Source organism: Kribbella sp. NPDC050820 (assembly GCF_040653975.1).
Lineage (GTDB): Bacteria > Actinomycetota > Actinomycetes > Propionibacteriales > Kribbellaceae > Kribbella.
Genome location: NZ_JBFAHB010000006.1, coordinates 113,891 through 171,011, shown reverse-complemented (window position 1 = coordinate 171,011; position 57,121 = coordinate 113,891). Strand labels below are relative to the sequence as shown.

The window sequence follows — 57,121 nt, the reverse complement described above, 5'->3', positions numbered from 1 at the left end:
AGAGGATCCCGGCGACGCCGACTCCGGCGAGCTGGGTCCAGTCCACGTGCTCGCCGCCGAGCTCGGTGACGATGAGCCCGGCGAGCAGTACGGGCGCCACCAGGCCGACGACCCGGACAGCTGCCGACGGCAACCTGCGCTCGCCCATCAGCAGCGGGCCGCCGGCCTTCATCAGCCAGTTGACGACCGTCACAGCCAAGGCGGCCAGCCAGATCTTCATGACGTCTCCTCCTCGGTCACGGCAGGCTCAGGGTCAGGCTCCGATCCGCGCTCCGGAATCAGGCCGATCAACGCGGCCGCGGTGGCTCCGAGCAGCGCGTAGCCCGGTTCAGTCACCAGCAGCAGACCGGCCGCGACGGCCGCTCCGAGCAGGGATGCGGCGAGCGCGCGGCGGGAGCGCCGTACTTCTTCCAGCGCGAGCACCAGGAAGAACGCCGGAAACACGACGTCCAACCCGAGCTCGTGCATCAGATCGGCCGACGGCGCAGCCAACGCACCCACTGCGGTCCCGAGCACCCACAGGACCCACTGCGGCAGACTGGCGCCGATCAAACGGGACACGTCGTACCCGCCGTCTTTGCGGTGGGCAAAGACGAACGAGGCGTCCACCAGCGCCTGTGCCTGCAACGCCCGGGACAGCCGGCTGCCGTGCAGGCTGTCATTCAGCGCGACGCTCATCACCAGGTAGCGCGCGTTGATCAGCGCCGCCGAAGCGATCGCGGCCACCACGGTTCCGCCGGACAGGGCCGTCAGCAAGGTGAATTGCGCCGATCCGGAGAACGCCAGCGCCGAGAACACGACCGGCAGACCGATGCCCCACCCCTGGGCCTCCGCCTCGGCGCCGAAGCTCAACGCCAGCACGAAAGCGGCGCCCGCCGGCCCGAGCCCGAGCCTGATACCTTCCGCGAGGCCAGACCGCTGGAGCTGGATCATGCCGACGCTCCGGCTTGGCGACGCTGATAGTGCCGGCGAGCCCGCGCACGGTTGCCGCAGTCCGCCGAGCTGCACCATCGGCGCGACCCGTTCCGGCTGCGGTCCAGGAAGAGCCAGCCGCAGCCCCCGTCATCACACTGCCGCAGCCGGCTCAGATCCTCGTCCTCGAACAGCCGCCAGACGGCCAGCCGCAGATGGTCCTGAACGGTCCCGGCCCGCCAAGTGAGCGGTTGCGCGCTGACGAGCGAGGCGTTGCGCACGGCGTCCTCGATCAGTTCCCGCAGTACGGCGAGATCGCCGGCCTCCGGCTCGTCGCCCAATGCCAGCGGATGCAGGACCGCGTACGCCGTCTCGCGGCATTGCCTCAGCGCGTCCCCTTGGATCTCTCTGGCTCCGGTCACCGGGTCGAATCCGGTCGCCGTGAGCCACTTCCGCAGGTTCACCGGATCGGCGATCCGGTCCACGCGCCGCCGTACGTCCAACCGCCAGGCCACGGTGTTGACCAGATCGAGCGCCAAGTGCCCGCCGACCAACTCTGGCCGGTACTCGCCCATGCCTCTCCCTTCCTAACACTCAAACTGCATCATGAGTCGTTAGGCGACGCAGGCGCAACCGGATCGCGTGTCAGGCGGCGGCGGAGGGCCGGGCGCAGTTCCGGGTACGCCGTTGCTGAGGCCATTCCAACGTTGTACTGTCGTCTCGACCGCCTGACTTCACCCTTCCGGGAGCTCTTCATGACCCAGCCTCGCCCTGAACACCCGCGTCCGCAGTTCGTTCGGCCGGAGTGGCTGAACCTGAACGGGGCGTGGCAGTTCGAGATCGATCAGGCCGACACCGGTCTCGAGCGCGGGGTGCGGGACCGCGAGTTGCAGCAGCGGATCGTGGTGCCGTTCGCCCCCGAGAGCAAGCTGTCCGGGATCGAGAACGTCGACTTCCTCGAGGCAGTCTGGTACCGGACCACCGTCACGATCCCGGCCGACTGGGCCGGGAAGGACGCGGTGCTGCACTTCCAGGCTGTCGACCAGGACGCCACCGTCTGGGTGAACGGCGTCGAGCTGGTCCGGCACCGGGGCGGGTTCACGCCGTTCAGCGCGAACCTGCGCGGTGTCGCCCGCCCGGGCGAGGAGGCGCTGATCGTGGTCCGCGCCCGCGACACCCGACAGGGCGTCCAGGCGCGCGGCAAGCAGACGTCGACGTACTTCAACCACGGCTGCCTCTACACCCGCACGACCGGGATCTGGCAGACCGTCTGGCTCGAGGCGGTGCCGACCACCCACCTCGGACGGCCGCGGATCACCCCGGACGTGGCCGGCTCGAGCTTCCACCTCGAGGTGCCGGTGTCGGCGAACAAGCCCGGCTGGAAGGTGCGCGCAATCCTCAAGGACGCCGATGGCGAGGTCGCGAGCCGGGAGGTGCGCGCCGACCTCGACCTGGCGCCGCGGCTGACGCTCCAGGTCCCGGCCGACCGGGTCCGGCTCTGGGACACCGCCGACCCGCACCTGTACGACGTACGCCTCGAGCTGATCGATGCCGATGGCAACGTTGTGGACAGGGCCGACAGCTACGCCGGCCTGCGGTCGGTGTCGATCAACGGCCAGGCGATCCTGATCAACGGCAAGCACGTGTACCAGCGGCTGGTGCTGGACCAGGGCTACTGGCCGGAGAGCCTGATGACGGCGCCGTCCGAGGAGGCACTGCTCGCGGACATCGAGCTCAGCCTGGCGGCCGGGTTCAACGGGGCGCGGCTGCACCAGAAGGTGTTCGAGGAGCGGTTCCTGTACCACGCGGACCGGCTCGGCTACCTGGTCTGGGGCGAGTTCGGCGACTGGGGCTCGGGCGTCGCCGACACCGGCCACGACAACCAGCAGCCGGCGGCGAACTTCGTCACCCAATGGCTGGAGGCGGTCGAGCGCGACTACAGCCACCCGTCGATCATCGGCTGGTGCCCGCTGAACGAGACGCACCAACTCCTGCACGACCGGATCACCCAGCTGGACGACGTCACCCGCGCGATGTTCCTGGCCACCAAGGCCGCTGACACGACGCGCCCGGTGCTGGACGCCTCCGGGTACTCGCACCGTGTGCCGGAGACCGACGTCTGGGACTCGCACAACTACGAGCAGGACCCGGAGAAGTTCGCCGAGCAGATGGCCGGCCTCGCCTACGGCAAGCCGTACGCGAATGTCGGCGGGCACGACGGCAAGCCGATCTCCCAGCCGTACGCCGGTCAGCCGTACTTCTGCAGTGAGTTCGGCGGCATCTGGTGGAACGCCGAGGCGGCCGCCGCCGGTGCAGCGGGGAACACCAACGAGTCCTGGGGTTACGGCCAGCGGGTCGCGGACGAGGAGGCGTTCTACGTCCGGTTCGCCGGCCTGGTCGACGCGCTGCTCGACAACCCGCTGATGTTCGGCTACTGCTACACGCAGCTCACCGACGTCTTTCAGGAAGAGAACGGCATCTACCGCTTCGACCGCAGCAGCAAGTTCGACGTACCGCGGATCAAGGCCGTGCAGACCCGGCCCGCCGCCTACGAGAAGGACTGAATCGCGAGGCTGCCTGCCGCGACCAGGACCCACAGGATCGCTCCGAGGAGGAGCGCCCGGGGTCCTGTGTCGCGGAGCTCCTTCGGCCGCAGCGACAGACCGATCGCGACCAGCGCGGACGTGATCAGGAACGTGCCGATCGTGCTCAAGGTCGGCAGCCAGCTCAGCGGCACCAGGCCGGCCGACCGCAGGCCGGAGGCGGCGATGAAGCCGATCAGGAAGAGCGGGACGAGCTTGCGCCACGGCAGGCGCTGGGCGCTCGAGGTCCGAGCGTCGCGGCGCGACTTCAGCACGACGAGCGTCAGCACGATCGGAACCAGCATCAAGGACCGGGTCAGCTTGACCACGATCGCCTGGTCCCCGGCCTGCTGGCTGTAGGCGTACCCGGCCGCGACCACCGACGACGTGTCGTTGATCGCCGTACCCGCCCAGAGTCCGAAGGCTTCCGGGCTGAGGCCCATCAGGTGGCCGAGCGGCGGGAAGGTCAGTACGGCGACCACGTTGAAGGTGAAGATCGTCGCCAGTGCGTAGGCGACCGATGAGCGCTTGGGATTGATCGCGGCCGTGGTGGCGGCAATCGCCGAGGCGCCGCAGATCGCCGTACCGACGCCGATCAACGTCTGCGTGTCACCACGGACGCCGAGCAGGCGGCCGAACAGCCAGGCCCCGCCGAGTGCGAGCGCCAGCGTGCCGAGCATCACAGGCAAGGACGAGCTGCCGACGCGCGCGACCTGCTGAAGAGACAGGCCAGTCCCCAGTACGACGATCGACAGCTGGAGCAGCGTCTTCCCGGCGAAGGCGTAGCCGGGGCGGCAGCGCTCGGACCGCGCCGCCGGGATCAGCAGGCCGACCAGCACACCCAGCACGATCCCGAACACCGGACCGCCGACCACGGGCACGAGCCGCCCGAGGGGAACCGCGGCCGCAGCAAGCGCCAGCACGACGGCCAGCCCGGGCAACCGCCGAAACCCCGCACGGAGCGCCGCGCCGAGCCGGGCGCGCAGCGGGTGGTCGAGAGCAGCGGTCGGGGCGACTGGTGGCCTAACCTCGACCTGCACCATCGACCGGTTCTCCTCCGCTAGAAATGTACGCACATTTAAGCTAGGAGATGACCGGACATTTGGCAACCCCGGTGACCGACGGAGGCAGGACCCCGATGACCGAGCGCAGGCTCGACCGCTCCGGCGGCCAGCCGCTCTGGAAGCAGTTGCAGCAGGAACTGGTCCGCCGGCTGCGGGCCGGGGAGTTCGACGACCTCTTCCCCGGTGAGCTCGCGCTGGTCGAGGACTACCAGGTCAGCCGGCACACCGTCCGCCAGGCGCTCGCCCAGCTCCGCGCGGACGGCCTGATCGTCGCCGAACGCGGCCGCCAGCCGCGCGTCGCCACCGCGCCCGAGATCCGGCAGCCGATGGGCGCCCTCTACAGCCTCTTCTCCTCGGTCGAGGCGTCCGGCCTGACCCAGCACAGCGTCGTACGGGCGCTGGACATCCGGGCCGACGGCGTCATCGCGGCCCGCCTCGACCTGGAGGCGTCGATCCCGCTCCTCTACCTCGAGCGTCTCCGCTTCGCCGGCGACGAGCCGCTGGCCCTGGACCGGGTGTGGCTGCCGGCATCACTCGCCGAACCGCTCCTGGATGCCGACTTCACCCACACGAGCCTCTACAACGAGCTCGCCGCCCGCACCGGGCTCCACCTCGACCACGGCCGCGAGGACATCCGCGCCGTCGTACCCACACCGGCCGAGCGCACGCTGCTGCACTGCCCGCCGGACGCCGCGGCCTTCTCGATCAACCGGCAAGGTACGTCGCAGAACACCCCGATCGAGTGGCGTCACACCCTGGTCCGTGGGGACCGGTTCGCCCTGTCCGCCGAGTTCTCCGCCAAGACCGGGTACCGCCTGACAGCCAAGGCGTGACCGGTCAGAGGTTGGTCATCCGCTCCTGAGCCTCGGCGTACCGGCCGCCCTGGATCTGGATCTTCGCGCCGGCGTCGTCGATCTCGGTCAGCTCGTCCGCGGACAGCTCGATGCCCGCGGCACCCAGGTTCTCGTCCAGCCGGTGCAACTTGCGCGTACCCGGGATCGGCACGATCCACGGCTGCTGCGCGAGCAACCAGGCCAGTGCGATCTGCGCCGGGGTGGCGCCCTTGCGGCTCGCAATCGCGGTCAGCAGCTCGACGATCGCCTGGTTGTGCTCACGGGCGTCCGGTTCGAAGCGCGGAATCGTACTGCGGATGTCGTTGGCCGGATCGAAGTCCGTCGACGAGGTGATCGTGCCGGTGAGGAATCCCTTGCCCAGTGGGCTGTACGGGACAAACCCGATGCCCAGGTCGGCGCACGCAGCCAGCACCTCCTCTTCCGGCCGGCGCCACCAGACCGAGTACTCGCTCTGGATCGCAGTCACCGGATGAACGGCGTGTGCCCGCCGGATCGTGGCGGCTGACGCTTCGGACAGACCGAAGTACTTGACCTTCCCCGCTTCGACCAGGTCCTTCACGGTGCCGGCGACCTCCTCGATCGGCACCTCCGGGTCGACCCGGTGCTGGTAGTACAGGTCGATCACGTCCACACCGAGCCGCTGCAACGACCCGTCGACGACCTGCCTGATGCTCTCCGGCCGACTCGTCACGCGCCCCCGCGGCTTCCGCTCCACCGGGTCGATGTCCCAGCCGAACTTGGTCGCGATCACCACCTGATCCCGGTACGGCGCGAGAGCCTCGCCAACGAGCTCCTCGTTCGCGTACGGCCCGTAGATCTCCGCGGTGTCGAAGAACGTGACGCCCCGCTCCACCGCGGTACGGATCAGCCCGACCATCTCCTGCCGATCGGGCCGGTCACTGTACCCGCCGGTCATGCTCATACACCCCAGCCCCAGCGCGGATACCTCCGGACCGTTCGTCCCCAGCCTGCGCTTCTCCATGCCCCTACTCCCGTCTACACGTCAATCCGCTCCGACCGTAGGCCGATCCGCCACAACCAGGGAGGCACTGCCAGTACACCCTTGCCGGCAAGAACAACCAGCCCGCTGTGGTGCTGTGGTTCAGCGAGAACCTCACCGCTCGCGACCACAGGCGGTGAATGCGGCACGCGAGACCACGACCCGCTTGGCGAGCGAGTCGGCCGCGACCAGCGCTGTCATAACCCGGCGACGCAGAAGCCCCGCCTGTACTCGAGACTGGTCTGGCCGGGCCGTGGGTGAGTCTGCGGTGACAGAGACAGGAAGGGGTGCATTTCAACAGGTAGTGCCGAGCCGCGGGTAGTGCGGTTGAGCGTGGTCGGGTCGGTGTGTACGGCGTCTCGCCGGTGCACTACCTGTCCGTTTTTCCCCGGCTCCACGCAACGTCGTCCGCCGCAGTAGGCCACCACAACTGCCGACCTGGTGCGGGCCGTGGCCGGCTGGCTCCTGGGGCGCGGGAGACCCTTCGGCCCAGACTGCGCAGACTGGGCGACGTTGCCCACCGGAATCGATCGGATCTCGACCGATCGAGCTCGTCCGGTGCCGCCGGCTCGAGGAACGCCCACACATGAGGCAGGAGCGCGGGATATCCACAGTCCGTGGACGGTGCAGGCAACACCACGAGACCGCTCAGTGAGCCGGTCGCCAGGACCGCGGTGTTCTCGCGAGCGGGCGACGGAGGAGCACGGGTGTGGTCGAGGAAGGGCGGGCGAGGCAGACCGGCGGGCGAGTGGAGCGAGCGTTAGCCGGCTGGGAGGGGTAGACCGAGTAGGCGGGTGCCGTTGTCCCAGCAGACTGCGCGTAGCCAGTCGTCGCCTAGGTCGAGGGACTCCAGCGCCGAGAGTTGAACGGCGTACTCATACGGGATGTTCGGGAAGTCCGAGCCCAGCACGATCCGGTCCTGCAGGTCGCCGAGTCGCGAGGTCAGCGAGCGCGGAAAAGGCATCAACGCCTCCGTGAACGGCGTCAGTGCCATCGTCGTATCCAGATGCACATTCGGGTACGACGTAAGCCGCAAATGCTCCTCGTACTCAGGCATCCCCAGATGCGCAATCACCGCGGTCAACCGAGGATGCCTCCGCAACACCTCCCCAAACGGCCCCGGCCCCGTATGCCGCCCCGGAATCGGCCCCGACCCGCAATGCACCACCACCGGCACACCGGCCTCCGCCAGCTGACCCCAAACAGAATCAAGCTCATCGTCGCGCGGGTCGTAACCCCCCACCTGCACGTGAACCTTGAAGATCCGTGTCCCGGCCTCCAACGCCTCCCGCACATAGGCCGCCGCCCCAGGCTCAGGAAAGAACGTCCCGCTCGAAACGCACCCCGGCGTCGCCTCGGCGAAGTCCCGCGCCCACGTGTTGAGCCACCCCGCCATCCCCGGCTTGTGCGGGTACACCAACGCCGGAAACGCTCGCACACCCAGCGCCTCGAGCGTCTTCAGCCGTTCCTCCACCGACGTCCGGTAGTTGATCGGCCACGCCGTCCCGTAGTGCTCCGACGCCTGGTCGAAGTACGCCCAGACCGCGTTCATCACCTGGTCCGGCAGGAAGTGCACATGTACGTCGACCAAGCCGTCGAGGCCGAGCCGCCGCCACCACCCGGGAACGTCCGCGTCACGCATCCCCACACTGTAGGTGCCCCGCGACTACCCCAAGCGGAACAGGTCGTCAGCCGGCACCCACGAGACCGACAGATCGAGGTCCAGAACGACGCCACGAGTCAGCGCTTCGAAGGCGGCCTGCACAGCGCGGCTCGGCTCGTCGCGGCGGCACACCAGCGCCCAAGTCCACACCGGCACCGGCTCGACCACCGGCCGCCGGACCAGATCGGGCGGCAGCGGGGTCTCGTCCCGCTTGGGCGACCGGATCACCGGCCGGCGCAACCGTCGTACGTGCTCGAATAAGGCCTGCCCGGTGATCCCGTGGTCGTCGATCCGGACCACCTCGGCACCGGTCTCGCGAGCGAACTCGACCGCGTAGATGTTCCACGACGCCCAGGTCGCAGTGTCGGCGTCGACGAGTACGGCGGTGTCCTTCGCGCGTACGGCGGAGTCGTCGCGACCCCACGAGATCGCGGACAACTGGTCCGCCCCGATCAGGCGGCCTTCCAACTCCTGCTCGGCCAGGTCGGTCGCGCGTACCCAGCAGATCGCCAGGTCGATGCTGCCGTCCGCCACCCGCCCCGCCTGCGTGTGCGACGGCATCACCCACGCGTCGACGAGCAACTGTGCGACTCCGGACGTCCGCTCGACCAGATCGGGCGGTCGCCAGCTCACATACCCGAGCCGGACCGGTTCGGTCGCCGCCAGGCCGACCGCCGTACGGCGCAACTCGGCGGCCTGCTCGAGCAGAGCCCGCGCCCGCGGCAGCAGCGCCTCGCCCTGCGCGGTCAGCGTGACGGTACGGCGGTCGCGGTCGAACAACCGCACACCGAGGTCCCGCTCCAGCGACTTGATCTGCTGCGACAGCGAAGGGCCGGCGATGTGCAGGCGAGCCGCGGCGCGACCGAAGTTGAGCTCCTCGGCCACGGCGACGAAGTAGCCCAGCTGCCGCAGTTCCACGGGCTCGATCGTAGTAGGCCGCGCCTCTCAGCTGGGAGCAAACCGGTCGTGGAAAACCATCAATGGTTCGACAACGATCGAAGTACAACTCCTTCAGAAAGAGAGCCTCATGAGCCACCAGAAAGTCGCCGTCGTCACCGGTGCGTCCTCCGGCATCGGCGCGGCACTCGTCCCGGCGTACCGCAAACTCGGGTACGCCGTGGTCGCGAACTCCCGCACCATCGAGCCGTCGGACGACCCGCTGGTGCTGACCGTCGCCGGTGACATCGCGGCGCCGGGCGTCGGCCGCCGGATCGTCGAGCGGGCGCTCGAGACGTTCGGCCGGGTCGACACCCTGGTCAACAACGCGGGCGTCTTCGTCGCGAAGCCGTTCACCGAGTACACCGCCGAGGACTTCGACCTGGTCACCGGCGTGAACGTGCGCGGGTTCTTCGAGATCACCCAGCAGGCCGTTGCCGCGATGGTTGCCCAGGGCACCGGCCACGTCATCGGCATCACCACCAGCCTGGCCGACCACGCGAACAGCAACGTGCCGTCCGCGCTCGCCTCGCTGACCAAGGGCGGCCTGAACTCCGTCACCAAGTCCCTCGCCACCGAGTACGCCGCCCGCGGCATCCGGTTCAACGCCGTCGCTCCCGGAGTGATCCGGACGCCGATGCACCCGGCGGAGACCCACGAGTTCCTCGCCGCCCTGCACCCGGTCGGCCGGATGGGCGAGATCGACGAGATCGTCGACGCGGTCCTGTTCCTGGAAGGCGCGAACTTCGTGACCGGCGAGATCGTGCACGTCGACGGCGGCCAGCAGGCGGGTCACTGAACCATGGCCATCCCCACAAGGAGATTCTCATGACCGAGCTCGAACTTTTGCACAGCGTTCTCGACCAGTGGAAGGCCGGCGTCGACGCCCACGAGCCCAAGGACGTCGCCGCCCTGTTCGCCGACGACGCGATCTTCCAGGGCTTGCACCTGTACGGCGTCGGCCCCGACGACGTCGCCGCGTACTACGACTCACAGCCGCTCGGACTGCAGGCGTCGTACGGCGTCCTGGAGACCCGGCGGCTCGCGGACGACGTGGTCCTCGGGTACGTCGCCGTCGACTTCACGTTCACCGATCGGCCGGCCATCTCGGTCTACCTGAGCCTCATCGTCCGCCGGCTCGGCGACTCCGGGCAGGTCTTGCACTACCAGGTTTCCCGACTATAGTTGGCGTCACCAACATTGGCGACACCAACAAAAGAGGAAACGATGAACGCGATTGCCGATCGGCTCGAGATCACGGACCTGTTCGCGGAGCTGGCGCGGGTGCTGGACGAGGGCACCCCGGACGAGCTGCGGAACGTCTACACGAAGGACGTGGTGGTGCAGTCGCCGCGCGGCGGTGAGATCCACGGGATCGACGACGTCGTCGCCTTCGTCGCGGCCACGGCCGACGCCAAGACCCAGCACCTGCACAGCAACATCGTCGTGATCCTCGACGGGGACCGCGCGGACGCAACGGCCACCCAACTGGTGTTCTTCTTCCGCGAGGGCGAGGCGCCGCACCACCGGGCGGGCGTGCACACGAAGTACTCCGCCGTACGCACGCCGGCAGGCTGGCGCTTCGACCGGGCGACCATCTCCCCGGTCTGGCAGGAGGTCTGATACTTGACCCCATGACTGTGAAGGAACTGCGACTGGTCGTGACGGCGGACGACTACGACGAGGCGGTGGCGTTCTACCGGGACGTGCTCGGGCTGCCGGAGCGGGCGTCGTACTCGTCGGAGAACGGGCGGGTGGTGATCCTCGAGGTCGAGCGGGCCACCCTGGAGATCGCGGACCCGGGCCAGGCCGACCTCATCGACGAGGTCGAGGTCGGCCGCCGGGTCGCCGGGAAGTACCGCGTCGCGCTCGAGGTGGACGACTCGGCCGCGACCACCCGGCGGCTGGCCGACGCCGGCGCAACCGTGATCGCCGAGCCGACCCGCACCCCGTGGAACTCGCTGAACGCGCGGCTGGAGACGCCGGGCGGGATCCAGCTGACTCTGTTCACCGAGCTTGACCTCAAGTGAACTCGAAGTGTTGAGGTAGGCGGCATGTGGGAGATCGACGAACTGGACCTGGACGCCTACCTCGACCGGATCGGGCACCCGCGGGTCGCGCCGTCCGCGGACAGTCTGCACAGCCTGCACCGGGCGCACGTGCTGGCGATCCCGTTCGAGAACATCGACGTGATCCTCGGCACGCACCCGGGGATCGGGTTGGCCGCAATCCAGTCGAAGCTGGTACGGCGACAGCGCGGCGGCTACTGCTACGAGCACACGCTGCTGTTCGGCGCCGCGCTGGAACGGCTCGGGTTCGAGGTCGAACGCCGGGTCGCCCGGGTGCAGCCGCACAAGTCGGGGCCGCGGACGCACGCGCTGCTCAAGGTCGGCGTCGACGGGCAGGAGTTCCTAGCCGATGTCGGGTTCGGCGCCGGCCAGCTCTACCCGACCCCGCTGAAGGACGGCATGGTCGTGGACCAGGGCGGCTGGGACCATCGCCTGACCGTCGACGGCGACGTGTGGACGCTGGAGAAGCAGACTCCGGACGGCTGGGTTCCGCAGCACGCATCCAACGACGAGCCGGTCCGCCCGATCGACTACGAGGTCTACCACCACTACGTCTCGACCCACCCGCACTCGCCCTTCACCGGCCGCCCGGTGGTGATGCGCGTCGCCGACGGCGTCGTCCGGCGACTGATCGGCGACGAGCTCACCACCGAGTACGCCGACGGTCGCGTCACCACCCGCGCCGTACCGGCCGCGGATCTCCCGGCTGCGTTGGCCGGTCTCGACGTCGTCCTCAGCGACGAAGAGATCGACCGCCTAAAGCTTCTCTAGGCGTCTCGGTCCGGAACGACTCCCCCAGCTCCGGCCCCAGGCCGAAGTAGTGCCGGAAGTTGTAGATCAACGGCGACCACACCCCCGGATCGACGTACGACGTTCCCGGTACGACGATCCGCTCGTCGGCATGCACCCGCAACACCTCGGCCTGAACGAGCAGGAAGTTGCCATCAGCACCGATATCCACCCGGACGGCGGACGCCTCGAACTGCACCGGGCACTCCGCCACCCTCGGCGGACCGACCACCTCGGACGCGACCGGAGTCAGGCCGGCCGCCTTGAACTTCTCCCGTTCGAGGCGAAAGCGGGGCCGCTTGTGGTCCGGCACCGGATCGCGACCGGTCAGCGGCGCGAGTCGCTCGACCGCCTCCCACAGCTCCGGCGACGGAAAGCTGATCACCAGCTCAGGTCGATGCTGGAGGTTGTACCCGGTCTGACCGGTCGTGCCGAGACCGAGGACGACGATGTCGCCGAGTGCCCACGCCGACGACATCGGGGCGAGGTTGGCGGTGCCGTCGGCGTTCTCGGTGGAGAGCAGTGCGACCGGCGTACCGACGTACAGGATGGACGGTTCGATCGTCAGGTGCGTCATGGGTGCCGACGCTAGGCGGCGATCACTTCGGCAGAGGCCGAACAGTGCGGACGGCATGATGGGAGCATGAACGAGCGAAGCGAGTTCATCATCAAACACAGCCCACCTTGCGCCTCATCCGCGCCCGGAGCGAAGCGAGGACGTGGATGAGGATGCAGACGGAAGGGCAGGAGCTGGCCGCATGGGCCAGGATGCTGGCCGATGCCACTCGGGCGACGGTCTGCCTGGCGCTGCTCGACGGACGAGCCTGGACGGCGACCGAACTGGCTCGGGTGGCGAAGGTCTCACGGCCGACGATCAGCGAGCACCTCAACCTGCTCGTCGACGGCGGGCTGCTCACCGAGGTCCGGCAAGGGCGGCACCGCTATCTGAAACTGGCCGGTCCGGACACGGCCGAGTTGATCGAAGGGCTTGCAGCGCTGGCTCCGCACCGCACCGAGGAGCTGAGCAGCCTGTCGGCGGTGAGTAAGCGGGACGCGTTCGCACGGGCCCGAACCTGCTACGACCATCTCGCCGGCAAGCTCGGTGTGGCGCTGGCGGACGCGATGACCGAGCGCGGCTTGATCGACTGGTCGGAAGGCGTCGCGCTGACGCCGGAAGGCAATGCCTGGTTGGAAGATCTCGGCATCGTGGTCGAACGGCGACGCGGCCGGCCCGCACTGCGATCGTGCCTGGACGTGACCGAACGCAGGCCGCACTTGGCCGGCGCGGTCGGCGCTGCCTTGTGCGAACATGCTTTGCAACAAGGCTGGGTGACCCACATCACGGGCGGCCGCGCGCTGAAGGTCACCGGCTCCGTGCGTGAGTTGGGCCTGCCGACCGGGATCGTGCGAGAACTGGTGCCCACAGTCTGAGAAGACCCCGTGTGAACACGCTCCCAGGAGGCGCCGGGCGCGGAAACCACCTAGCCTTCGGCCATGACTGAGTTCGAGCCCGGCACCGAACTGGTGTCCCGTCTGCCGCTGCCCAGCCATGTGATCGTCCTCGTGGACGGCAAGTGGCGTCCCGGCTGGCTGATCGGCCGTGAGCACGAGGCGACGGGATGGACCGGCCTGGTGCAGTACGAGGGCGACGACGGCGCCGAGCGGACGGAACGCCTCCCGGCGGACCGGATCGCCCTGCCGGAGTCGCACCGACCGAGCGAACAAGCGTCATAGCGCAGGGAGGGATGTAGGGAGGGCAGCGATAGAGCACGAAGGCCCCCGGTGCTCACCGGGGGCCTTCGTGCGTAACGCGGCCGTGGCGCCTCTCGACGACGAGAACCCCGGCCCAGGCCCTTCGGGCGGTTGACCTGGGACGGGATCCTCAGTGGCGTTACACACGGTGTATCGCTGGTGACGGCCCGGGTGTTACACGATCGCAAAAGAAGTCCGAGCCAACCGCCGGGAACAGGGAGCGACCCCGGTGCACGTCCCTGAACACCGGGGCCTGGAGAACCGGCCTCTCGAGCGACCGTGCCTCTTGACTGTCAGGTGCCCCACCAGTAACCAGGCATTCACTCGAACGTGCTAGAAGTGCACGGCCAGCAGCACGCGCCCGCTCTCCGAACTGCGGATGTCCAGCGCCTTGATCTCGTTGCGCTGCAGCTTCGTGGTCGCGGCCGGCTTGACCGTCGTCCCCGGCGCCGCTGTCCAGCTGGCGATCAGCTGTGCCTTTCCGGACTTGTCAGTGACGTAAAGCTCGTAGCCGCGGGCGCGTTCGCTCGGCGTCGCCAGCTCGTCGTACCGGCAGCTGATCTCGATCGTCGTACCCCAGCGCTCCGGCACCAGCCGCGCGTCCGCAGTGAGCTTGCTGGCCACGGTCTGCGCGAGGACCACGTAGTCACCCTGGGGCTCCTCGCGGCTCAGCGGGACCACGATCAGCGCGCTGACCGCGGCCGCCGTCGCAGCGACTCCTGCGATCGCCATGCCGACCCGGACCCGGCGCTTGCGGGTGTCCCGCTGGACCTCGCGGACCAGGCCGGGCAGCAGGTTCGGCGGGGTGGCGGTGATGGTCGCGAGGGCACGGTCGTCGGGCAACGCGGCCAGCGCCATGGGCATGTCGGACAGCGAGGCCACCTCGGCGGAGCACTCGTCGCAGGTCAGCAGGTGCTCCTCGTACTCGCGCCGCTCCTGCGCCGACAACGCGCCGAGCAGGTACGCCGCATCCCACTCCCGGTACGGATCGCTCACTGGCTGGTCACCCCCTTCTCCTGCAACGCGAGCTTCAGAGCCCGCAACCCGTAGTGCAGCCGCGACTTCACGGTGCCTGACGGGATGTCCAGCTCCTCGGCTATATCAGTGACAGTACGACGCCCGTAGTAGGCACGAACAATCACTTGCCGATGTTCCTCCGACAACTGTGCCAGGGACTCGGCCACCAGCCACGCGTCGAGGACGGCGTTCGCGTGGTCGGCGCTCGGGTTCTCCGGCAGGTCGTCGCTGGCCACCTCGCGGCTGACCCGGGCACTGCGCCGGTCGTCGATGACGAGATTGCGCGCCACCGTGAACAGCCAGGCCCGGGCCCCCGCCTCGTCCTCGGTCAGGATCTGCGGCCGGCGCCAGGCGCGCAGCAGCGTCTCCTGCACGACGTCCTCGGCCAGCCGGTCGTCACCGGTCAGCCGGACCACGAACCGCCACAGGGCCGGTGCGTGCACGTCGTGCAACTCACGCAACAGCGCCGCCCGGTCATCGGCCATCGGCGCTCCTGCTCTGTCACGCATCGGGCGGTCCCGGCCGGGATCACTCCGCTGTCACGGTTGCCTTCTTCGGTGCTGCTCGCTCGACCGCCCAGGCGCCGTTGCCCAGGAATGCGATCAGCAGGAAGGCGAAGCAGAACAGCGCCGCCTTCTCGCCACCATTCTGCACAGGAAGCAAAGCATCCACCTGGTGCACTGTGAAGTACGCGTACGCCATCGATCCCGAACAGAGCAGCGCAGCGTACCTGGTGCCCAGGCCGATCAGCACCAGCGCGCCGCCGGCGAACTGGATCGCGGCCGCCCACCACGACGGCCAGGCGAACAGCTCGGACTGTTTCGTGCCGAGCACGCCGAACAGCGCCGCAGCGCCGTGACAGCAGAACAGGAACCCGATCACGATCCGGAAGACGGCGATCACTTGCTTCTGGTAGCGCTCCAGCACCTTCATGGCCTCACTCCTCGAGGGTGTAGGGGTCGTCGCCCTTCCGAACGAGACAGGCCGGTGCCGGGTTCAACACATCGTGACTTTCAGATCACACTCCGAATCGGTTGCGCTCGCCGTACTGGCTTTGCTAGGTGGAAGCCGTACGTCGCGGTCGCCAGGCCGACGCCCCAGACCAGGTAGGCCGGGACCGCCACCCAGAAGAACGCGTCGGGCAGGCCGATATCGCCGTACATGGGCTTGCCCTGGATCGCGGCGACGATCATCTGGAGCAGGCCGACACCGAAGTACGCCGTGATGCCGCCGCCGAGCCCGGCGCCGGGAAGCAGCAGCATCCAGCGCGGGAAGATCCGGCCGAGGCGATAGACCAGCAGCAGCGGCAGCGCGATGCCGGCGAGCAGGAAGCCGGCCTCGAACAACACCATCGAGAGGCTCGCGCCGTACGGCGTCTTGTCGAAGCCGACGGCTGCCTGCGCGGCCAACCGGATCAGGCAGCCGGCGACCGCGGCCCACGCGCCGACGTACGCCCAGCGCGGGATCTCCGCAAGCGAACGCCGCGGGCCGAGCCGGCGTTGGTAGGTCAGGGCGGTTCGGCCGAGGAGTACAGCACCACCGAGAGCGGCGAACCGGCTCAGCATTCCCGGCAGATCGAACGGGAGTCCGAGGCCTGGCAGCACGCCGCCGACCACATCGAGCAAGGCGAAGGCAGCGGCCGCCACCCAAGCGGCTGCCAGAGCCCACAGCGTTCGGATCAGGAACCAAGAGCTTGGTCGGCGATCCACAGCCAGGACGGCCGCGGCACTGAGCACGCACAGCACGACTGCGGCCCAGTCCGGGATCAGCAGATCGCCGCCTGGGAACTTCCAGTCCGGTGCGTGGCCGGTCGCGAACCAGATGCGGAGACATCCGTACGCCGCTGCCCAGAGGAGTGTTGCGGTGCGTGCCATGGGATCAATCTCAGTCGGTCCCGCGACGGCGCGGATCCCTCCGGCGGGGGAACCTGCTCCATCGGGCGGGTGGCGTGCTCAGCGGGCGTCGTAAAGCTCGCGGAGCGTCCGGAGGAACACCTGACGGTCGGCGGCCGGGAGGGTGGCGAGCAGGCGGTCTTCTTCGACCCGGATGCCTTTGCGCACCGAGCGCCGTACCCGGCGGCCCTTCGCCGTGATCGAGAGCAGCCGCACCCGGCGGTCGCCCGGATCAGGCGTGCGCTCGATCAGGCCGGCGTCCTGCAGCTCGTCGAGGGTGCCGATGATGCGCGACTTGTCCGCCCCGATCGCCTCCGCGAGCGCGGCCTGGGTCCGGACCGGGGTGTCATCGAGCGCGGTCAGTACGGCGTAACCCCACATCGAGACGTCGTTCGCCTCGAGCACGGGCAGCTCCGCCGCGATGAGCGCCCGCATCAACGGCGCAATCATCGCGGCGAGATCGGGGCGCTCGTCGCTCACGCCAGGGAAGATAGCACTGGCGCAATCATAAGCTGGCGCATACGATAAGCGCATGCCTACAGTTGATTACGTTTCCCTCGACGCACAAGCGGTCCGGGCCGGCATGGAGCTGGTCACGCGTGTCACCGACGCCGATCTCGCCAAGCCGACGCCGTGCAGGTCCTGGACGCTGTACGGTCTGCTCGCGCACATGGCGACGCAGCACTACGGCTTCGCCGCCGCCTCCCGTGGTGACGGCGACGAAGCCCTGTGGAAGGTCCGCGACCTGGGCGCCGACCCGGTCAAGGCGTACCTCGACTCCGCGGAGCATGTCCTGGAGGCGTTCGCCGAGGACGGCGTGACCGAGCGCCTGTTCCCGCTGCCGGAGTTCGGCACCGACCAGCCGTTCCCCGGGCAGCAGGCGATCAGCTTCCACTTCATCGACTACGTGGTGCACGCCTGGGATGTCGCGAAGTCGATCGGCGCCACGGTCACCTTCACTCCCGAGGTCCTGGATGCCGCACGTGACGTGGCCCAGCTCGTCCCCACCGGCGAACTCCGGCTGACCCCCGGCTCCCCCTTCGGCCCCGACATCCCATGGTCGGGCACCGACCCTCTGGACAAGATCCTGGCCCACCTCGGCCGCAATCCCGCCTGGCCCAACTAGTCCTCACAACCAAGCCCGTCGCTGTCGCGGTCCAGGTCGTAGACGTCGTCGCCGACGACTGTGACCGGGCCGCGCACGTACTCCGGCCCGTTGCCGCTGCCACCTGAACAGTCCACGTCACTGGCGATCGGGACGCAGCCGCCGCTGTAGTTCGGATCGCAGCCGGACTCCTGCGCCTCCTCGACCTTGGTGCCGACCGTGGTCACCTGCGTCCGCGGCTGCTTGACCACCTCCTGCTTGATGAGCTCCTTCGCCGTCTGCCTGCCGTCGACGATCGTCACCTCGTAGGTCAGCCGGCGCGTGCCGTTGACTCCTTGCGTGGTGACGGATTTCTCGCCTTTCGGCACCGAGGAATCCGTCACCGTCTTCGTCTTGAACGGAATGACCTTGAACTCCACCACGGTCTTCTTGGTCGTCACCGGCTTGGGCTTGGCTGCCGTCGTGGTCACTGCCTTTGGAGTTGGAGTCGGAGTCGGCGTGACCACCGCCTGACTTCCCACCACCGCAGCCGGCTCGGCGACTTCCGACGTACCGCTGGATCCGCAACCACCCGCGACCAGCAGGAGCGCAGGCAGCAGCGCAGCACGAGACAAACGCACGATTCCCCCCAACCCGCCGCAGTTTCCCCCCGCGGCGGGATTGTCAGCACCCGGACCTCCCGGGTGAGTTCCGATCTGTACCACCACGACCCGTTTGAAGTCGAGGGCCGAACCCCTGGGCAGTCGGAAAATTTCGATGCTTGGTAAGCGCTTGCCACCCCTGGGCACCGGTGCGAGGCTCGCGGGCACACCACTGGAGGAGAGGGTCCATGTTGGCTGTTCTGGGAAGACTTCGCCGCGCGGCTCTGGTGAGCGTGCCGGCGATCATGGTGGCGACTCTGATCGTTCCGACCCCGGCGTCCGCGGCCGTCACGGAGTACCCGGCGGTGACCCTGAACCGGGTCACGTCGAGCGCCGGGTTCGTGCATCCGGGGCTCGCGGTCAGCGCGGACTCGCTGGAGCGTGCCCGCACGCAGGTGCAGGCCGGCGTCGAGCCCTGGGCGTCGTACTACGCCGCCATGATCGCAACGTCGTACGCGTCCACGACGTTCAGCTCGCGGAACCAGGGGCCGGTCGTGGACCGGCCGGCGAACAGCGCGTTCAACTCCCAAGGCGTGCAGTCGCAGTTCATCGACGACGCGTTCCGCGCGTACACGCAGGCGATTCTCTACGTGATCACCGGCAACCCGGTGCACCGCGCGAACGGCCTGAAGCTGGTCCGGATCTGGAGCCACATGAATCCGGCCGCGTACGCCTACTACCCGGACGCGCACATCCACAGCGGCCCACCGCTGATGCGGATGCTGGCGGCCGCGGAGATCCTTCGGTACTCGAGCGTGAACCCGGGCACCGACGGCTACGACCTGCAGTGGAACGACGCCGACACCGCCGAGCTCACCGCGAACCTGATCGCGCCGATGACGCAGACCTTCCTGTACCGCAACCGCAACTTCATGAACCAGCACAGCTACTCGCTGATCGGCGCGCTCGCGGGCTACGTCTTCACCGACAACCTGCCCCGCTACACCGAGGCGGTCGAGTGGTTCTCGGTGAACTCCACCAACCCCGACGACGACACGAACGGCGCGCTCGCCAAGGTGATGCCGGTGATCGCGAAGGACGACCCGCGCAACCCGTACCGGCGTACGTTCGTGCAACTGCAGGAGATGGGCCGCGACCAGGCGCACGCCTGGGACGACGTCAGCATGCTCACCCAGCTCGCCCGCGTCATCGACATCCAGGGCACTCGACTGGACCCACTGCGCGGGACGGTGTCCACGCGGCCGAACGCGGTCTCGCCGTGGAAGTTCGGCGACTACCGCCTGCTGCGCGGCTCGGAGCAGTTCTTCGCGTTCATGCTCGGCAAGGACATCCCCTGGATCGACACCACCGGACGCGGCGGCGTGCTCTCCCAGGCGTACCGCGGCCGGATCTTCGACCCCACCAACGAGCTGTACCACCTCTACAAGGACAAGCTCGGCGACGATGCCATCCGGGCGATCGCGCCGAGCATCACCGAGCTCGCGACCCGGCAGGACGCGGCCGCACGGTTCTACTGGGGCACCGCGTCGTACAACTACTGGAACAGCAACCCGGACTGGAACCCGGACTCCTGGCTGTCCTTCCCGGCCTCGGTCGCCGGCACGGTCCCACCGGTCCAGCAGAACGCGCTGATCCAGGCGGAGACGCGGACGTTCCCGATCACCTCTGGTACGTCGGTCCACGACGGCTACGTCCGGATGGAGGCGAGCCGGGCCGGTACGACGATCGCCGTACGATCACTGCTCTACGACAACCGGAACGGCTACAGCCCGGTCGGGGTTCTGGTCCGCACGAACGGCACGGCGACCTTGCAGATCCGCAAGGAGCGGGCGCTGGCGCCGTACCACTCGTTGACCGTGCCGGACACGAAGGGCGCTTGGCGCTACCTCACCTACGACATGGACACCGCGAAGCTGCGCGGCAGCGCGGGCGGTGAATCGCTCGCGTACTACACGATCGTCGGGTCCTCGAAGGTTGCCGTGGACATCGATGCGGTCAACCTGCAGGCCAAGAGCCAGCTCACGCCGCCGACCTTCCCCGAGGGCTCAGACACCCGCCTGGTCGCGATTGCAGGAGAGCCGCTGCGCGCAGACCTTTCGGCCACCGGGACTGTGAACTACACCGCCGGCACTGCGCTCCCGAGCCAAGCCACCCTGGACGCGCAATCCGGAGTGTTGACGTGGACGCCCACGGCCGGCCAGGTCGGAGAGCACAAGACCTTCGTCGTGGCCGACGACGGCACAACGAACTCCGTGCTCCGCGTATCAATCACGGTCGCCGCCAACCGCCAGAACGCCATCGACGCCGCCCTCGAGGGTTACGACCCCGCGACCGCTTACGTCCGGTCAAGCGCGGCCGCGGTCACCTCGGCCGCGGCGCTGGCGACCTCGCACCTCGAGTCCGACAGCGCGACCTTCGCCGCCGACCTCGTCGCCGTACAGAAGGCAGTCGCCGCGCTGGAGAAACTCACGCCCACGCTGGCGGACGACGGCTCGATCGACTACTGGGGCCGGGCGACCTCGGCGACCATCACGCCGGTTGCCATCGGCAACATGCTGGACGGCGACATGAACACCTTCTCGGGTGATCTCCGCGCGCCGGCGATCATCGACTACGGCAACGCCTTCCGGGTCCGGGCCGACGCGTTCGGGCTGCAGGCGCGGTACAACTTCGCCAACCGCTCGGAAGGCGCCAACGTGTACGGCTCCAACGACGGCCGGACCTGGACCCTGTTGTCGTCGCGGGAGACCACCAACACCAGTGACCGGGCGTTCGAGCTGGAGACGATCCCGGTCCGCGACGAGGTGAAGAACCTGAGCTTCCGGTTCCTCAAGCTCCAGGTCGACCATCCCGGCGTGCCGACCGATCCGGCGTACCCGGGCCTGTCCAGCTTCAGCGAGTTCCGGGTGCACGGCGAGCGGATCGAGATGAGTACGGCGCTCAGCGCGGTGTCGATCTCGTCGAGCAACAGCGATCCGAAGCTCGCCCAGAACGGCGACACGGTCACGCTGACCATGTCCGCCACCGAGCCGCTGAGTGCGGTCACGGCGACGATCGAGGGACGCGAGGCCACGGTCACGAGCTCGGACAGTCAGCACTGGACTGCGAAGCTCGTGCTCCCGGACGACGTCGGCTACGGACGGGCGCTGCAGTTCGCGGTCGACTACACGACGGCCGCGGGCGAGCCCGGCGCGACGATCGTGGCCTCGACTGACGGATCAACGCTCCAGCTGTGGAACAGCGCCGTACAGACGGTCGCGATCCAGCCCAGCTGGGTGGTCGCATCGAGCGTGGTCTTCCCGGGGGTCAGCACGGCGGAGGACAACGGGTGGCGGATGTTCGACGGCAACATCACCACGTACACGGACACGACCAGCGGCAACGGGTGGGTCAAGGTGACCGCGCCGCTGGAGTTCAACGCAGTACGGGTCCATCCGCGGACGAACTTCCCGAGCCGGGCCAACGGGACCGTCATCCAGTCGTCGACGGACGGTGGGACCACGTGGACGACGCTGGCCACGATCACCGGTGTTGCTGATGGCAACCAGTGGTACGTGTTCCCGTTGGCGTCCACGGTCTCGGTGCCGATGATCCGCGTGTACGACGGCCACGGCGGCTTCACAAACCTGGCCGAGGTACAGCTGCTCAAGTCCTAGGGGTGGTTGGCCGACCTGCTGCCCGTCAGCAGGTCGGCCAGCTCGGTCGGGCGGTAGAGCACGAGCTTGCCCGTGCGCTGCGCCTCGACCAGACCGGTACGACGAAGCAGCTGCAGGTGCTGGCTGACGGCGGACGGTGTGACCTTCAGCTCGGCGGCGAGGTCGCTGGTGGTTCGTGGGTGCGTGAGCAAGGCCAGAATCGTGGCACGCGGCGTGCCGATGAGCTGATCCAGATCGCGGCGCGACGGCGGCTCCACAACCGACCACAGGTTGCCCTGCCCGCGCGGCGGGTAGCCGATCAACGGCTCGGCACCGATGTCGAACGGGATCACCGCGTGCGGGCCGAACAGCGTGGGCTGCAGTACCAGACCGCGACCGTCGATGCTCTCGGTCCGGCTGGGATTGCTGACCTGGTCGATCCTCAGCCGGCCATCGTGATAGCTGATGACCGGTGCCAGGTCGTTCAGCATCGCGGCGGTTCCCTGCTGGGTGACGAGGTGACCGCGGTAGCTGATGTCGGCGGACAGGATCGTGCGCATCCGGTCCCAGTACGGCGCCATCACGGTTCGCCAGTACTCGCGCAGCGCATCGACGATTCTGGTCACGCCGTCGGCTCCGGCCAACTCGTCGGGCACCTTTCCGTTGACCGCGACGAACTGCCGCTCGAACGTCTCGCAATCGACCGCGCCGACGAGCTCGAGCTCCTCGTCGAGCTGGGTCAGCGGTGACGTCGGGCGCGGCGTGAGGAAGTCCGGACTGCCCATCGTGTCGTTGACCAACCACCGCAGTACACCCCAGTCGAGCTGCTCCAGCACCGGCTGTACGGCGCGAATCCACGGCAACTGCAGCGGAAACCGGCCAGGATCCTGGAGCGCCCGCAACGAGAGCACCGTCTCGGCCGCAGGCGAGATCGCGAACCGGATGTCCTCCAGATCCTGCGCAGTCAGCTCGTAGGTCAGCACGCTGTCAATGTAGCCCTCCCCTAAATCGTTCCCTGGGGCGGACCGCGCCGGGCGACAGTCGATCCCATGACTACTGCCGTCGTTGACGCGCTGCCGCGGAAGGATCTCCTCGGCGCACTCGCGGTCTGCTCAGCCATCGGCGTGGGCACCGTCTACTTCCCGCAGGCGCTGCTCCCACACGTCGCGGCATCTCTGCAGGTCTCGGTGGCAAACGCCGCGCTGATCGTGACCGCGCCACAGGCCGGGTACGCCGCCGGCATCCTGGCCCTCGTCCCACTCGGCGACGCCGGAATCCAGCGCCGACTGCTCACCATCCTCTTCTGCTGCACGTCGGCCTCCGCGTTCCTCGCGGCGGCTGCTCCATCACTGCCGATCCTGGTGCTGGCGTCGTTCCTGATGGGCTGCGCGACGGTCGCCTCACCCGTGATCGGCCCGTATGCCGCGGGTATGACCGGCTCGAGTCGCCTGGGCAGCGTCAACAGCATTCTGCTCAGCATCGGCATTCCGGCAATGATCGCGTCGCGTGCCATCGCGGGCTTCCTGGGCGAGCACTACTCCTGGCGGTACGCCTACCTCGGCGCGGCCGTGCTCACGCTGGCCTGTGCCGTGGTGGCGTGTACACGGTTGCCTTTGCCAACAAACGTCGTACCGGTGAACTTTCCGGCCTACCTGCTGCGACCGCTGACTCAACTGCGGTTGCACGCCGGCTTGCGTCGGTCGGCGTTCTACCAGATGTGCACCTTCGCCGGCTTCGCCGGCACGTGGGCCACGCTGGTCCTGCTCCTCCGCGACAACTTCGGTCTCGGGGCCGACGCCCTCGGCTGGATCAGCCTGGTCGCGATCGCCACGATGGCCGTAGTCCCGCTGACCGGGCGCCTTGTCGACCGCCTGAACCCGGACGTGGTGACGTCATGGATCCTCGCCGGCACGTGTCTGGCCGCCGTACTCATGCTCGGCGCGGTCCTCGGCGGCCCGCTCGGCCTGACCCTGCTGATCGCCGGCGTACTGGTCCTCGACGTCGCCATGCAGTCCGGCATGGTTGCCAACGTCACCCGCATCTACCGCCTGGACCCGAGTACCCGCAGCGCCATGAACACCGCCTACATGGTCTGCGCGTACGGCGCCGGCGCATTCGGCTCATGGACCGCCGTACGCCTCTACAACTCGCTCGGCTGGTGGACGGTCCCCACCTTCGTCACCACCCTGGCGGCCGCAGCCGCCGTGGCACACGTCAGGCGACGTTCAGGAGGGTCGCGATGAGGAGCCCCGCCAACAGGCCCGCGATGCCTAGGGCGATCAGCGGGCCGGGAGTGATCGGGGGTTCCGGGACGCGCAGGTTGAAGATGGCGAAGAGGCGTTCTTCGGCCGGCCGGACTTCCTGAAGGAGGACGGTGCACGGGTGCTTCACGTTCTCGACCACCTCAACGGCGGTTTGGGCCGCCACGACGGCGCCGCGGATCACGCAGACGACCACGGCGCCCGACGCCACAGTCAGGACGCCGATCAGGGCTGCGGTGGTCTGCGGCATCGTGGCGTCGGCGAACAGCGTGTTCTTCAGCGCCGAGAACGACCACAGGCCGAAGAACCCGAGCGCCGCCGAGGCGAGCCCAACCGCCAGGAACACCTTGGCCAGCGGGTTCTGCCCCCGCACCGCCGCCGCGAACGCCCGCGCGTCGCCGGCCAGGTCCTCCGCGCCCCGGGCCAGCCCTTCCTGCATCGCCAGCGTGTCGGCGCGCGCCGTCAGCTGCACCCCGATCACGATCCGGTCGGCGAGGTCCAAGGTGCTCGCCAGGTCGAGGATCTCCCTCCAGGCGCCCACCACCTCGTCGTGCCCCGCCGCAATCGCAGCCCTCTCCACGACACTCATCCGTGCCCCCTAACGCCGCCCGCGCCACCCCCAACGCGACCGTCTCCCCTGCCAAGAGACTACGCCGCCCAAGCCCTCACGAACAGTAACCACCCGTCAATCCTTGACTTTCTCCCCGTGCGACCCCGTCGACAACCACCCACCGGAACCCCACCCCACCACCAATCCCCTGGACAAACCTGACACACTGTTCCCCTCACCCTCGTGAGAGGGCCTCTAGCTCAACTGGCAGAGCAGCGGACTTTTAATCCGCGGGTTGTGGGTTCGAGTCCCACGGGGCCTACAAGTTTCCGCAGGTCAGGCGCATGTCGGCGCCTCGGCCGTGAAAGTGGGGTCTGCGCAAACTCTGCCAATACTCGGACTGGCCGGTGCACGTCCGTCTGAGAGGGGTCGGCGGCTCCGCGCAGCCAGCTGGTTGCGCGTTGCTGAGCGACGTATCGCATCCTGTCGCACTGGTCTCGTTTCGCCCGATCTCCGGCTCGCCCAGCCGTTGAGCTGCCACGTGCAGTTGGACTGTGGAGGGCTGAGATGAGCAGACCGCACCTTCCGATCGGAACGTGGGGCCACGTCCGATCCCGTGCTGAGAGGAAGGACGCCGAGGGCAAGGTGGTCTCCTGGCGCGCGTCTGCGTACTTCCGTGACCACGACGGACGTACCCGTGAGGTCACCGCCTCCGCCAAGACCAAGGGCGCAGCCGAGCACCGCCTCCTCACGAAGCTGCGAGACCGGGCAAAGCTCACGCAGTACGGCGAGCTGAGCCCGACGGACAAGATCAACGACCTCATCGACCTGTGGATCGAGAAGTTCGAGGAACGCATCGAAGACGGCCGCCGGTCACCGACCACGCTGACGACGTACCGCACAGCCATCAAGAACTACGTACGCCCTGCCCTCGGCGAACTCCTGATCGGTGAGGCAACCACACCCCGCATCGACAGAGTGATCGGAACCATCAAGCGCAACGCCGGCCGCCCCACCGCGAAGACCTGCCGCGCGGTCGTCTCCGGCATGATGCAACTCGCCGTCCGGTACGGCGCCCTGACCGTCAACCCGGTCCGCGAGGTCGAAGCGATCGAGGCCCGCCCGAAGGACCCGCCCCGCGCCCTCACCAACGAGGAGATCGCCGCACTCAGACAACAACTGACCACCGACGAGGCTGCCGTACACGCCGACCTGCCGGATCTGGTGACCTTCATGCTCGGCACTGGAGTCCGAATCGGCGAGTCGCTTGCCGTTCTCTGGTCACAAGTCAACCTCGAGTCCGGCGCAGTCGAGATCACTCACACTATGGTTCGCGTCCCAGGCCAAGGCTTGATCCGCAAGGCCCCGAAGTCCAAAGCCGGCGAACGCGCCCTACCCCTCCCAGACTGGGCCGTTGCGATGCTCTGCCGACGCCACGCAGCCGGCGTCCAGTTCGACGGCCCCATCTTCGCAGACTCCCTCGGCGGCTTCCGAGACCCCTCCAACGTCCGCCGAGCCCTCCGCCGCGCACTGTCCCCCGTAGCCAGCACCGCCCGCCGGGACCTCGGCCAAGTACTGCGATCCACGCGACTTGAGGCTGGCCTGACTCGCAAGCAGGTCGCCACGAAGCTCGGCTGGCCAAAGACCAGACTCGAGCTGATCGAGACCGGCCGCATCAAGCTCGACCGCGAACTCGTGACCACCCTCGTCAAGATATACGGCATCGACCTCGACAAGTCACCCGCGCTCAGCGCCCAAGTCGACCAAGCAGCCCAACCCTCACCCTCAGACGCCCTCACCTGGATCCGCTCCCACACCTTCCGCAAAACCACCGCCACCGCCCTGGACCGCCGAGGCCAATCCGCCCGCCAAATAGCCGACCACCTAGGCCAAGCCCAAGTCTCCATAACCCAAGACGTCTACATGGGCCGCCGAATCCACAACCCTTCCGCAGCCGCCGCCCTGGACGAGGAGTTCGCCAACCTCGACCTCTGGTGAGGACCCGCTCGCGTCGGGCCAGTCCGCAATGCCGTCCAGCCACCCGACGACTACCGGCAACAGTTGATAACCAGTAAGTCCGGGGTTGCCAAGTATCTGATCGATGTGGATACTTACTACATCCGGGCATCAAGGATATCTAGTAATCGGAGGGGAATCATGCTGGTCATCACATTGGGGGACGAGAAGCGGTGGAAGGACCCGTCAGAGGACGACCTGGGACGGGACCGGACGGGGTACAGCCCCACTATGAGCCCGTTGGCGCTCTATGACGCCAACCACGGCACGTGGCATTTGGGCGAGAAGGCTCGGCGAGAGCGGTACGTGATCTACGCCTACAAGGGCCAGATCGTGCAGGCCGTGAAGATCGACCGAATCGAGTACGTCTCAGATGCCGTGCCCGGCTCGGAATCCGCGCGATCGGTCATCCATGGCCAGGTACTGGGCCCAGGGGACGCAGTGCACGACAAGTACGTCGGTAAGCCGTCGCCGATCCCGCCGCAACGCAACCCTGTCGGCTACTTCGATGCATCCGAAGACCACACGCCATGCCTTTGCGGATGCGGTGAGCCGACGCCGGCAGGCAAGGACTTCCTGGCTGGCCACGACCAAACTGCGCTCCATGATCGCGTCCGGCAGATCGGGTCGGTGCGGCAGTTCATCGAGTGGTTCGACGAGGTTCACGGCTTCTGGCCTGAGATCAACGTAATCTACGAACCGACCAAGTTGGACGGCACGCCAACCGGCCAGCCGCACACCATGCGCCACCGGCTCGGCTGCGACCATTTCTACGTCGATGACCGCGGCCGGCCGAACAATCGAGTCCGCCTCGCGAAGCCGAGCGAGATGACGTTGCCTCCCTGTAAGACGTGCATCGGCACCGCGGCAAAGGCTGCACTCGAACGGTAGTTCGATGGGTGTGCCACCAGGCCAATAACCTGCATCCACGGGTCCGGGTCAGAGACGGGTCGTGCCTCCATGGGCTCGGTAGCGCGAACGTCCCTACGCGATCTACGAAAGTCCTCGCGACTGGCTGAATCAGGTGCTCCAGTCGCAACGTTTCGCCAGTGGGCGAGACGTGCACGAGTCCGCCGTTGGGAGGCTCCCCGTCGGCGGGCTGAACCGCCGTGTGTCCGATCACGTTGCCGCGGCTCGCCGGTTGGTGGTGGCTGTCAGCCCCAGAAGATGTTGGTGGGGTCGCGGTCGATCTCGGTCAGTAGGTCGTCGACACTCTGCGAGGGGGCGAGTCGGCCGTAAAGGTGGAAGCGTTGATGCTGGTCGCTCCAGTACAACGTCCAGGATTTGTCGGTGGCGTTGTAGCGCAGGCGAGCAATCGCGGAGGTGGTCCAGTCCGGCCCGAGGTTCTCGTGCCATGGCGGACGTCGTTCGACGATCGTGAGGTGGCGCTGAGCAAGTTCGCACTCGATGCGCACTTGGTCGCGGGCGTTCTCTGGCACCCGAGCGGCGCACCACCGCTGCACTCGCGCGACGTCCGATTCGGGAAGCGCCATTCAGATCACCAGCCGTCGGGTGGCCGGCGCCTTGATCGCGGCGTGCAGGTGGGTGACCGTCATTCCTCAGACCCTACCGACCACGATCGGTACGGTCTGACCGATCACCTGATTAATGATGTCAGTCTGGCTGTAGTGGCGGGACGGACTGTGTTGGCACCTCAGCGAATCCCGCACCGGCCGCCGATTGTTGAGCGGTCTCTGCTGAGAAGCCAGCGAGCATGTTCATGAGCCGGAGGTGCTGGCGATGTTGCTCGACTGCGTTGGTTGGTGGGGCGTCTCCGAGGATTGAGCGGCCCTGAATCTGGTGGCGCTCTCTGTAGGCGGCGATCTCCCGGATGAGTTCGGTGGGATCCGGGTCTGGTGTCGCGCTGGCTGCGCGACGCAAGTTGCGATACCAGTCTGGCGGATTGGCGGATAGCTCGTCTGCGAGCCAGTTGGCGCGTTCGACGATCTGAGATTCGAGTTCGCGGAGTGGTGCGATCAGTGTGGGGTCGCTGATGTGGGTTGCTGGGGTGATGAGGCCGACGATCTGTGCGGGGTGGCGGCCGGCCAGCTGTAGTGACCGGGCGGTCAGGCGGCGCACTCTGTGGTGGATGACTGCGGCGACGTCGCTGGCCTTGGTGAGCGCTGATTGGTTGACGGCGCGGTGAAGTAGCTCGGTGACGTTGAGGCCGGCGTTTTCGGCGCGGCGGAGTTCGGCGATGAGGGGGCCGTAGGCGGGGGAGGCTTGGACCGCTGCCTGGTCGGCTGGATCGAGGCCGGACGCGGCGAGGGCAGGTTGGTAGCGGTTCTTGGCGTCGAGTTGGCAGAGGTGTTCGTGGATGGGGATGAGGTGGTCGAGGCGGGTGGCGTTGTCGAGTTCTTGGCGCATGACTTCGTGGGCGGATTGTTCGACGCCAGGGTCGTTGAGGACAGCCTCGAGGATGTCCTGCATGGTCTGTTCGGCGTGGGGTTCGTGGAGGTCGGAGCTCGCCTGGTGGGTGGAGACGTAGGCGTTGTTGGCTTCGCGGCCGCGGGTCATCCCGACGTACATGAGGGCCCGGGTGAGGTGGTCGGCGACGAGCAGATGTGCGGTCTCGACGGTGGCGCCTTGGGCTCGGTGGGCGGTGGTGGCGTAGGCGAGTTCGACGAATTCTTGAACGTACGTCGTGGGCAGGGTGACCGTGTCGCCGGTCGGGTTTTGGACGGTGAGTGAGCCGTCCGGCCAGCGGTGGATGACGGTCCAGTGGTCGCCGTTCTTCACGAACTGGCGGCGGCCGTAATGGAGGCGGCGGTTGTTGAGGCGGGTGACGATGTGGTCGCCGAGGCCGACGTGGTTGCCGCTGTGGAGTTCGATGCCGTCGGGTTCGACGTCGCCTGTGGTGATGCGGTCGAGCCGAGCCCGGGCGTTCAGCCGCGCGACGGTGGCGTTGTCCGCCGCGATCAGGAGACTGGTTCGGCCGTTGTTGGTGTCCGTGAGCCACGCCTTGTAGGCGGTGTCTTCCATCTCCGCTGACGAGCCGGCGGTGAGCCGGTCGTGATTGTCGTAGGCGTCGATGGCACCGAGATCGCCGCGGCGCAGCGCGAGGCCGGCGTCGCGTTCCCACGGGTTGGTGAAGCGCCACACGTCGGTGAGTTCGGCGGCTTCGGTGTCGCGGGCGATGAGGCGGAAGGCGCCGCCTGTGTCGGCCGCGGAGAGCTGGGCGTCGTCTCCGACGAGCACCAGTTTGGCGCCGGCCGTGTTGGCGGCACGGGCGAGTGTGGCGAGTTCCATGGTGCTGGCCATGGAGGCTTCGTCGACGATGACGAGTTGGTTCTGGTGGAAGCTCCATCGATCGTGGTCGGCTCGCAGGGCTGCGAGCTGAGCCACGAGTCGATGGTGACGGAGACGGCGGCGCGAATGGTGGGCGAGTTGGGCGGCGTGTTCGGTGTGGAGTATCTGCTCGCGTCGTTGTTCGGCGCCGAGGCCGGTGGATTCGTAGATCCATTTGGCGATGTTCTCGGTGGGGGTGCCGATGGCGTCGGACAGGACGGTTGAGGCGGCGGACGATGGTGCGAGCGCGATGATCGACCCGTCGCCGTACCTGGCTTCCCAGCCGGCGGAGAGGGCGGACAAGAGGCTGGTTTTGCCGGTTCCGGCTGGGCCGATGAGCGCTTCGAGTTTCTGTCCGCTGGTCGCGATTCGACGAAGTGCGGCTGCCTTGTCGGGGCTGAGACCAGCAGTGTGGGTAGCGGCTTGGGGAAGGGTTGGGCCGGTGGTGTCGCGGGCCATGTCCAGTAGGACTGCTTCGGCGCCGAGGATCACCGGGGAGGTGTAGATCTGGCCGTTGTGGATGGTGAACACGCTCTCGCCGCTCGCGCGCGTGACGGGGATAGTCACGAAGTCGGGAGCGGTGAGGCTGATCGAGTGCTGTTCGGCGCGTTCGACGATCGCTTGCAACGCGGCGGACCGGTCGTCGGTGGAGACGAAACGGAGGAGTCGGGTTTGGCGTGCGGCCTCGGCGAGAAGGTTCCAGCGCGTCCAGGTCGCACGCTTGGTTTGCAGTGTCAGAACGGTCGCGGCGCCGTACGCGTCGAGCGTTTCCGGGCTTAGATCTGCGGCTGCCAAGGGACGCTCGCCGGCGGTGTTGAGGGATCGTTGGATGGCGGTGACGGTGTCGTATCCGATGGCTTGGTCGGCGCGTTTGCGCCACCGCGTCATGAGTACGGCGAGGGGTTGGGCGTGGTGCTTGGCAGGCCGGTTCATGAGGGTTGCTTGCTGCCGCAGGGCGTACATTTCGCGGCGGTTGGGTGGGTGGATCTGGTCGTTGCGGTCGTCGAGAAGGGCGTTGAGGTTGGCCTCGATCTGCGCGGTCCTGGCGGAGAACTCAGCGATCAGCTCGTCGGGAATCGCGTCGATTTCGAACGCCGGATTCCGCCGGGAACCGCGTTCGCGCAGCTCCCAGTTCACCCCGAGACGGCGAGTGAGATGGTCGGCGAGGAGTACCTTGTGGATCTCCGACATCGCCACCGCAGCCCGGTACAGCACCCGCCCATCCAGAGTCCGCCACGCGCCGTCCGGCCCCTGTACGCGGTTCGCGACCACCACGTGAGTGTGCAGCTGCGGGTCGCCGCTGCGACTGTCCCAGTGATCGAACGCCGCCGCGATCACCCCGCGCGTATCCAGCTGCGCGATGCCGCCATCGCCGCTCCTCGTGAACGCCGCGTGCTGCTCGATCAGCGACAACACGTCGGCGACAGCCTCGTGATGGGCCGCGACAATCTGCTCCTGGATCCCCACATCGGCCGTCGCCCACAACGCAGAAACCGACTTCACCGGCGAGAACGTCAGGTCAAACCCAGCGACCGCCTGCCGCGACTTCTTCCGCATCTCCTCCCGGCGAATCCGTGTCACAGCGCGCTCGCGTTCGGCGTCAGACAGGGCCGGGTCGAGTTCGCGGATCCGATCCCAGATCCGCTCTTCCGGACGCTTGAACACGCGATACGGCTGGCCGAGTTGCCGGCCGGTCACCGGATCCTTCGCGCGCCCGAACAGCGCCGCCATCTGAGCCTCGGTCACCTCGCTCCCGGACACCAACTCGCCGTCGCCGAGGCCGCTGAGACCCTTTCCCATCCAGCGGCCGGGCGGGTATCCGGACGCGGTGTAGTACGCGGTCAACGGCGTAGCCATCCGCCGATCTACATCCCCTGCAGCGACATGCCGAAGCAAGTACAGGTATCCCTCTCCGGCGTTCAGCCGGTGGATACTCAGCACAGTCGACTGCCCGGAATGTAGCGGTTGAGTCTGTTCGCTTGGTCGGTCATGCAAGCTCAACGTGTGAGCGATCAGGGCGCTGATCGCGGCGGCACCCGGCGGAGCCGGCCCGGCATGCAAGAGGTGTGATCGGATCGAGGCTGGCGCTTCACCGCTAGCGACGCTTGTCGGCCCGCGGCGGTGTTGCTGCGCTTGGAGTTGGCGCCTTCACTTATTCGTAGAGACCTGACGGAATCGCGCCAATCGCGACGCAGTGAGCCGACGAGACAGTTGCTCTAGTCGGCCTCGGACTCGCTGTCAGGTTCGCGGGCTCCGCGCCGAGGAAAGGGGGAAGTGTCAGCGGTCGCGCCAGGCGAGTGGTGAGGTTTGAAGAGCTGCTTCGGCGAGGCGTCGACCGAAGTCGGTCTGGATTCGGGCGCGGGACGACTCGATCCAGCCAGAGACTCGCTTGTAGCCGGCTTCGCCGTACTCGACGGCGTGCATGAGGCATTCGAGGCGGTCCGCGTCTTTGGCGCAGCGTGCCTCGATCGTCTCGGCGGCCTCGTACTCGGTGACGGCTTCGCGGATGCTCTTGGCGGCCGCCTCGGGAAGGACGGCGACTTGGTCCTCGGTGATGCGTTCGTTGCTCGCGACATCCATGTACGGCTTAGCGCTGTGTGGGATGTCGCCGATGCGGGTCTCCTGCGAGTCGTGCCACATCCCCAGGTAGGCCGCCCGCACCGGGTCGCCGCCCTCCTCACTGGCGATCAGTGCGGCGAGCTGGGCAACACGCAGGCTGTGCTCTGCGACGGACTCGGGGTCACGGACGCCGACATGCCACCAGCTGGCCCGACGGAGCCGCTTGAGTACTCCCATCTCGTAGGCGAAGGCGACGACTCCTGCTGCGTCCTGGTCGGTCGCGCGTCATCCGTCACGAGTACTCCGTTCGACCATCAGTTGGCCAACTGCACAGCGCACCACAGATTGTTCAACTCTACGGTGCTACTGCCAGCGGGGTTGTCGTCCAGTGCTGCTGCCTCGACCCACCCGCCGGCCCATTGCCGTAGCTCTCTGTCGTACTGCGAGAGCTCCGGAGGTGCGAGCACCAGTTGCCACAGGCTGTGGATGTTCATCGGAGCGCTCACCCGATCTGTGAGACGTTCGAGCAGGTGGTTTCGCCGGCCGCGTTCCTGACCAGCTTCGACTCGACGTTGCGGTGATGAGGTGCGCGGGAGCTTAGCGTGACCCTGCTCGCGCGCTGTCGAAGTCTCCCTCCCATCGGCGGATCTGCGGAGGGTGGTGCGGGAGACGTGCATCGAAAGGCGTTGATCAAGCTGGTTGGGCGTTCAGTGCGACTCGCAAGTCGAATACCAGACCGCAGGGGAGGCGATGCTGCTCCCGGAGCCTCCCGGTGCGACGTCGATCGAGTTAGCTCACGCCTTCAATTCGTTCAAAGATGTCGGAGTCAGTTTCTCGCTGCCAGGTCGGCAGGTCGTCCCAGTCAGCTACATAGCTGGGCTTGGGGTTGGGGATGTGGCGGTAGATCTGAGCGATCCAGCACAGCGCTACGAACCGGCCCTTCTGCTCGCGGCTGAGCTTGCTCGTGCGCCCTTCCGAGGCCTCGACAAACGCCCGCACCTGTTCGCACACGGCTGCGGCACTCTCCCGCTCCCAGTCAGGCGTGTCTTCCCATGGCGCGACGTACCCAGCCTTTGGCACGCCGGGGTAGTGCTTCGCAACACCCGCAATCCATGCCTCACGGAAGATGCGGCCTTGTTCGTTCGACAACTGCATTGCTCCTTAGTGAGAGGGATTTACAGCGGCGAACGCGAGACTGCACACGCCCAGTACTCACATTCCCAAATGGAGTCGCCGCACCTGATCTGCATAGAACCCTCAGCTGACGCCATCGGGCCACGCGCGCCACTCGAACGACTCAGGACGGGCACCGTCGCCTTCAATGAACTCCCGTACTGCTTGACGAACCTGCCCGATGCTGACCTCGGAATCCTGCGGCCAGGCTTCGCCATGCGTTGCGTAGACATAGAACATCTCGTCACGCTGGCTTATGGCACCGGGTACATACGTCACGTCCTGATCGTCACCGCCGGCGTAGCGAATCCCGCCCACGTCAGCCTTGGCGTTCACCGCTATACGCATCTCATGGTCGGGTAACCCTGCCATGAGCGGACGACCGTCCGCGTACAGCGTGGCGACGGAGTAGTCGAACGACTCGCTCAGCAGTGCATCCACTAAAGCATCGGCATCGCCCGCGTTGGTGAGCACGACGGGATCGTCGTCGTGCTCGTGCCGGAAGAACGCTTCCACCCTGCTCATGACTGCTCCTGGTCTGATGGTGGCTGTGGATAGGTCTTCTTGAATCCGTCAGGACCGAATACCGTCAACGTTGATCCCGGCGGAAGGATCAAACCAATCAATGCCCGACATCCCCACTTACCTGGACATGGTAATTTGTTGACCATGATCGTTTCGTGCTTTAGACCTTCAACTCGCATTCGCATGGCGAACTTTGTTTCCACGTGTGACGGCGTGGTGATGGTACCACCGTGCCTCGGCGGAATTCCCTGTCCCCGTAGGAAGTCCGTCGCTTTCTGAAACCACTCATCATGCTGACCGCTGACCAGCTCCTCCTCGTTGCCATCTTTATCAACCCACAGGCCGCGGGTCTTCGGCTGAGTCAGCTCGGACTCTTCCCGGCGGGGTAGCTTCTGCTGCAACCGGTGGCCCTCCTCGTCGCTGATCCGTCGCCCCGGCGATGCTTCCTCCGGGCTCGTCTCATCGCCGGTCCCTGTCATCCGGTCAGGCTCGTCCGCTCCAGGCTCATGGTCCTCGTCCTGGCGGCGCTCCGCGGGTCGCGTGCTGCCACCTGGACCGACCGGCCGGCCAGCCGCCAAGCCGCCGCTTGGCTCGGCGGTTCGGATGCCGCTGACCATCTGCTCGACCCACTGCTTTGCCCGAGCCTCAGCCTGAGACAAGTAGTGAGCAGCTTCCTCGCAGCGTCGCGCTGCGTCGTCGAGCTGCATGGCGGCCATGCGGGCATTCGGGTTGTTGCTCCGGTTGCCGATCCATGCCGCGGCTTCGCGGCACTTCCTGGCTCGGTCATGAAGGTAGCCGACCGCCCGCGGTGCCTCGTTCAGGCAGGCGAGCAGCTGTTCAGCGACCCGCTGCAGCTCGGAAGGCATACGACGGCCTCGGCCGGCTAAATCTGGTCGGCGTAGCTGCGGCAGCCGGCTTCGGCGATCTGTAGCGATTGGACGGCTTGATCGACCGACTTGGCGGCAGCGTCGAGCATGGTCGCGATGTCCTGGTCGGCCCGTGTCGCTGTACCGCGGATCAGCATCTGCACTTGTTGGCTAGACTGTTCGAAGCGCTGCTTGAACCCGGCCAAGCTGGCGGCACCTTGGCGTGACTGATCGGCCAGGCCGTGCAGCTGCATCTTCATCTGTTCGACTTGGGACATCGAGAGCTCCTCACTTAGTTGGACTTCAGCGGTCTGCTGGGGACGGATTGACAAGCCTCGCGGTAGCGCGGCAATGATGTTCCCGATACGGGAGGACGATCAGGCAGATGATTCGACGCAAGAACGCCTTGTTGGACACGGCTCTCGCCTGCGTGGAGCGCTGCATTCCGGTGCAGGCAGCAACCATTTCTGGTGCGCCGGACGGCGACTGGATCACGGATGCCGACGCAGCCCGCGTAGCCTGGGGCGTCGACGAGCCGCCGAACTTGGCGATCACGTCGTGTCCGACCGTCGCGATCTGGCGCCTGCCGCGGATCGCTGGCGCTTATGGCAAGCGCCTCTACGAGCAGGAGCGACCTGGCATCTGGCCGCCGACGATGCAGCTGCCGAACGGCGACTGGATCACCTGCACGTTGCAGCCCGACCCCGACCTCGGCCCACTGGCGACCGGTGTCGAGTACATCGAGCCCGGTACGCCCGTGGTCATCCCGCCTTCGACGACCCTGGATGGCCGGCTGCGGTGGGACGGGTCGAAGTTCCCGCTGCATCCACTCCCGAGCGCAGAGGCTGTGTTGTCCAAGGTGCTCCGTGCCGAAGAGGAGTACGTCGAGCTGCACGGCCGGCCCGGCTGAGGTCTGACCAGCCGTGCAGCAGTGCGCCACGATTCAGCCCTTTTGAGCCACGGCCAGGAACAGCGAGCTTGCCGCCACCAGCTCCGGAAGGCGGTCGGCCAGACGGGAGCACTCCAGTGCCGTGTCGATCGGGTCGTGTTCGGCAAGCTTGTCGGTGTAGGGCTGGTTCTTGAAGTGGGCGTCGATCATGACGGTCAGCCAGCCACCGGGACCAGTGAGGCCGAAGATGTTGACCGGCCGTAGCCCGGAGCTGACGAGTTCGCTGCGTAGCTCGCTCTCGCGGTGGTAGTAGCAGTGCGCCATGCGCTCGTTGTTGGCGCTGTGGCCGGTCTCCAGGATGTCGCGCACGATGCCGTGCCGCGTCAGGAGCGTGTTGGCGAGCGTTGAGCCGATCAGGTTCGCAGCCCGGTTGATAGCTACGGCTGCGAGTACGCCGCCCGGTCGCAACACCCGCAGCGCCTCACGAAGCGCCATGCGCCGATCGCTGGCGTCAGGCAGGTGATATAGCGGCCCCGCCATCAGCACGGCATCGAATGACTCGTTAGGCCGCGGCAGCCGGCGCCCGTCGCCGAGCTCGGCGGTGATGCCTGCTGCGTTGGCCGGGTCGACGTGACGCTGGACCGGATCGAGCAGCACAACGTCGTGCCCTTGGTCGCGGAGCCAGCCAGCATGCGCACCGGGACCGCCCCCGATATCGGCGATGCGGGCCGGAGCCGACGGGAACCACTGGCCGAGGAAGTCGTAGAGTCGGGCTTGCTCCAGTCGACCTTTGACGGTCGAGTTCAGCCGGGCGGCCTCGTCCCAGCGGCTCGAATAGTGTCTCTCGATCGCTGGATCGACACTCGGCCGATCTAGCGGGATTACGGGCGTATCCACTGCGCTCCTATCATCGATGTGGAACAGCGGGCGGGCGTCCGCTCTGCAGGCTGTGCGCCCACCCGCTGGTCTTGAACGGCGCTGGCCGGGTGGTCGCTCGCCCCGGGCGCGGAGGCCCAGCCACCCAGCCAGCTGTGACCGAGGCACCCGTCCGGGCCTCGGTGCCTGAGCGGCTGACACGGAGCGGACTCGCATTCACGTCCCGTGCCAGCCGGCATCTGAACGGGCCCTGGCCGAGCCCTCCACAGGGGAGAGGAGGACTCGGACAAGGACCGCGGTACGACGGAGTCGATGGGTGTGCAGCGATCTTCTGCACGTGAGGGGCTGACAACGACGGCTCCCCACCGATTCCGCCAGTTCATGGGGTGACCTCATGCAGCACGATGCGAGCCCCCGTGACCCGCTCGAACTGCGCACGCACCGCTGCCGGATCTCCCACCAGTGCCAGGTGCCGCAGACTCGGCAGCACAACCGCCGTGATCTCGTAGCGACTGACCGAAGCGACCAGCCCCTCGAAGGCTTGCGGGGCAGTTTCAGGGTCTTCGACGTACACCGAGCCCATGAGAAAGCCTTCGAGTTGGCCGAACTCGCCGAGTTCACCCTTCATGTCGTCGACGTGTCGGCCGGACAAGTACAGGTCACGCCGGGCGTATCCGAGCAGCAATGGCCGGCTGTAGTCGGTCACCGGTCCTCGTCCATCCAGCGGCGGAAGGCCGCGACCAAGCGCTCCCAGAGCCGGGACCACCAGCCACGTCGGTGCTGGCCGTTCACGAGTCAGCAGCACTCGATCTCACCGCCGCGGTCGCCGGCTCGATGGTGATGCGAAGGCTCGCGAAGCGCCGCGTCATGCCCGCCTGGTACTTCATGGCCGTTGCTGGCTCGGCGGTGTAGTCCGCGATGACATGGTCACCGAACCAGACGCGGATGCGGCGTTCGGTTGGTTGCGGGACATCAGCAAGCATCGTCATTCGCCGCGTACCTCCTCGATGATGTCGCGGATCATGAAGCCGTAGAGCACTACTGCGATGAGCGTGAGGATCCATGTACTCGCTGTCATGGCGACCACCTTCCCGTTCGGGAGGGATCCCGGGAAGGGAGGTTGGAGGGATGCCAGAGGGAGGAATTGGGGAGGAATCGTCGCCGTTAGGTGCCCGGTGGTCACAGCCTGTGGCACCATCGATGAGTGACGGAGGCGAATGATCAGCTTCGCCACGCGCGCGAGCGCGTGGAGTCGCCTCACGCTCCGGGTCAGCCGGCGTCCCGCCAGGATCTCGCTGAAATGGTCAATGAGTGGATCTGGCAGCACCGTGGCCGCCGGACCGACATCGACGCCAACTACATCGGCAAGCTCGAACGGGGACTAATTCGAAGCCCTCAGGCCGACTATCGGGCGGCCCTGAGGGCTATCACTGGCGTACGCACTGATCCTGACCTGGGGTTCCGAGTGCGCCGCCACTCATCCCCACCGGTGGAGAACGTGGATCGAAAAGGGTTCCTCCGAGCAGTTATCGGCGTAGGTGCCGCTGCAGTGTCCTCGGCACCGCTGTTGGAACTGCTAACGCCTGATCAGGCAACACCGGTTCCGAGCATCGTCACGGAAGCCGACATCGATGGCGTCCGTACGGCGGCGCGGGTCTTCGGCTCGTGGGACAACCACTACGGCGGCGGGCTGGCACGCGAAGCGGTCATCGCCCAGCTCCGTCACTCGGCCGAGATGTTGGACTCTCGTTGCCCCGAGCACCTACGCGGCGAGCTGTTCTCCTCAGTCGGCTTCCTCGGTCACGTCTGCGCCATGATGGCCTTCGACGCCTACGCCCACGACGACGCACGGCGGATGTTCCGCTTCACGCAGGCCTGCGCCGACGAAGCTGCCGACTGGAATCTGCGCGCGAAGACCCTCTCTTCGATGGCGCGCCAAGCCATCTGGTGCGGCGACCCGGACCAGGGCTTGACGCTTACTGAGATGGCGCTGGTGCGTGCCGACCGCCTGACGGCAACGGAGCGAGCCATGCTGTTGGCTGCGCGAGCTCGGGCGTTGGCCAAGCTTGGCCATGTGCAGGAGACGCTGCGGACAGTTGGCCTGGCGGATGAGCAGTTTGCCCAAGCCGATCCCGCTAACGATCCCGACTGGATGCGCTACTACGACCAGGCACAGCACCTTGGCGACACCGGGCATGCCTTGTGGGATCTCGCCGTTCGTCAGGGCGAAGCTGAACAGGAAGCAGCTGCCAGACTGGCTAGCGCCGTCGCCGGCCACACCGAGACCTACGTGCGTTCGCGCGCCATGAGCGGCATCAAGCTGGCATCGCTGACCATGACAGTCGGCGATCCCCAGGAGGCGGCTGTCATCGGCGCGCAGGCACTGAAGGACGCTCGGTCCTTGCGTTCACGTCGGGCAGCTGACGACCTGCGTGACCTGGCGCGCCGGGCGACGGTGTTCGCGCGGCTCGATGAAGTCGACGAGCTGCGCCACGACATCCGTAATGTGCTGGCCGCCTCGTGACACTGCCACCTTCAGAGGTGCTGCTCGAGCGGGCGTGCAGTCAGGTTGGCCTGTCCTCGTCGGGCGCCGAGCCAGTTCGGCTGGGCGAGAATGCCATCTACCGTCTCCCGGGCGAGGTGGTGGTGCGCATCGGACGAAGCGGGCAGGTTGACGCCGCTAGTAACGAGGTCGCTGTCGCACGATGGCTCGCGTCTGTAGAGGTGCGAGCAGTTGAGACCGTCGCCCACGTTGACCAGCCGGTCGTCATCGATGGCTCGCCGGTGACCTTCTGGCGTGAGCTCCCCGAGCACCGTCATGGCACCCCGACCGAGGTCGCCGCCGTACTCAAACGCCTACACGCCAGTCCACTACCGAATAACTTCGATCTTCCACCGCTTGCCCCGTTCGTTCGCCTGGCCGAACGTATCGACGGAGCGACGACCTTGACCGAAGACGATCGGGACTGGCTGCGTGGGCAGCTTGCTCGACTCAGGGAGGCGTTCGATGACCTTCCCGCCGGCCTGCCACGGAGCGTGATCCACGGCGACGCCTGGGCTGGCAACGTCGTGGTAACAGTCGATGGCCCGGTGCTCCTGGACCTCGAACGCTTCTCGCTCGGACCGCCCGAGTGGGATCTGGTCAGCACCGCGGTTCGGTTGAGCACGTTCGGCACTATGACGGCCGAGGAGTACCAAGCCTTCGCACAGGCATACGGACATGACGTGCTCATGTGGGACGGATTCGATGTGCTGCGCGACATCCGTGAGTTGCGCGTCACCTGCTACGCGGCCCAGCGTGCGAGCGAAGAGCCTTCACTCCGTGAGCAGGCCGATCTGAGAGTCGCCAGTATTCGCGGCCTGCGCGGACCAAGGCCGTGGCCCGACTGGAAGCCACTGAGCTGAGGCTAAGGAACGAGATTGTGCTGGTCCGAGAAGGCGCCGCCATCGCTAGCGATCTGAGCAGATCGGGCAGCTTGGAATGGGTTCAGCCTCGCGATCACCGTCAGCGCAGGCACCTCTCGACGCTATCGCCGCGTCTGGTCATCGGCCACACGTTGCGAAGAGGCAGTCCGTTGCATGTCTCAGGCTGAGGTTCGAGAGGCAGTGGGTCGAGCAGATGATGAGCGGCATTCGAACCGCCGAACCAACCGGCGGCTCGAGGGGCGGACGGTCGCTAGGGCCAGGTAACCGCACCCCCACCGACGTCGCCGTGCCGACCATGACGACGAGCGGGAAGCCAACAAGCCGGATAAGCCCGCGCGGGCGTGGGATGAGACGAGTTGGGAGGAAGATGGACCAGCGTCGCGGGGGCACCATCAACGATCGGCCGCAGCACAGTGGCTTCAGTGATGAAGTTGGAGAAAGGCCCGAGCCCGCTCCGTTCGTCGAGCAGACTGTTCGGCGACTACCCGAGCGACCGGGAGATGTCGGGCCAACATCCGGAATTCTGACCAGGCCGGGCGGTGGGGGCCTGATCCATGTGCGCAGCGGGGCCGCGAGGACCCAGAGGTACGGCGCCAGGTCTCGGCGGCCGAACCGCCAGCCTCGACTCTGTGCGAGTGAGAACACGCGGAGGGCGAGGCGGCCCTCATGCGCCGTGCAGGAACGCCTCGAGAAATGACCCTGTACGTGAACAAGTGTCCCTTCGGTGGACGGTACGGCTGCGACAACACGTTGCCGTGGCAGTTGCCACCCAGCGCCAAGCGACGGTCCGTTGGCCAGGCGGCTATAAGGACTACATCGGTGATGGGAGAGGGCTCGCATGAACGACTTCTTGACGGCCTACTACGACGATGACGCGGGACAGCAGCGCATCGGCAGCCAGGCCGCGCTCGACGAACTGCTCGACCGAGTCGCAAGTCTGCCGCGGCCGACCTGGGTTGAATTGGTCAGTGCGGATGAGCTCGCCACGATCAACATTGGGCTAGGAGCGGCCTTCAGTTCCTTGACCCTCTACGACGACGTCGATGGCTCCGCCAAGTACCGCTCAGCTGGCACCCTCGACGAGCCGCAGAAGGCGACCTTCGACTATGGCGGCGTGCCGACAACCATGGGCAGAGGCAGCGCGATCACCGTGAAGGAGGCTCGTGCGGCGGCCTCCGAGTTCCTCGCCACTGGCAGACGTCCTGAACTGGTGGCCTGGGAGTTGGCAGTCGGCTAAGTGCTCACATGGCGAAGATGAACGTGTGTTCTATGGTGTGGCCGGTCGAGGCTGCTCCTGTCGAACTGCCGCCTCTGGTCGCCAGCGATACGCTGATCGCTCGGGTTGAGGGGTCACGTCTGTCTTCTGGTCCAGCCATTGATGCCTGACCCGACGACGTCAGCGGCTTGCGCCGAGGGAGAGACCATGACCTAGACCTTGACCCGCCATCCGGGGACCGAGACGCTCGAACTCGTGCCGAGACTCAAGCCGCTTTATGCGAACGTCTACTCGAAACCTCCTTACAACATGTCACACGAACCCCAAGTGACGTGATGTCCGACCTCGTAGTTCAGAAACTCCGAGGAAACCGACACGCAGGTTCTTCGCTGTGACGCGGCTAATGTACCGCAGGCTGTCACCTTGGGCGCGCTCGACCAGGACCACTGAGTGGGCGTCCTCGAGCACGCTGATGCCGTCGTCGCACTGGCTGATATTTCGCGGTATCTACTGCCGCTGCCCTCGCAGATGGCGGCAAGAGGTCGGGCACTGAAGTTGAGGACCCGAGATGGCGTGCACGATCGAGACGTTGAGGCGGCGACGGTGCAGCATGCCACGAGGATCGGCTCACTGGCACGGCTCGTGACTGCCTGGCGCCGAGGACCTAGCCGTGTCGCGGTGCGAGAAGAACTCGGCACCACCTGATAGGTGCGGACGGCCGGAGGAGTTGGCGCGGTCACGAACTTATGCCGTCCAATTCACCACGACGCCGTTGTCTACGTGCAGCGCGGAGATGCCTGTCGAAGCGAGGTTGTTGGCGATCGGTAACTGGCGATCCCGTTGCGCTCGTGCGGCCCTGTCGCACACAACTGTCACTGGCCAGCCCTAGAACCGTCCGGACCTGCATTGGTCCCAACTTCATCTATGGATAGCAGACGTGTAACGCCTAGTGGCTTGTCGCGATATCCAAGGTGTTGCTGGCGGTCCGGGGGCCGATCCGTCGGGGTCGAATGCGCAGCCAGGGGATGGTGCAACTTTGCATTCAGGTGTAACGAGGCGTGGGTGTGACTGTGTAGAGCAGTCATGCGGTGCGCCCGAGTGGACACGCCGAGCCTCCCTGACTTCGCACCGATTCATGGATAGGCTCAACGAGGCTATGTCTGATTGGGGTTCCATTGACCGACCGCGTGCGTTGCCCAGTCTGCAACTCACCCATGGTCATGCAGTTCGCATCTCGGGGACGGAATGCCGGCAAGGGGTTTTGGGGCTGTTCGCAGTATCCACGCTGCCGAGGCTCCCGCGATGCCACTGGCGACGTGTCACAGCCGCGGCAGTTGCCGAAGAATCGTGTGGCCACTCCTGCCGCGTCCGGACGCGCCCGCGGGAGATCGCTGAGTCGCGGCGATCTGCTGATCTCCGCCGAGAACACATTCGGAGCCGGCAAGTTGGTTGCCCGTGACGGCGAGAACCTGGTGCTCGAGTACTTCGACGCCCCTGGTCAGGATCCGTCTGCCCGATATCAGGAATCTGTAAGTCGACGCAGTCTCACCCGACTTACGCTCAGCCCAGAACTTCGCGTGTTCTGGATCGACCAACAAGACCGCTGGCGCTCGGGTCGGATCATTGAATCCAACGAGCACAACGACATCTATGTCCGCGGTCACGAATGGGAGGGCTTCGTTCCAGAGGAGAAGCTGTTCGTCCGCTGGGATAGGCCACTGTCCGATCCGGTCGGCTTTGGTGAGGCAGGTCTCTTGGAGTCCCCCCTCCTCGCCGACATGCGGCTGCCGTTCCTCCAGGGCATCCTCCGGCAACGTTCGGCCGTCCACGGCATGCGTGCGGTTCTCTCGAGTTGTATCGAATTGCACGAACACCAGGTCGAGACGGCTTGGCGAGTCCTGCAAGACCCTGTCCAGCGCTACTTGCTTGCGGACGAAGTCGGCTTGGGCAAGACCATCGAGTCTGGCATCGTTGTCCGCCAGCAACTGCTGGACAAGCCCAGCCTGCGCGTCCAACTCATCCTCCCGCCATTCCTTGTCGAGCAGTGGAAGCGCGAGTTGACCCAGAAGTTCCGCATCCACGACTTCAAACGAGCTCAGATCCGGTTCGCGCGGGACGATGAGCCGCAGCATTGGGAGCCGGCCGATCTCCTTATCGTGGATGAGGCACACAACCTGGCCCGGATGGCCGGCAGCGCCGATCCCGCCCTTGCGGCGCGCTTCGCGCGCCTCGCTGAGGTTGCGAGCGCCTCGCCCCGCCTATTGATGCTGTCCGCGACACCGGCGCTTCACAACGAAGACGCGTTCCTAGCGATGTTGAAGTTGTTGGACCCGGCCGTCTACGCCGAGACAACAGCGGCGGACCTGAGGCGGCGCCTAGAGGCACGAGCCAGCATCGGCCGCATCTTCCTCGGCCTGCAACCGGGTCTGCCGAGTAGCCTCCTGAAAGCGCGACTCGCCGAGATCGAAGCCGAATTCCCTGGGGACGAGGAGCTCACTGCGATTGTCGTCAGGACCGGCGAAGCGATCCGCGCACAGAACAAGGATGCGGTTGTCCTTGAGATCCAGGCCTTGCGCAACCATGTGGCTGAGGTTTACCGGGTCCACCGGCGGATGCTCCGCACTCGACGGACCGCCGCGCTGGAAGGCTCATACCGTGTCGGCGGGCGACGTGCGCCGAAGGTACTCGCCTTGCACTCGACAGCCGACGAGGACGCAACAGAGGTCCTTGACCGGTGGCGAGAGCAGGCGCTGGCTGCTGCGGAGGGCGACCGCGAGGCACTCCGCGCAACCGGGCGCGCCTTGGCCCAGGCAGTGTCATTTATGCTGGACCCGGAGGCTCTGCGGGACTGGGCAGCCGAGCGGGCGTCGACTGGTGTTGATGAGGAAGAACGCGCAGCGTTGGAGCGGGTGATCCGGGACCTTGCCTTCGTGTCGCGTCGCGACACAGTCAGCCGTCCGATAGCCGATGCGATGAGCTATCTATTCAACGTCAAGGAACGTGTTGTCCTCTTCGGCCCGACTACAGCGTCGGCGGCGGAGATCGCCGACGAACTCGAGGAGTTGCTCGGAAGCAAGTCTGTCTTCCGCCACCTCGCCAGTGACCCTCCTGACCAGGCAGAACGAGCGTTGCGCCGCTTCGAGCAGATCCGCAGCGCCGCCGTATTAGTTGCAGATGCGTCGGCCGAGGAGGGCCGCAACCTCCAGTTCGCCAACGTGCTGGTGCACGTTGGCTTGCCTGCCGAGGCCAACCGCCTTGAGCAGCGCATCGGACGTTGTGACCGTTGGGCCGCCAAGGACACCTCTCCGTGGCGCTCGTACATGATTGCAGGAGAGACCGAGAACTCGTTCGCCGGCGCCTGGCGGCGGATCTTGACCGACGGCTTTGGCATCTTCGACGTATCTGTCGCGAGCCTGCAGCAGGCGGTCGACGAGGCGACCGACGAGGCCTGGCGGATCTTGCTGGAGCAGGGGGTAACTGGCGCCGACGAGGCGATCACTACGGTGCAGGAGATGCTTACCCGAGAGATCGAGCGCGTGCGAGAACAGGACGCGCTCGATAGCCTCGAGACAACTGCGGACGAGCGGTCCGTCTACGCCCGGATGATGGACGTCGAATCCGTGGCAAATGAGTTTGCCGACCTTACCGACAGACTGCTATCCGCCAAGCGGGTGCCAGGCAATTTGCGCTTTGACCCCATCGGCAATCCGATGCTGGATCTCGGCGGCTACGAGATCCTTGGCCGCTTGCCGGGCAAGCAAGCACAGATCCCGCTGATCCCTGCCTGGCGCCTGCTACGCGACTTCATGCCGCTCAAGGGGCACCGGGGAACGTTCTCCCGGTCGATCGCGATCGAGAAGGACGACGTCCATCTCTACCGCTACGGCGATCAGTTCATTGACGCAGTCAGCGACTTCCTCTGGCACGACGACCGCGGCCGAGCGTTCGGCATGTGGCGGTGGTTGCCCGATTGGCGGCGTGACGATACTCCTGTGTACCGGTTCGATTATGCTGTCGAGGCCAAGCCCCTCGAGGCTCCGAAGGCCTCCGATCCGCGTCGCGAACTCGCGAGGGTCAGCCTGGGGATGGATCAGTTGTCCATTGCACGACGCGCCGACGGGATGTTGCCGCCGATCATTGTGACGGTCTGGATGAGCGCGGACGCGACGGAGCTCACCACGAAGGTCCACCTCGATGCGCTCTCGGCGCCGTACGTGAAGCCGCACCCTGCGGTGGAAGGCGGCGACTATGCGCTCAACCGGACCCGAATCGAGCGTGCCTACGAGTTGATCTCCATTTCGGACTGGCGGAGTTCCTGGCGGAATGCCGAAGCCGCTGCCCAGCGCCTAGTCCGTGGGCGTGAGGACATCCGCGATGCCGTTGCACGTGCGTCGGCCATAGCGTCCAGCGACGCGACGACGCGTCTGTTGCAGTTGCGACTGCGCGCGGCGCGGAGTTCGGGCGCGGAATTGGCGACCCTCGAGCAGGACATCTATCGCGAAGAGGTCGTGGCTGGCGCCTTGGCCGAGGCAATAAGGACCCCCACCTTACGGCTGGACAGCACTGGCCTGGTCATCCTCTCTGGCCGTTCAATCGGGGAGGACTGACCAGTGACTGATCAGTGGGACTTGATGACAGCTCTGCTCGCCGGCGGAACTGGAGACCGATCACTGCTGACAGGGCCGTACCGACGGTTGGTTGATGCATGGCTGTCCGACGAAGCCGGCCCGGCAATCGCCGGCGATGTGGCCGCGCTGGTCGGGCAGATCCTGCGCCACCGGCGCGGCTCTACGGGCCACGGGAACCACAATCTTCGCCTGCGCCTCGCCGATCGCGGAGTCCCGATTGAGCGTTTCGCCCAAGCGCACCTGGCGACGGAAAGATTCGGACTGCAAGAGCACCGAGTCTCACTGGGCGCGGACTGGGCGCCCGACTGGCTCCTGGGCGATCACCGCTGGATAGACCTGGCCTGCACTAGTCCGAGCCCATACGTCGGGCCGGAGGGAACGGTCTCCACCTTCGCGCGTCCGGACATGGCGGTTCCGGTCGACCCCGCTGTCGCTGCAATCGCGGGCATCGATGCGTATCGATCGCGCAGCCAAGCCAGCGCCATCCGCGCAGCCGCTTTGGCGGACCCCGAATCGACGTTGCATGTCGTACTCCCGACCGGCACCGGGAAGTCTCTTGTTGGCATCACCCCGGGACTCCTCGCCGACAAGAGCGTAACCGTAGTCGTCGTGCCGACCATCGCTCTTGCTATGGACCAGGAGAGGCAGATTCGCAAGCGATTTCCTGGTCAGGGCCTTCCCGCCGAACTCGCGTATTATGGCGACCGACACGAGCGCGACAGGGACGCGATTAAGGAGCGACTGCGGAACGGATCGCAGAAGGTCCTTTTCACATCGCCCGAGGCGTTGGTCACGAGCCTCGCTCAATCGCTGCGCCATCTGGCATCTCGCGGCGCACTTGGCCATTTGGTCATCGACGAAGCCCACTTGATCCGTTCCTGGGGTCTGAGTTTCCGGCCGGACTTCCAATTGGTCGCCTCTTTGGTCGGCGAACTTCGAGACATCGCGCGCGCGCAAGCCGTCACGCCGCCGCGGGTCGTGCTGTTGACGGCCACGCTGTCGAAGCAGGGATTGTTGCTGAACGATGAACTGTTCGCCGGCGCAAAGGGTTCGATGTTCGTCGGGTCGACATTCCTGCGAACGGAGTTACGCTACCTCTTCGCACGACCGACATCAGCCGAGGAGCGGATCAACCGGGTTGTCGACGCGATGCGCCACCTGCCGAGACCGGCGATCGTGTATACGACGAAAAAAGAGCCAGCCGACGAGATCGCAGCGCGACTGCGCGAGGCTGGGTTCGCGCGGACCGCAGTCTTCCACGGCGACGTAACGTCTGGGGAGCGTCTGGACATCCTGCAAGGTTGGTCCGGCGATGGCGGGCCAACCTCCTACGACATTGTGGTCGGGAATAGCGCGTTCGGACTCGGCGTCGACCAAGCTGACGTCCGAACTGTTCTGCACGCCTGTGTACCGGCCTCAGTCGACCGGTTCTATCAGGAGGTCGGGAGAGGAGGGCGCGACGGCCACTCCGCGGTGTCTGTTTGGCTTCCGACCACGACGGACAGGGAAGAAGGACGCGCCATCGAGAACTCCGCGATTCTCGGCGATCGGAAAGGCTGGGGTCGCTGGGAGGCGATGAGAGATGCGCGAGTCGGAGACGACCCGGTCACGCGTCGGATGGTGTTGGATACTGGCAGCATCCCCCCGTGGCTCACCTATCGATCGGACAAGAACCAACTTTGGAACCGGAACACGTTGGTGTTGATGCAGCGCGCAGGATTGCTCGACCTAATTGAGACCTCGCCCCCGACGCGGGTGCGAGATCCGGGCGAACCCGCTGAGATGTGGCAGGCACGCAACGATGCGGCGTGGGAGAGATACGTGCGGTTGGCGACCATCCAGGTCCGTCCTGGCGTGAACAACCTCGACGAGTCCGCTGTCACGAAAGCCTTCGAACGCGTCCGAACCGAGGTCCGTGATTCCGAGGCGGACTCGATGGATCGCGTGGACCGCATGTTCGCCCTTACCGAATGTTGGGGACGCATCCTCAGCGAGGAGTATGGATACCAGGACGTCGGGCCGATGCACGCACACCAGGTGGTCGCTGCCGCGTGTTCGGGTTGTCCGTCCACCGAGCACGTGCCGGAGTCGTCGTACCGCGCGGCTCAGCCGGTCGTGGCGGAGGCGGCGTTGCCCAACCTCCATCGTCAGGTCAGTCCAACGCTCGCAGCATTAGCACACGGGCAGCGAACGCTCGTGGTGACCTACCCCGAAGGCGGCCTCCGTGTGTACCTCGACGACCTCGTGCAGCGCTGCGTTTCCCACGGTGTTAGAGGAGTGCTCGCAAGCCCGAGTTTGGTCGCACTCCCCGCCGTAACCGGTGCGGCGCGCTTCGCGGAGGAACGCCTGGTGGCAGTCGACCCGATCCTTCCTCTCGGTCCAGCCGTTCATTTCGCGGTGCCGAGTCTGATACTCCTGGATCCAACGGACAAGCCGCGCTTGAGTTGGCTCGCCGGTTCCTCAGGGGCGCTGCGGATACTTGTGCTCCCTGACATCGCCCTTGATCCTCAATATCCGAACGACCTCGTCAAGAACATCCGCGTGCCGCACTGGGCGCTCGCCGACTTCCTCAGGAGCCTGTGAATGGCCGTTCTCAATCCGCCGCGAGTCCTGCCGGGCCTTGGTCGAGCGATCGTCAACTATCTGTTGGATGCGCGTCGGACGCTCACTCAGGATGAGTTGGTTGCGGCGTTCAAGCCCGACGGGCTAAATCCTGGCGCGAACGCAGCATCCGGCGTGACGAATACCGTTTCGGCGTTGCGTGCGATCGACGTCCTCGATGAGGATGCAGACGGCGCCCTTCGGATCGGCTCGAAGGTGGAAACCTTCAAGACGCCGTTTACAAAGCAGCAGTTCCGCCGTGTTCTTCAGAATCGCGTGTTTGATGTAGATCCGGGCGACGATCTCTGGAGAACTCAGGCCGGTGAAGGGCGGACCCGGGGAGCGCGGGATCTCCACCGTGCGCTCACCTGGTTGCTCGCTCAAGATGCGCTGGGGCAACCGTTGGGGTGGAACGACAACGTTCAGGTCATGCAGACAGACCAATTCAGCACTACAAACAACGAGGCTTGGGCAATTACTAACGACACCCGTTGGCTCGCGACTGTCCGCTGGATCCTAGTGCTCGGACTGGCTACAACGTCCGTTGTCCGGGACAAGAACGGCGTCGTCCCGCTTCCCGTGATTGCTGTCGATGATGCCATCAGTGATTTTCCGAACGAGCGGCTAACCATCCATGACTTCTTGGCGAGGCTCGGAAGAGCGATCCCATTCGTGCACGGAGGTCCGGCACGCAGTGGCCTCGTCGCATACCTGGGCCGCGATCCGGACGCCGGGATCAGGGCAGATTGTGCTGACAGTTCGATCGGGCAAGCGCTACGCATCCTCGAGGAACAAGGACGCGTCCATTTCGAGGCACTTCCGGACGCCGACGGAATCCGCCTGTCTCGTTTCGACAGCACCCGCCAGACCCACGTGATCGTCCAGGCCGGAGGTATGAAGTGAGTTGGCGTGGCAGTCTCCCGGCGGCATGCTGGAACGCCAACGAGGCTTCGAATGTTATTCCGGTCGAGGCAGAGAGCACCTCGGAGGGTGTCTTCCTCGCGACGCACAGCACGATTCCGATCACACAACGCGATCAGGTAAACAACGCCAAGCGAGTCACGGTCGTCGACGAACGCGCCCTGCTCCAAGCGGTCCAGGATCAACCAGATGACCAGCCCATCATTCCGATCCTTGGTAAGTCAGGCACAGGTAAGTCCCACTTGGTCCGTTGGTTGCGCGCGAACCTCAAGACTAAAGAATCGACACGCGTCATCTTCGTGCCAAAACACCGGGTGTCGCTGCGGGGGATCCTTGAACTGATCTTGGAACACGCGACCGGCGAGAACGCGGACGACCTCCGTGCCAAAGTTGCGGCCGCCGTGGATGCTGCAGCGGACGAGAAGACCGCCCGACTGAAGTTGCGCAACGCGCTCGCGGTGAACATAGAGACCAGTGGCGCCCGTTCCAACGGTTCTGCTGAAGAGATCGAGAATCGCGCGTATCTGGCCTCCCCTCAAGGTCTCCCGGCTTTGTTTGGCGACGATGTGTTCCGCGCTCGTCTGCTCCATGAGAACGGTCCTATTGCTCGCTTGGTTCGCGAAAAGCTGACGGGAAAGGGGACTGAGGACAAGGAGGATGCGTTCGGCTTTACAGTTGAGGATCTCAACCTTTCAGTCGACGATGTCAAGAGGGCCGGCCTGGCTGCTCAGCAGGTGGCTGGCGCCCTGACTAGTGACCTGGGATTTCGCGAACTCGCCGCGAGGATGATCAACGAGCAGTTGGCGCCCTCGGTCAGCGAGGTGTTTGGCGTTGGTGGCGACGACCTCAAGCAGATCCTGACTGACGTCCGGGCGCAACTGAATAAGCAGGGGTTGGAACTGCTCGTCCTCATCGAGGACTTCTCGATCTTCCAAGGCATTCAGGGTGGACTCATCGATGCGATCACGCTGATCTCGACTGTTGCACAGGAACTCTGCCCGATGCGGGTAGTAATGGCCGTGACCACCGGCTACTTCATTAATCAAATGCCTGAGACCGTATTCACTCGTACCTATAGGGTCTTTGATCTCGATCTTCCGGATGGCGCCGCGGTTGCATTCAGCCCCGCCGGCTTCGCAGCTCGCTACCTTAATGCCGTTCGGGTAGGTGCCGCCGCACTCGATGTAGCCAACGAGAATAATGACCACCCCACGAACGCCTGCGATGAATGCCCGGTGGACGAAAAATGCCATGCGGCGTTCGGTGTGGCTGATGGTTTTGGCCTTTTCCCGTTCAATCGGGCCGCCCTGGAGCGGGCAATTAAGGGTCAGTCTAGCAACGGATCCTTCGTGGCGCGGGACGTGCTGACCCGGGTGCTTCGTCCGGTACTGCGTCGCGACAAGGTGGAAATCGATCTGAACCGTTTCCCGAGTGAAGGTTTCGCCAGCGAATTCAAATCAGGTGCGGACGATCGACTCTCCAATATCGAGGACCAGGTGAGGCTGCGGACTCCAGGAGACGTGGAACTCACTGACCGCCGGGTTCGCCTGGTGCGCTTCTGGGGTTCGAGTGACGGCGCTGAGAACCTCGACCCGACGATCCATGAAGCCTTCGGGATCCCGCCGATCGACGGATTGGATGACGTGGCGCCGGAGGAGGAACTTCAAGGCCCGATTGGCAGGCCGAGTACAAGTAAGACCACGCCTCCGGACGAGACGCCGACACTCGGCCCGGCAATCCCTGATCCGCCATTGGTGAAGGCCATCGACAGGTGGCGGGCAACTGATGAACTTGGCATGACCGAACGGAACACTCTTCGCAACATCGTCCACAATGCCGTGCAGTCGCGTTTGATGTTAGAAGACGGCCTCGGCGGCGAGTCCCTGTGGCGGGGTGGCAAGGAGTTCGCGCCCAGTTTCGAGGGCACCTCGGTCGAATTTAACCCGGCCAAGCATGCTGCCGCCGTCCTACCGATCGATCGTACGAACGACGACGACGTCCGTGCGCTCCGTGCACTAGCCTGGGTAAACAGGTTAGGGTCTTGGGCCGACGTGCCGGACGGCGAGCGGTTACAGCGTCTCGTCGAAGCGCGGATCCAGGTCTGGGTCGAGCAAGTGGCGCGGGTTCTGCTGCCGCCAACTCGGGCCGATGATGACCCCGAACTCGTGCGTCTGACCCACACGCTGCTGGCAGTTGCACGGTCGCTCGGTATCGGGAACGCCTACAAACGAGATACCTCTAGCAGGATTCAAGCGCTGTTTGCGCCGCCACCCCCTCGGCCGACTCCCGACCTCCGGCCGCAACTCGCAGCGATGCAGTCATACGTCAGTTCAGGAGCCACCAATCGTCTGAACCGCACTCAACTGCAGCAGCGACTGCTCCGACGCGCGTCCTACAGTCAAGGCGATGGCAAGCCACTGGCTCTTGACCTGGCCAAGGTGAGTCGAGTGATCCGGGACCCGGATGCCGATATGCCGTGGCCGGCCTCGACGCCGGGCCTGGTCGTTAGTTCTGTCGATGCAATTACGGTTCGAATGGGGACGCTCGATGCGCTCCGTTCGGAGGCCGAGACACTGCTGCCGGACCTTTCGAATCTCGGAGGCGACATTGCCCAAGTGGCCGCCGAGTTGATCACGTTGGTCAACGAACGAGCAAACGTTGCCGCGCTCCCCGACGGCATCGATGTGGACGACCTACGGGCGGCAGCAAGAGCCATAAAATCAGGAGACCAGAGGCTCGTGGAGACAACCCGCGCTGAGTTCGACCGCTGGAGTGAATTGACAGTGGACGAGCGGATGAAACTAATAACCGGAGATTGGGATGAGAGTGCTCGCCGAGTCAGGGCCTGGCTTGTCCTGGCAGAGCCCGCCGTCGACCTGCTAGCGAACAGCCTGAAGACGGCGAAAGCGTCGGACGCCCAGCGCGAATACGCCGAAGTTCGTGAGAAGTTGATCGGGGACGTGGCGACCTTGGCTGACGCTCTCGCGGCGATCCCAGCGGCGGAGGGGACCGAATGAGCTTGCGCAGCAGGATCCGGGATCTGCATACCTCTGCGGTCGTTGCCGACAACGAACACCAGGTGCGTCTGCGAACCGGACAACTGTCTGACCTCAGTGACCGAATCGCAACAGTCGCGCAAGGACTCTCGGCACTGAGAGTGGGGTTGGCTGAGGTACGGCAGTTGAAAGTGGAGATCCCGGCAGACTTACACCGCGCTGCTGGTCGCGCGACTGATGGACTTCGCTCGCTCGCCGCCGAACTCCCCGACATCGCGGTTGACTCGAACCTGGACGCGGCAAAGGTCCATGTCAGCAATACGGAAAGGTTCGTATCCGGTTTACGCAGTTTCGTCGCGGACAATTGGCGCCGGCATGTTACGCAACCACTTCCCCCGATCAACCGCGAACTTGTCGATGCGCTGGCCGAGAGTGGCGTCGATGTCGAATCAATTCGGGTGGCTCTAGAGAGCGCTCAAGGGCAGCTTCTCGCGATCGTCAACCGCACCATCCCATTGAAGGGTGATGTCGACAAATTTCGTACCGCGTTCGAGTCGGTGCGCGCCTCCGGGGATCAGATCGGCAACGTCGTCGATCCGGACATTGCCAAGGGGATCGTCGGCTCTCAGGAGGGGGCTGGCATGCCGCTGGCCTGGTTCACTCCAGTGCGACTCCAGGCCTTGTCCGAGTTGGGAATCATCGACCGCTTCCGGGTCCGGTTGCAATGAATCCTACGCTGCTTACCCGCGTCCTCGATCGACTTGAGTCACTCGAGGACCCGCTCTTGTGCTGGGGCGTCGTCGACGGGGGCTTCAGCGACGACGAACTCCGCGAAGTGATCGAGCGGGAGTTGACTGACAGCCGCGAATGGGAGTTGGACGCGGAGGCTGTCATCGAGGCGATGAGGGCGCGAGCGCTCCTAGTTTTCGACCCGAACACGGCACCACCGCGATGGCGCACGCGCAACGGCGAGACGATCCGACTTGTCGCGCGGCTGCGACAGATCTTCCTAGACAAGTCTTGGCAGGACGGCACCAACCTGATCTCGGACTTCCGCTATGCGCGGCGCCCCCGCTTCTACCCTAAGCGCGATCAGCCGTGGGACACCTTGCTCGACGGTCTCTCCGGCATCGCTGACGTCCAGCGCAGTGTCATCGACGTGATGACCCTGCGTGACGGGAAACACGATGACCTGAGCGGCTTCCAGGTTCGAGCCACCCGGCAGATCCTTACTGCCCTACAGTCGCAGGTGACCACCGCGACCGTCGTCGGTGCCGGTACGGGTAGCGGGAAGACGAACGCGTTCTATCTCCCAGCCTTCAGCTACCTCGCTGGGATTGAGGACTCCTCCGCCTGGACTCGGGCTCTGGCCGTTTATCCGCGGATTGAACTGCTGAAGGATCAACTCGACACTGCCTTCACGCACGCCCGTCGCCTCGACGGCCTCTGGCAGCGCCTGCACGGACGCCCGATGTCTATCGGTGCGCTGTACAAGAGCACACCGGCCAATGCCGGCAACGCCAAGGCAGCGTACACAGGCTGGGGTAAACGATCCAATGGTATGGCGTCCCCGCAGTTGCGTTGTCCGGGCGACGGCTACCAGCATTGCGGTGGTGAGTTGATCTGGCCATTCGCAGACATCGACAGGGACGTCGAGCGCCTCGTCTGCCATACCTGTCGCCGCGAGTTCGACGAGCGCCAGGTGGTGCTTACCCGGAAGCGCATGCAGAACAACCCGCCGGATCTGCTCTTCGTCACTACCGAGATGCTCAACCGCGGACTGTCCGACTTACAACTCCGCGGGCCGCTCGGCGTCGACGTCAGTCAGGCTAGAAAGCCACGCATGATGCTGCTCGACGAGATCCACACCTACGACGGAACAACAGGTGCGCAAGCCGCCATGGTGCTCCGGCGCTGGCATCACAGCGTCCAGGCTCCGGTCGCATTCGTCGGCTTGTCCGCGACGCTCTCTAACCCGGTTCGCCATATGGCCGACCTCACCGGTGTCGCCGATGACCTCGTCACCAGTATCGCTCCGGAGCCAGAGGAATTGGAGTACGAAGGCGCCGAGTACCTGCTAGCGCTACGCAGTGACCCCACGAGTGGGGCATCGGTGTTGTCAACGACCATCCAGACCTCGATGCTGCTTCCGCGGACCCAGGATGTTCCTGGCGCGCGCGTCTCCGAAGGTGTCTTCGGTACGAAAGCGTTCGTGTTTACCGACGACCTCGACGTCACCAACCGACTGTTCTACTACCTCCTTGATGCCGAAGGACAGCGCTACATCGAACGTAGGACCAAGTCCGTGAAGCCGCCGCTTGCCTCGAAGCGCGCGCTAGAACCAGGAGATGACGCGACTACGCAACGCCGAGCTGGCCAGGTGTGGGACTTGCCGGTCTCAATCGGGCACAGGTTCAACCGGAAGGGCGACGGCCTCAACGTTAGTCGGACGACCTCGCAAGACGCTGGAGTGGAGGCTGGCAGTCAACTGATCGTTGCCACCGCATCGTTGGAGGTCGGCTTTGACGACCCCGATGTCGGCGTGGTGATTCAGCATAAAGCCCCTCGCGGGACAGCTGCGTTCCTGCAGCGAAAGGGCCGCGCCGGCCGAAAGCGGACGATGCGGCCGTACACCGCCGTCGTGCTGTCCGACTACGGTCGAGACCGCGCGACTTACGAGGCGTGGGATGGCCTCTTCGACCCGGTGCTCCCGGATCTGGTTCTGCCGATCCGCAACCGCGCGGTACTGCGCATGCAGGCCACAATCGCGATGGTGGACTGGCTCACGGCCCAGTTGAAGATGCAGGACGTCCCGCCTTCGACCAAGACCTGGGGTGCCCTCGCCAAGCGACCGGCAGCGAGTTTCGCCAAACCCGGCCGCGAAACGCAACTCAAGGCCGTTGCGATTCTGAATTCGGTACTCCGTGACCCGAGCCGCCAACGTAGCCTGCGGACGTGGGTCCAGAACGCACTGCGCCTCTCCGACGCCGAGGTGAATGAGATCCTTTGGCACCCACCTCGACCGTTGATGCTCGCTGCAGTGCCCACCCTCAAGCGTCGTCTCCAGCACAACTGGGCGGTTGCCAGTCCGGGTTCGCTCGACGAATTCCGTGATCTGAGCGGCGACAACCCACTGCCGGACTTCTTTCCGATGAATCTCTTCAGCGAACTGTCACTTCCGGAGAGCTACGTGAGTTCGCCTCCTCAGTTGGAATGGGAGACGGACCGGGAACTGCACGCTATGGGACTCGGCCAGATGCTGCGTGAGTACGCTCCAGGCCGGGTCTCTCGTCGGTTCGCGACGCGCAACCCCGAGCACCGCCATTGGATCCCGGTCCCGCTCGGTAAGAGCGATGCGAGCATCGAGTTGAGTGAGATTCTGCCGATCTATGGGATTGAAGAGCCGAGCACTATCTCGATCGACGGCAAGCCGGTGGAGACAACCGTTGTCCGTCCCGACCAGATCCTCGTCGAACATCCGCCACCGTTTGTCAAGGACTCATCGAACGCAACCATGCTGTGGCGCTCGCAACTGCTCGAGACCGGTCCCGGCCTGTTGGTTCGCGTTCCGACCGCCGATCCGATCGGTCGCTTGATCACTGAAATGCGCTTCTTCTTGCACGCCCAGAACGCACACATCAACGTTCACCGGGCAGCGGTGGGCTCTGATGCTACTGTTGCGATGGAGGATGGAACCGAACAGCGGGTGCACGCTCGGTTCTCGCTCGACGGTGAACCGGTCGCTCTCGGCTCGACCTACGATGTCGACGGGCTGCGCATTCGGGTGGCGCTCTCCAGCGAGATCGACCCGCCAGCGGATGTCCTGCCTGGCCTGCGCAGTGCTTGGTTCAAGCACGTGCTGATGACCGATGCGGGTCTGCTCGAAACGCTAAATACATTCCGGATCGACTGGCTGCACCAGTGTCTCGAGGCGATGCTATTGACAACAGCCGTGCGAGACAGTTGCACGGTGGCTGAAGCCTTTGCTTCGGTACACGGATCGTTCGCGACTCAACTGCACGAGACCCTAAACGCGATGTTCCGCAGCCACAATGTCCTCGAGTCCGAATCGACAGCCCTGACGAATATGGGCAAGCGACTTAAGGCTGCGTTTGCCGACCCATCGGTCGCCACGCGACTCGATGCGCTTGCATCGCAGTACTGGTCGCCAGATCCTCACCGCTTCAACGAGTGGCTTCGTGAACGAATCCTGTCCACGATCGGCCACTCCGTGCTGGCCGCCGCGAGGCAGATCTGTCCCGAGCACGACCCCGAGGGCATCGTTGTCGACATTGAGCCCGGATTCAACTCAAACGGAGTTCTGCGAACCGGAGAGATCTGGCTGACCGAATCCTCGGCCGGTGGCGGCGGCTTTATTGAGGCGCTGACGGCGCGGGTGCGTCCGGATCCGCGTCGCTTCCTCCGCTTGATCATGCGGGCAACCCAGCCCAGCACGGA

General features: G+C 65.9%; 50 protein-coding genes and 1 tRNA gene (2 of these 51 cut by a window edge). 25 read left to right on the top strand and 26 right to left on the bottom strand.

The window, feature by feature from the left end:
* The 3 genes in view from AB0H36_RS08480 to AB0H36_RS08470 are tightly spaced (each overlapping or abutting the next) and all read right to left on the bottom strand, a layout consistent with a single transcriptional unit that may run on beyond the window.
* Positions 1 to 220, bottom strand: the 5' portion of a protein-coding gene (locus AB0H36_RS08480) for an AzlD domain-containing protein (RefSeq protein ID WP_360518681.1). The gene continues 77 nt to the left of window position 1, outside the view; only the first 220 of its 297 coding nucleotides appear in the window; it begins with the start codon at positions 218 to 220; its stop codon lies off the left edge, out of view.
* Positions 217 to 933 carry an AzlC family ABC transporter permease gene (locus AB0H36_RS08475; protein WP_360518678.1) on the bottom strand — a complete coding sequence of 239 codons (717 nt, stop codon included), beginning with the start codon at positions 931 to 933 and terminating at the stop codon, positions 217 to 219. The genes AB0H36_RS08480 and AB0H36_RS08475 overlap by 4 nt, the downstream gene beginning before the upstream one ends.
* On the bottom strand, positions 930 to 1,487 hold the full coding sequence (locus AB0H36_RS08470; RefSeq protein ID WP_360518675.1) for a CGNR zinc finger domain-containing protein: 558 nt from the start codon (positions 1,485 to 1,487) through the stop codon (positions 930 to 932). The genes AB0H36_RS08475 and AB0H36_RS08470 overlap by 4 nt, the downstream gene beginning before the upstream one ends.
* 180 nt (positions 1,488 to 1,667) lie before the next feature.
* Between AB0H36_RS08470 and AB0H36_RS08465 the strand changes: the two genes are divergently transcribed.
* Complete coding sequence (locus AB0H36_RS08465) at positions 1,668 to 3,476, top strand: sugar-binding domain-containing protein (RefSeq protein ID WP_360518672.1); 1,809 nt, start codon at positions 1,668 to 1,670, stop codon at positions 3,474 to 3,476.
* On the opposite strand, the gene AB0H36_RS08460 is transcribed toward AB0H36_RS08465, so the two are convergent.
* Positions 3,461 to 4,537 carry a putative sulfate exporter family transporter gene (locus tag AB0H36_RS08460; RefSeq protein ID WP_360518669.1) on the bottom strand — a complete coding sequence of 359 codons (1,077 nt, stop codon included), beginning with the start codon at positions 4,535 to 4,537 and terminating at the stop codon, positions 3,461 to 3,463. The genes AB0H36_RS08465 and AB0H36_RS08460 overlap by 16 nt on opposite strands.
* A 95-nt stretch (positions 4,538 to 4,632) precedes the next feature.
* Between AB0H36_RS08460 and AB0H36_RS08455 the strand changes: the two genes are divergently transcribed.
* Entirely contained in the window at positions 4,633 to 5,391 is a 759-nt protein-coding gene (locus AB0H36_RS08455) for a GntR family transcriptional regulator (protein WP_360518666.1), read from the top strand.
* A gap of 4 nt (positions 5,392 to 5,395) precedes the next feature.
* Here AB0H36_RS08455 and AB0H36_RS08450 read toward each other — a convergent pair whose 3' ends face one another.
* The 3 genes from AB0H36_RS08450 to AB0H36_RS08440 all read right to left on the bottom strand — a co-directional run bounded on the left by AB0H36_RS08450 (position 5,396) and on the right by AB0H36_RS08440 (position 8,993).
* Complete coding sequence (locus AB0H36_RS08450; RefSeq protein WP_360518663.1) at positions 5,396 to 6,394, bottom strand: aldo/keto reductase; 999 nt, start codon at positions 6,392 to 6,394, stop codon at positions 5,396 to 5,398.
* A 778-nt stretch (positions 6,395 to 7,172) separates the two neighbouring features.
* The gene (locus AB0H36_RS08445; protein ID WP_360518660.1) at positions 7,173 to 8,054 is read right to left on the bottom strand and encodes an amidohydrolase family protein; all 882 of its coding nucleotides are present in this window, start codon (positions 8,052 to 8,054) and stop codon (positions 7,173 to 7,175) included.
* Between the two features lie 24 nt (positions 8,055 to 8,078).
* A complete protein-coding gene (locus AB0H36_RS08440) occupies positions 8,079 to 8,993 on the bottom strand; it encodes a LysR family transcriptional regulator (RefSeq protein WP_360518657.1) in 915 nt (304 codons plus the stop codon).
* Positions 8,994 to 9,102: 109 nt separating this feature from the next.
* Between AB0H36_RS08440 and AB0H36_RS08435 the strand changes: the two genes are divergently transcribed.
* The 5 genes from AB0H36_RS08435 to AB0H36_RS08415 are packed head-to-tail and all read left to right on the top strand — an operon-like array spanning position 9,103 to position 11,851.
* Positions 9,103 to 9,810 carry an SDR family oxidoreductase gene (locus AB0H36_RS08435; RefSeq protein ID WP_360518654.1) on the top strand — a complete coding sequence of 236 codons (708 nt, stop codon included), beginning with the start codon at positions 9,103 to 9,105 and terminating at the stop codon, positions 9,808 to 9,810.
* Positions 9,811 to 9,839: 29 nt separating this feature from the next.
* Positions 9,840 to 10,196, top strand: a complete 357-nt coding sequence (locus tag AB0H36_RS08430) for a hypothetical protein (protein WP_360518651.1) — start codon at positions 9,840 to 9,842, stop codon at positions 10,194 to 10,196.
* Between the two features lie 42 nt (positions 10,197 to 10,238).
* A complete protein-coding gene (locus AB0H36_RS08425; protein WP_360518648.1) occupies positions 10,239 to 10,634 on the top strand; it encodes a nuclear transport factor 2 family protein in 396 nt (131 codons plus the stop codon).
* An 11-nt stretch (positions 10,635 to 10,645) separates the two neighbouring features.
* A complete protein-coding gene (locus AB0H36_RS08420; protein WP_360518645.1) occupies positions 10,646 to 11,041 on the top strand; it encodes a VOC family protein in 396 nt (131 codons plus the stop codon).
* Positions 11,042 to 11,065: 24 nt separating this feature from the next.
* The gene (locus tag AB0H36_RS08415; protein ID WP_360518642.1) at positions 11,066 to 11,851 is read left to right on the top strand and encodes an arylamine N-acetyltransferase; all 786 of its coding nucleotides are present in this window, start codon (positions 11,066 to 11,068) and stop codon (positions 11,849 to 11,851) included.
* On the opposite strand, the gene AB0H36_RS08410 is transcribed toward AB0H36_RS08415, so the two are convergent.
* Positions 11,814 to 12,446, bottom strand: a complete 633-nt coding sequence (locus tag AB0H36_RS08410; protein ID WP_360518640.1) for a flavin reductase family protein — start codon at positions 12,444 to 12,446, stop codon at positions 11,814 to 11,816. The two genes, AB0H36_RS08415 and AB0H36_RS08410, sit on opposite strands and share 38 nt — an antisense overlap.
* Before the next feature lie 146 nt (positions 12,447 to 12,592).
* Between AB0H36_RS08410 and AB0H36_RS08405 the strand changes: the two genes are divergently transcribed.
* Together AB0H36_RS08405 and AB0H36_RS08400 are read left to right on the top strand one after the other, a co-directional pair.
* Entirely contained in the window at positions 12,593 to 13,300 is a 708-nt protein-coding gene (locus AB0H36_RS08405) for a helix-turn-helix domain-containing protein (RefSeq protein WP_360518637.1), read from the top strand.
* 63 nt (positions 13,301 to 13,363) lie between these two features.
* The gene (locus AB0H36_RS08400; RefSeq protein ID WP_360518634.1) at positions 13,364 to 13,603 is read left to right on the top strand and encodes a hypothetical protein; all 240 of its coding nucleotides are present in this window, start codon (positions 13,364 to 13,366) and stop codon (positions 13,601 to 13,603) included.
* Positions 13,604 to 13,954: 351 nt separating this feature from the next.
* On the opposite strand, the gene AB0H36_RS08395 is transcribed toward AB0H36_RS08400, so the two are convergent.
* The 5 genes from AB0H36_RS08395 to AB0H36_RS08375 all read right to left on the bottom strand — a co-directional run bounded on the left by AB0H36_RS08395 (position 13,955) and on the right by AB0H36_RS08375 (position 17,010).
* The gene (locus AB0H36_RS08395; protein WP_360518631.1) at positions 13,955 to 14,617 is read right to left on the bottom strand and encodes a zf-HC2 domain-containing protein; all 663 of its coding nucleotides are present in this window, start codon (positions 14,615 to 14,617) and stop codon (positions 13,955 to 13,957) included.
* Positions 14,614 to 15,123, bottom strand: coding sequence for a sigma-70 family RNA polymerase sigma factor (locus tag AB0H36_RS08390; protein ID WP_360518628.1), 510 nt, complete (start codon positions 15,121 to 15,123; stop codon positions 14,614 to 14,616). Before AB0H36_RS08390 ends, AB0H36_RS08395 begins: the two co-directional genes overlap by 4 nt.
* Before the next feature lie 43 nt (positions 15,124 to 15,166).
* Positions 15,167 to 15,571 (bottom strand): DoxX family protein, encoded by a 405-nt coding sequence (locus tag AB0H36_RS08385; protein ID WP_360518625.1) that lies wholly within the window; start codon positions 15,569 to 15,571, stop codon positions 15,167 to 15,169.
* An 80-nt stretch (positions 15,572 to 15,651) separates the two neighbouring features.
* Positions 15,652 to 16,512 (bottom strand): hypothetical protein, encoded by an 861-nt coding sequence (locus tag AB0H36_RS08380; protein WP_360518622.1) that lies wholly within the window; start codon positions 16,510 to 16,512, stop codon positions 15,652 to 15,654.
* Positions 16,513 to 16,590: 78 nt separating this feature from the next.
* Positions 16,591 to 17,010 carry a MarR family transcriptional regulator gene (locus AB0H36_RS08375; RefSeq protein ID WP_360518619.1) on the bottom strand — a complete coding sequence of 140 codons (420 nt, stop codon included), beginning with the start codon at positions 17,008 to 17,010 and terminating at the stop codon, positions 16,591 to 16,593.
* A 52-nt stretch (positions 17,011 to 17,062) separates the two neighbouring features.
* Here AB0H36_RS08375 and AB0H36_RS08370 point away from each other — a divergent pair, with 52 nt between their 5' ends.
* Positions 17,063 to 17,656, top strand: a complete 594-nt coding sequence (locus AB0H36_RS08370; RefSeq protein WP_360518616.1) for a TIGR03086 family metal-binding protein — start codon at positions 17,063 to 17,065, stop codon at positions 17,654 to 17,656.
* On the opposite strand, the gene AB0H36_RS08365 is transcribed toward AB0H36_RS08370, so the two are convergent.
* Positions 17,653 to 18,255, bottom strand: a complete 603-nt coding sequence (locus AB0H36_RS08365) for a G5 domain-containing protein (RefSeq protein WP_360518613.1) — start codon at positions 18,253 to 18,255, stop codon at positions 17,653 to 17,655. The two genes, AB0H36_RS08370 and AB0H36_RS08365, sit on opposite strands and share 4 nt — an antisense overlap.
* A gap of 209 nt (positions 18,256 to 18,464) precedes the next feature.
* On the opposite strand from AB0H36_RS08365, the gene AB0H36_RS08360 reads away from it, so the two are divergent.
* Positions 18,465 to 21,893, top strand: coding sequence for a putative Ig domain-containing protein (locus AB0H36_RS08360; protein WP_360518610.1), 3,429 nt, complete (start codon positions 18,465 to 18,467; stop codon positions 21,891 to 21,893).
* On the opposite strand, the gene AB0H36_RS08355 is transcribed toward AB0H36_RS08360, so the two are convergent.
* Positions 21,890 to 22,855 (bottom strand): DUF5937 family protein, encoded by a 966-nt coding sequence (locus AB0H36_RS08355; protein ID WP_360518607.1) that lies wholly within the window; start codon positions 22,853 to 22,855, stop codon positions 21,890 to 21,892. The two genes, AB0H36_RS08360 and AB0H36_RS08355, sit on opposite strands and share 4 nt — an antisense overlap.
* A 66-nt stretch (positions 22,856 to 22,921) precedes the next feature.
* Here AB0H36_RS08355 and AB0H36_RS08350 point away from each other — a divergent pair, with 66 nt between their 5' ends.
* Positions 22,922 to 24,115 (top strand): MFS transporter, encoded by a 1,194-nt coding sequence (locus tag AB0H36_RS08350; protein WP_360518604.1) that lies wholly within the window; start codon positions 22,922 to 22,924, stop codon positions 24,113 to 24,115.
* On the opposite strand, the gene AB0H36_RS08345 is transcribed toward AB0H36_RS08350, so the two are convergent.
* Positions 24,087 to 24,722 (bottom strand): hypothetical protein, encoded by a 636-nt coding sequence (locus tag AB0H36_RS08345; protein WP_360518601.1) that lies wholly within the window; start codon positions 24,720 to 24,722, stop codon positions 24,087 to 24,089. The two genes, AB0H36_RS08350 and AB0H36_RS08345, sit on opposite strands and share 29 nt — an antisense overlap.
* 210 nt (positions 24,723 to 24,932) lie before the next feature.
* On the opposite strand from AB0H36_RS08345, the gene AB0H36_RS08340 reads away from it, so the two are divergent.
* The 3 genes from AB0H36_RS08340 to AB0H36_RS08330 all read left to right on the top strand — a co-directional run bounded on the left by AB0H36_RS08340 (position 24,933) and on the right by AB0H36_RS08330 (position 27,590).
* Positions 24,933 to 25,005: transfer RNA gene (locus AB0H36_RS08340), tRNA-Lys, on the top strand.
* A gap of 245 nt (positions 25,006 to 25,250) precedes the next feature.
* Positions 25,251 to 26,681, top strand: a complete 1,431-nt coding sequence (locus tag AB0H36_RS08335) for a helix-turn-helix domain-containing protein (RefSeq protein WP_360518598.1) — start codon at positions 25,251 to 25,253, stop codon at positions 26,679 to 26,681.
* A 249-nt stretch (positions 26,682 to 26,930) separates the two neighbouring features.
* On the top strand, positions 26,931 to 27,590 hold the full coding sequence (locus tag AB0H36_RS08330; RefSeq protein WP_360518595.1) for a hypothetical protein: 660 nt from the start codon (positions 26,931 to 26,933) through the stop codon (positions 27,588 to 27,590).
* A gap of 263 nt (positions 27,591 to 27,853) precedes the next feature.
* Here the strand turns inward: AB0H36_RS08330 and AB0H36_RS08325 are convergent, their stop codons facing one another.
* The 7 genes from AB0H36_RS08325 to AB0H36_RS08295 all read right to left on the bottom strand — a co-directional run bounded on the left by AB0H36_RS08325 (position 27,854) and on the right by AB0H36_RS08295 (position 35,388).
* Positions 27,854 to 28,192 (bottom strand): DUF3024 domain-containing protein, encoded by a 339-nt coding sequence (locus tag AB0H36_RS08325; protein WP_360518592.1) that lies wholly within the window; start codon positions 28,190 to 28,192, stop codon positions 27,854 to 27,856.
* A 121-nt stretch (positions 28,193 to 28,313) separates the two neighbouring features.
* The gene (gene mobF / locus AB0H36_RS08320; RefSeq protein ID WP_360518589.1) at positions 28,314 to 31,928 is read right to left on the bottom strand and encodes a MobF family relaxase; all 3,615 of its coding nucleotides are present in this window, start codon (positions 31,926 to 31,928) and stop codon (positions 28,314 to 28,316) included.
* Between the two features lie 336 nt (positions 31,929 to 32,264).
* Positions 32,265 to 32,783: an HD domain-containing protein gene (locus AB0H36_RS08315; protein ID WP_360518586.1), complete on the bottom strand. Its 519-nt coding sequence runs from the start codon at positions 32,781 to 32,783 to the stop codon at positions 32,265 to 32,267.
* A gap of 552 nt (positions 32,784 to 33,335) precedes the next feature.
* Positions 33,336 to 33,701, bottom strand: coding sequence for a hypothetical protein (locus AB0H36_RS08310; RefSeq protein WP_360518583.1), 366 nt, complete (start codon positions 33,699 to 33,701; stop codon positions 33,336 to 33,338).
* 102 nt (positions 33,702 to 33,803) lie between these two features.
* Positions 33,804 to 34,244, bottom strand: a complete 441-nt coding sequence (locus AB0H36_RS08305) for an Imm1 family immunity protein (RefSeq protein WP_360518580.1) — start codon at positions 34,242 to 34,244, stop codon at positions 33,804 to 33,806.
* Positions 34,241 to 35,110, bottom strand: coding sequence for a DddA-like double-stranded DNA deaminase toxin (locus AB0H36_RS08300; RefSeq protein ID WP_360518577.1), 870 nt, complete (start codon positions 35,108 to 35,110; stop codon positions 34,241 to 34,243). The genes AB0H36_RS08305 and AB0H36_RS08300 overlap by 4 nt, the downstream gene beginning before the upstream one ends.
* Before the next feature lie 17 nt (positions 35,111 to 35,127).
* Complete coding sequence (locus AB0H36_RS08295; protein WP_319043645.1) at positions 35,128 to 35,388, bottom strand: hypothetical protein; 261 nt, start codon at positions 35,386 to 35,388, stop codon at positions 35,128 to 35,130.
* 107 nt (positions 35,389 to 35,495) lie between these two features.
* On the opposite strand from AB0H36_RS08295, the gene AB0H36_RS08290 reads away from it, so the two are divergent.
* A complete protein-coding gene (locus tag AB0H36_RS08290) occupies positions 35,496 to 36,020 on the top strand; it encodes a hypothetical protein (RefSeq protein ID WP_360518574.1) in 525 nt (174 codons plus the stop codon).
* 33 nt (positions 36,021 to 36,053) lie between these two features.
* On the opposite strand, the gene AB0H36_RS08285 is transcribed toward AB0H36_RS08290, so the two are convergent.
* The 3 genes from AB0H36_RS08285 to AB0H36_RS08275 all read right to left on the bottom strand — a co-directional run bounded on the left by AB0H36_RS08285 (position 36,054) and on the right by AB0H36_RS08275 (position 37,864).
* Positions 36,054 to 36,896 carry a methyltransferase domain-containing protein gene (locus tag AB0H36_RS08285; RefSeq protein WP_360518571.1) on the bottom strand — a complete coding sequence of 281 codons (843 nt, stop codon included), beginning with the start codon at positions 36,894 to 36,896 and terminating at the stop codon, positions 36,054 to 36,056.
* A 358-nt stretch (positions 36,897 to 37,254) separates the two neighbouring features.
* The gene (locus AB0H36_RS08280; RefSeq protein ID WP_360518568.1) at positions 37,255 to 37,581 is read right to left on the bottom strand and encodes a hypothetical protein; all 327 of its coding nucleotides are present in this window, start codon (positions 37,579 to 37,581) and stop codon (positions 37,255 to 37,257) included.
* Between the two features lie 82 nt (positions 37,582 to 37,663).
* Positions 37,664 to 37,864 carry a hypothetical protein gene (locus tag AB0H36_RS08275; protein WP_360518565.1) on the bottom strand — a complete coding sequence of 67 codons (201 nt, stop codon included), beginning with the start codon at positions 37,862 to 37,864 and terminating at the stop codon, positions 37,664 to 37,666.
* A 215-nt stretch (positions 37,865 to 38,079) separates the two neighbouring features.
* Between AB0H36_RS08275 and AB0H36_RS08270 the strand changes: the two genes are divergently transcribed.
* The 9 genes from AB0H36_RS08270 to dpdJ form a co-directional block, all read left to right on the top strand.
* A complete protein-coding gene (locus AB0H36_RS08270) occupies positions 38,080 to 39,399 on the top strand; it encodes an XRE family transcriptional regulator (RefSeq protein ID WP_360518562.1) in 1,320 nt (439 codons plus the stop codon).
* Positions 39,400 to 39,416: 17 nt separating this feature from the next.
* Positions 39,417 to 40,280, top strand: coding sequence for an aminoglycoside phosphotransferase family protein (locus AB0H36_RS08265; RefSeq protein WP_360518559.1), 864 nt, complete (start codon positions 39,417 to 39,419; stop codon positions 40,278 to 40,280).
* 859 nt (positions 40,281 to 41,139) lie between these two features.
* Positions 41,140 to 41,538: an Imm1 family immunity protein gene (locus tag AB0H36_RS08260; RefSeq protein WP_360518556.1), complete on the top strand. Its 399-nt coding sequence runs from the start codon at positions 41,140 to 41,142 to the stop codon at positions 41,536 to 41,538.
* Positions 41,539 to 42,833: 1,295 nt separating this feature from the next.
* Positions 42,834 to 46,124 (top strand): protein DpdE, encoded by a 3,291-nt coding sequence (gene dpdE, locus AB0H36_RS08255; protein WP_360518553.1) that lies wholly within the window; start codon positions 42,834 to 42,836, stop codon positions 46,122 to 46,124.
* Positions 46,125 to 46,127: 3 nt separating this feature from the next.
* Positions 46,128 to 48,728, top strand: coding sequence for a protein DpdF (dpdF, locus tag AB0H36_RS08250; protein WP_360518549.1), 2,601 nt, complete (start codon positions 46,128 to 46,130; stop codon positions 48,726 to 48,728).
* Positions 48,729 to 49,649 (top strand): protein DpdG, encoded by a 921-nt coding sequence (dpdG, locus tag AB0H36_RS08245; RefSeq protein ID WP_360518546.1) that lies wholly within the window; start codon positions 48,729 to 48,731, stop codon positions 49,647 to 49,649. It begins immediately after the preceding gene.
* Entirely contained in the window at positions 49,646 to 52,684 is a 3,039-nt protein-coding gene (gene dpdH, locus AB0H36_RS08240) for a protein DpdH (protein WP_360518543.1), read from the top strand. The genes dpdG and dpdH overlap by 4 nt, the downstream gene beginning before the upstream one ends.
* A complete protein-coding gene (locus AB0H36_RS08235) occupies positions 52,681 to 53,391 on the top strand; it encodes a hypothetical protein (protein WP_360518540.1) in 711 nt (236 codons plus the stop codon). Before dpdH ends, AB0H36_RS08235 begins: the two co-directional genes overlap by 4 nt.
* On the top strand, positions 53,388 to 57,121 hold the 5' portion of the coding sequence (dpdJ, locus tag AB0H36_RS08230) for a protein DpdJ (RefSeq protein WP_360518538.1). Its footprint extends 763 nt past the window's final position; only the first 3,734 of its 4,497 coding nucleotides appear in the window; its start codon is at positions 53,388 to 53,390; its stop codon lies off the right edge, out of view. Before AB0H36_RS08235 ends, dpdJ begins: the two co-directional genes overlap by 4 nt.

What these genes read in the sequence shown, in the direction of transcription:
- AB0H36_RS08350 (WP_360518604.1), top strand. Translation starts at nt 22,922, where the DNA reads ATGACTACTGCCGTCGTTGACGCGCTGCCGCGGAAGGATCTCCTCGGC.
- AB0H36_RS08430 (WP_360518651.1), top strand. Translation starts at nt 9,840, where the DNA reads ATGACCGAGCTCGAACTTTTGCACAGCGTTCTCGACCAGTGGAAGGCC.
- AB0H36_RS08335 (WP_360518598.1), top strand. Translation starts at nt 25,251, where the DNA reads ATGAGCAGACCGCACCTTCCGATCGGAACGTGGGGCCACGTCCGATCC.
- AB0H36_RS08260 (WP_360518556.1), top strand. Translation starts at nt 41,140, where the DNA reads ATGAACGACTTCTTGACGGCCTACTACGACGATGACGCGGGACAGCAG.
- AB0H36_RS08315 (WP_360518586.1), bottom strand. Translation starts at nt 32,783, where the DNA reads ATGGGAGTACTCAAGCGGCTCCGTCGGGCCAGCTGGTGGCATGTCGGC.
- AB0H36_RS08415 (WP_360518642.1), top strand. Translation starts at nt 11,066, where the DNA reads ATGTGGGAGATCGACGAACTGGACCTGGACGCCTACCTCGACCGGATC.
- AB0H36_RS08300 (WP_360518577.1), bottom strand. Translation starts at nt 35,110, where the DNA reads ATGCCTTCCGAGCTGCAGCGGGTCGCTGAACAGCTGCTCGCCTGCCTG.
- AB0H36_RS08460 (WP_360518669.1), bottom strand. Translation starts at nt 4,537, where the DNA reads ATGGTGCAGGTCGAGGTTAGGCCACCAGTCGCCCCGACCGCTGCTCTC.
- AB0H36_RS08235 (WP_360518540.1), top strand. Translation starts at nt 52,681, where the DNA reads ATGAGCTTGCGCAGCAGGATCCGGGATCTGCATACCTCTGCGGTCGTT.
- AB0H36_RS08345 (WP_360518601.1), bottom strand. Translation starts at nt 24,722, where the DNA reads ATGAGTGTCGTGGAGAGGGCTGCGATTGCGGCGGGGCACGACGAGGTG.
- dpdG (WP_360518546.1), top strand. Translation starts at nt 48,729, where the DNA reads ATGGCCGTTCTCAATCCGCCGCGAGTCCTGCCGGGCCTTGGTCGAGCG.
- AB0H36_RS08420 (WP_360518645.1), top strand. Translation starts at nt 10,646, where the DNA reads ATGACTGTGAAGGAACTGCGACTGGTCGTGACGGCGGACGACTACGAC.
- AB0H36_RS08325 (WP_360518592.1), bottom strand. Translation starts at nt 28,192, where the DNA reads ATGGCGCTTCCCGAATCGGACGTCGCGCGAGTGCAGCGGTGGTGCGCC.
- AB0H36_RS08380 (WP_360518622.1), bottom strand. Translation starts at nt 16,512, where the DNA reads ATGGCACGCACCGCAACACTCCTCTGGGCAGCGGCGTACGGATGTCTC.
- AB0H36_RS08455 (WP_360518666.1), top strand. Translation starts at nt 4,633, where the DNA reads ATGACCGAGCGCAGGCTCGACCGCTCCGGCGGCCAGCCGCTCTGGAAG.
- AB0H36_RS08400 (WP_360518634.1), top strand. Translation starts at nt 13,364, where the DNA reads ATGACTGAGTTCGAGCCCGGCACCGAACTGGTGTCCCGTCTGCCGCTG.
- AB0H36_RS08290 (WP_360518574.1), top strand. Translation starts at nt 35,496, where the DNA reads ATGATTCGACGCAAGAACGCCTTGTTGGACACGGCTCTCGCCTGCGTG.
- AB0H36_RS08310 (WP_360518583.1), bottom strand. Translation starts at nt 33,701, where the DNA reads ATGCAGTTGTCGAACGAACAAGGCCGCATCTTCCGTGAGGCATGGATT.
- AB0H36_RS08390 (WP_360518628.1), bottom strand. Translation starts at nt 15,123, where the DNA reads ATGGCCGATGACCGGGCGGCGCTGTTGCGTGAGTTGCACGACGTGCAC.
- AB0H36_RS08435 (WP_360518654.1), top strand. Translation starts at nt 9,103, where the DNA reads ATGAGCCACCAGAAAGTCGCCGTCGTCACCGGTGCGTCCTCCGGCATC.
- AB0H36_RS08405 (WP_360518637.1), top strand. Translation starts at nt 12,593, where the DNA reads ATGAGGATGCAGACGGAAGGGCAGGAGCTGGCCGCATGGGCCAGGATG.
- AB0H36_RS08425 (WP_360518648.1), top strand. Translation starts at nt 10,239, where the DNA reads ATGAACGCGATTGCCGATCGGCTCGAGATCACGGACCTGTTCGCGGAG.
- AB0H36_RS08450 (WP_360518663.1), bottom strand. Translation starts at nt 6,394, where the DNA reads ATGGAGAAGCGCAGGCTGGGGACGAACGGTCCGGAGGTATCCGCGCTG.
- AB0H36_RS08370 (WP_360518616.1), top strand. Translation starts at nt 17,063, where the DNA reads ATGCCTACAGTTGATTACGTTTCCCTCGACGCACAAGCGGTCCGGGCC.
- AB0H36_RS08475 (WP_360518678.1), bottom strand. Translation starts at nt 933, where the DNA reads ATGATCCAGCTCCAGCGGTCTGGCCTCGCGGAAGGTATCAGGCTCGGG.
- AB0H36_RS08360 (WP_360518610.1), top strand. Translation starts at nt 18,465, where the DNA reads ATGTTGGCTGTTCTGGGAAGACTTCGCCGCGCGGCTCTGGTGAGCGTG.
- AB0H36_RS08410 (WP_360518640.1), bottom strand. Translation starts at nt 12,446, where the DNA reads ATGACGCACCTGACGATCGAACCGTCCATCCTGTACGTCGGTACGCCG.
- AB0H36_RS08385 (WP_360518625.1), bottom strand. Translation starts at nt 15,571, where the DNA reads ATGAAGGTGCTGGAGCGCTACCAGAAGCAAGTGATCGCCGTCTTCCGG.
- AB0H36_RS08470 (WP_360518675.1), bottom strand. Translation starts at nt 1,487, where the DNA reads ATGGGCGAGTACCGGCCAGAGTTGGTCGGCGGGCACTTGGCGCTCGAT.
- AB0H36_RS08445 (WP_360518660.1), bottom strand. Translation starts at nt 8,054, where the DNA reads ATGCGTGACGCGGACGTTCCCGGGTGGTGGCGGCGGCTCGGCCTCGAC.
- AB0H36_RS08305 (WP_360518580.1), bottom strand. Translation starts at nt 34,244, where the DNA reads ATGAGCAGGGTGGAAGCGTTCTTCCGGCACGAGCACGACGACGATCCC.
- AB0H36_RS08465 (WP_360518672.1), top strand. Translation starts at nt 1,668, where the DNA reads ATGACCCAGCCTCGCCCTGAACACCCGCGTCCGCAGTTCGTTCGGCCG.
- AB0H36_RS08275 (WP_360518565.1), bottom strand. Translation starts at nt 37,864, where the DNA reads ATGACGATGCTTGCTGATGTCCCGCAACCAACCGAACGCCGCATCCGC.
- AB0H36_RS08330 (WP_360518595.1), top strand. Translation starts at nt 26,931, where the DNA reads ATGAGCCCGTTGGCGCTCTATGACGCCAACCACGGCACGTGGCATTTG.
- AB0H36_RS08295 (WP_319043645.1), bottom strand. Translation starts at nt 35,388, where the DNA reads ATGTCCCAAGTCGAACAGATGAAGATGCAGCTGCACGGCCTGGCCGAT.